The sequence below is a fragment of the Chromobacterium sp. Rain0013 genome, assembly GCF_015291765.1.
Classification (GTDB): domain Bacteria; phylum Pseudomonadota; class Gammaproteobacteria; order Burkholderiales; family Chromobacteriaceae; genus Chromobacterium; species Chromobacterium haemolyticum.
Map to the genome: position 1 here is coordinate 4,541,306 of NZ_CP031514.1, position 54,323 is coordinate 4,595,628.

Below are 54,323 nucleotides of genomic sequence, written 5' to 3' on the forward strand. Positions count from 1 at the left end.
GAGCGACCAGCCGCTGTTCGCGCCCGTCACCTGGCCGGCGCGCTGGATGTAGCTGAGGCCCAGAGTCAACTCGCCGCCGGGATTGACGGCGATGCCGCCCAATTGCAGATCATGCTTATTAGCCTGATCCGCCTGCCACCAATTGTCGTTGCGCGAGAAGGCATAGCTGAGCTTGAGCGCTTGGCCCAATTTGAAGTCCTCCAGACCGAAACCGGTGCCGCTGGGGTTCCAGAAATAGAAGTCGGCGATATGCACGTCGTGCCGCTTGTAATAGCGCCGGCCCGCCCACAGCGTGGCGCCGTTCAGTTCCGGGATATCGCTCCATTTGGCGTAGGCCTGCGGCAAGCGGACATTGCCGTTGTCGCCCTGAAAAGTCAGCGAATGGCCGTTGCGGTTGTACAGGCTGGCCATGCCCACCACGCTGAGCTTGCTGCCGTTCTCGGCCTGGAATAGCTGCTGGCCCAGTTCCAGCTCGGCGTACTGTTCGCATTCGTTGCCCAGCCGGTACTTGGTTTCGGCGCCGGCCAGCTGAAAGCAGCTCTGCTTGCCGCCGCTGTCTGAACCGCCGGCGCCCAGGCGGGCGTAGCCGTGAAAATCCAGCGCTTGCGCGGCGGCGGGCAGCAGCAGGGGGGCGGACAAGGCCAGCAAGGCCAGGCCGCGGGGGGTGAATTGAGTCATTGTTCTCTCCATTTCCCTTAGTTTTGGGCACAACGCGGCCTGCCGGCCGGGAATGCCGGCAGCTCGCAGAGGATTAACTCCTCGAAAATTCCGAGGCTCAGTTCAGAACGGCGCGGTAGATCAACGATTCGTAAGGCCGCAGCCGCGCCCGGGCGGGATGAGCCGCCGCGTCGGCGTAATTGGCGCACAGCAACTGCCAGGCATGGTTCGGACTCAGGTAGTCGGCCGGCGGCGAGTAATCTCGCTCCTCGGCGCTGAAATTGCTGATCACCAACAGCTTCTCGCGCTCGCCGGTCCGCGCGTAGACCCACAGCGCCGGATCCTCCGGCGTCAGGCAGCGGTAATCGCCGTCGCTGAAGATCGGGTATTGCTTGCGCAGCGCGATCAAGCGCCGGTAGTGCTGCAGCACCGAGTCCGGATCGCGACGCGCGGCGGCGACGTTCACCGTCGCCGCGTCCGGCGCCAGCCCTATCCACGGCTCACGCCGCGAAAAGCCGGCGAAACGGCTGTCGTCCCATTGCATCGGAGTGCGCGAGTTGTCGCGCGACTTCTGCCGGATCGCCGCCATCGCCTGCTCGCGGTCCAGGCCGCTAGCCAGCAACTGGCGATAAGCATTGTGGGTTTCCACGTCTCGGTAGTCTTCGATGTCGGAGAAACCGGGGTTGGCCATGCCGATTTCCTCGCCCTGATAGATGTAGGGCGTGCCTTGCAGGCCGTGCAGCGTGGACGCCAGCATCTTGGCGGACTCCACGCGGTAGCGGCCGGAGTCGCCGAAGCGCGACACCACTCGCGGCTGGTCGTGGTTGCACCAGAACAGAGCGTTCCAGCCGCCGCCCTCGTGCATGCCGCGCTGCCAGTCAGACAGAATGCGCTTGAGCGCGATGAAGTCGAAGGGCGCGGCCCGCCACTTCTCGCCGTCCGGATAATCCACCTTCAGATGGTGGAAATTGAAGGTCATCGACAGTTCGCGCCGCTCGGGGTGCGAATAGGCGACGCAATGTTCCAGCGAGGTGGACGACATCTCGCCCACTGTCATCAAATCCCGGCCGGCGAACACTTCGCGATGCATCTGCTGCAGGTACTCATGCACTCGCGGGCCGTCGGTGTAGAAATGGCGGCCGTCGCTGTCGTCCTCGGAGAAAGCCGGATCCTTGGAGATCAGATTGATCACATCCAGCCGGAAGCCGGACACGCCCTTATCCGCCCAGAAATTCATCATGTCGAACACCGCGCGCCGCACCGCCTGGTTGTCCCAGTTCAGGTCCGCCTGCGTTTTGTCGAACAGGTGCAGATAATACTGACCGCTGGCCTCGTCCCGCTCCCAAGCGGAACCGCCGAACTTGGAGCGCCAGTTGTTGGGCCTGTCCCGCCAGATATAGAAGTCTCGATAGGGATTGTCCCTGCCCTGCAACGCCTGACGGAACCAGGGGTGATCGGTGGAGGTATGGTTGACCACGATGTCCAGCATCACCCCGATGCCGCGCAGCCGGGCCTCGGCCAGCAATAGCTCGAAATCGGCCATGCTGCCGTAAGCCGGATCGATCGCGTAGTAATCGCTGACGTCGTAGCCGTTGTCGCGCTGCGGCGAACGATAGAACGGCGTCAGCCATATATAATCCACCCCCAGCCAGGCCAGGTAGTCCAGCTTGTCGGCCACGCCCAGCAAATCGCCGGTGGCCGCCCCGTGGTGGCTGTAAAAGCTCTTGGGGTAGATCTGGTACACCACCGCGGATTTCAGGTTCTTCTTCATCGGAACGGCTTTCGTATCAGGACTGCGGCAACTGGCGGCGCGCCAATACCCAGGTCAGAGCGAACGGCGCCACCAGGGCCACCACCATGCCCACCATGAACATCGGAATCTGCTGCGGGATGATGGAGATGAAGGCCGGCAAGCCGCCGACGCCGATCGCCGAAGCACGCACGTGGCTGAGGGTGATGGTGGCGGCCGCCAGCGCCGAGCCGACAAGCGCCGCGTAGAACGGCAGCTTGTAGCGCAGGTTGACGCCGAACATCGCCGGCTCGGTGATGCCGAAGAAGGCGGAAATCGCCGAAGTGGACGCCATGCTCTTCTCATTGCTGGCGCGCGCCAGCCAGAACATCGCCAGCGCGGCGCTGCCTTGGGCGATATTGGACAAGGCGATCATCGGCCAGATGAAGGTGCCGCCCTGATTGGCGATCAGCTGCAGATCCACCGCGATGAACATATGGTGCATGCCGGTCAACACCAGCGGCGCGTACAAGGCGCCGAACAACATCGCGCCCAGCAGCGGCGCCAGGTTGAACACATAAACCAGCGCGTCGGTAATGGCGATGCCCAGGTGGCGCGCCACCGGACCAATCACCGCCAGCGCCAGCACGCCGCTCACCACGATGGTGACGATGGGCACCACCAGCAACTGGATGGAATTGGGCACCCGCGGCCGCAGCCACAGCTCCACCCTACACATCACCCAGGTGGCGGCCAGGATGGGCAGGATCTGGCCTTGATAACCCACTTTCTCGATGCGGAACCAGCCCAGCACATCGAAATACGGCAGCGCCGCCCCATCCAGCCCGGCGGCGGCCTTGCCGTAGTTCCAGGCGTTGAGCAGATCCGGATGCACCAGCAGCAGACCCAGCACGATGCCCAGCACCTCGCTGCCGCCAAAACGCTTGGCAGCGGACCAGCCCACCAGCGCCGGCAGGAACACAAAGGAGGTGTTGGCCATCATATTGATCAGCCCCCACACCCCGTCCAGGCCCGGGTAGGCGTCCAGCAGGCTCTTGCCGTCGATGAACATGCTCTTGGCGCCCAGCAGATTGTTCAGCCCCATCAGCAGGCCGGCCACGATGATGGCGGGCAGGATGGGCATGAACACATCGGAGAACACTTTGACCAGCTGCTGCAAACGACCCTGCTTCTGATCGCCGCTGGACTTGACCTCGGCCACCGTGGCGCGTTGCAGCGCCGCCAGCTCGATCAAGGGCTGGTAGACCCGGTCCACGTCGCCGGAACCGATCACTATCTGGAACACGCCGCCGTGGCTGAACTGACCCTTGATCAACTCCACCTGGCGCAGCGCCTCCTGGTCCACCCGGCTTTCGTCCTTCAAGGACAAGCGCAGCCGGGTAATGCAGTGCGCGGCCTGTTGCAGGTTGTCGCGGCCGCCCACCGCTTCGAGTATCCGCGCGGCGATCTTGTGGTAATCGTGGCTCATCTGAGGGTCCCTGTATCTCTCGGCCTGCCGGTCTGCGCCGTCTAGCCCGTTATCAAACCTGGCGGCGGTATTGGCAAGCGCCGCCGATGCTGATGGCACGCTAACTGGTACAGACGAGTTGTGTCAATACTCGTATAGACGAGTTTGCGCAAAATCAAACGCGCCGATGCGCTAACGCAACAGGCGCCATAAATCGCTTCAGGTCAAGGAATGACGGGGCGCGCCGCCGGGCCGCTATTTACGGCGGGCGACGTCGGAGAAGAAGAATTTGTCCAGCCGATGGCGGGATTCGGTGTATTCGAACTGCCGGCCGTCATAGAGATGGGTGTGGTTCTTGACCACGATCACGTGGTCCATGCCGTTCAGGTCCAGGTAGCGGCGGTCGTCGTCGTTGCAGGCCTGCGCCTCTATCACCCGGCGGGCGTAGCTGATGTTCAGGCCCAGCCGCTGTTCGATGAACTCGTAGATGGAGCCGGCGGCGGCTTCACGGTCCAGCCCCGGCACCAGGCTGGCGACGAAATAGTTGATGTCCAGGATCACGTTTTCATTGTCGATATTGCGCACCCGCTTGATCTTGAGCAGCGGGGTTTTCTCGCGCACGTCCAGCAGCCTGGCCAGTTGCGCATCCGCCGGCACCGTCTCCATCTCCGCCACCCGGGAGCTGACGCGGCGGCCCAGATGCTGGTGCGCCTCCTTGAAACTGACAATGCCGCTGAGTTGGAACTCGATATTGCCGGAGCGCAGCACAAACACGCCCTTGCCGTGGATCTTCTGCACATAGCCGCGCTCCTGCAGCATGTCCACCGCCTTGCGCACGGTGCCGCGGCTGGCCTCGTAGCCCTCCATCAACTCGGTTTCGGAAGGAATGCGGTCGCCCTGCTGATAACGCTGGTTGTCGATGTCGGCGACGATGTCGGAAAAGATTTGGCTGTATTTGTTCACGGCGTGGATTCGGCAAGATCTGGCGGAGCGCCCCAGTCCGGCAGTCTGCCTCAAGCGCGAGCGGCGCGCCAGTCCGGCCCGGGCGCTCTTGCGCCATGCGCAATAGTGCATTGCTCGCGGCGGCTATTCCGCCCGCTGCTGCGGCGGCGCACACTGGCCGCTCCTTCACACATCCCCATGGAGAACAAAATGTCCCCGTCCGATGCCCTTCGTCCCCCGCTGCCTCCCTTCGACCGCGCCGGCGCCGTCCTCAAAGTCCGCCTGGCCGAAGACGGCTGGAACAGCCGCAACCCGGAACAAGTGGCTCAGGCCTATACCGAAGACAGCCAGTGGCGCAACCGCGCCGAATTCCCGCGCGGCCGCGCGCAGATCGTCGACTTCCTCGCCGGCAAATGGCGGCGCGAACATGAATACCGGCTGATCAAGGAACTATGGGCCCACGACGGCGAGCGCATCGCGGTGCGCTTCGCCTACGAATGGCGGAACGAGGCCGGCCAGTGGTTCCGTTCCTACGGCAACGAAAACTGGGAGTTCGCCGCAGACGGCCTGATGCGGCGTCGTTACGCCTGCATCAACGATCTGCCCATCCGCGAGGACGAGCGCCTGTTCCACTGGCCGCTGGGACGCAGGCCGGACGATCATCCCGGCCTGAGCGAGCTGGGCTTGTAAACAAGCCCTTACTCCGCGAAGCAGACATCCTCCAGCAACATGTCCTCAAAGAAGGCGCCGAAAGGCCGCGACGGGTGGCGAATGTGGATTTCCAACACCCATAACATCCTCGCCGGGGTGAAATCCACCTCCGCCAGCGGCCCCTCGTGAATGGCCGCATGCGGGAAGTCCGCCAGCCGATGCCCGGACAGGTCCAGGTTCAGCGTCCAGCCGCGGCCGGCGGCGCAGTCCTCGGCAAACCGGTACAGCTCGCGCCCGCTACAGCCCTCGCTCGCCCATTTGCGCCTCACCTCATGGAAGATGGCGCGGGCGTCGGCGGCGCAGCGCGCCATCTCCGGGTCCGAGCCGGTAACGAAGCTGTCGCCGCCGTCGCCCTCCCACTGCTTCCACACCGGGCCGATATCTATGAAGAAAATGTCATCGTCGCCCAGGCGCACTCCGGGATCGGACGCCGCGCCGAAAGTCTTCAGCGTGTTGCGGCCAAAGCGCACATAGACATCGTGCCAGCCCCGCAACATGCCGCGCTCCGCCAGAATATCCTTGGCCAGTTCCACCGCGTCCTCTTCCAGCATTCCGGGTTGCATCGCCGCGGCGATCAGCGCAATCGCCTGTCGGGTTTTATCGCGCACCGCCATCAATTGCCTCGGGTCAAAAGCCGGCCCCACGCCTTCCAAAGCCGATTGCTGAATATTTGCTTCCATTTCATGCTCCTTTGCTAAATACGGGCAGGCGGCCGCCTACCCTGGAATGACAACGCTCAGACCCTGCAAACGCGGATGCAAGGCGATCTGGCAGGCCAACCGGCTGTGGTCGTCGCCGGCTTCCAGCGCCGCCAACAGCCGCCGCTCCGCACGCTCCATCGCCGGCAAACGCAGCAGCCAGTCCCGCTCGACGCGAACCAGGCAAGTGCCGCAGGCGGCCTGCCCGCCGCAAACGCCGCGCATCAGCCCGGCGGCGGCCAGCGCCTGCATCAGGCTGCCGGAAGCGGCCACCTCCAGCCGCTGCTCCCCGCCATCCGCGACGCGCACGCTTAAAGCCATGGCTTCCGAGGCTGGCGCGGCTGAAACCGCCGGCTGAAACGCGTCCGCCAGGAAGCGCTCCTCCGGCAGGCCGCACTCCCGAGACAACAACTGACGCGCCGCGTCCACCATTGCCGGCGCGCCGCAGGCGTAGGCCTCGGCGGCGCGCAAACAGGGGTAATCCTCCGCCGCCGCCTGTTGCACGAAGCCGCGCCGTCCATGCCAGCCCGGCCCGGCCTCGGACAGCACCGGCTCGAAACGAAAGCCCGGACGCTCGCGCTCCCACTCCCGCATCTCCTCAAGCAAATACAGGTCGTCCGCTTTGCGGCCGCCCCAATACAAGGTCACGGGTCGCGCTCCGGGCACTCCCAGCCCCTGCTGCAACATCGCCCGCAGCGGCGCGATGCCGGTGCCGGTCGCCAACATCAACGACCGCTCGGCGCCGGAGTCCTCCCGCCAGACGCAATCGCCGTATGGCCCCTCCAGCCATAGCGTGTCTCCCGGCCTCGCTTGCCGGCGCAACCACTCGGAAAAAGCGCCGCCCGGCTGTAGCCTCACATGCAGCTCGATATCGCCATCAGCTCGCGGAGCCGCCGCCATCGAATAACTGCGCGTCAGCCCGCCCGGAGCCGTCACCGAAACGAACTGCCCGCTGCGAAAACGCAGCGGCGCCGCGTCAACGCACTCCAACCGCAATCGGCGGACATCGCGTCCCAAGCGCTCCATCACCGCCAGCCGGTAGCCGCGCGCGCCGCTGTCTTCCTGCTCCCTCATTTGCCGCTCCTTGATATCTCGCGCGCCGCGTCGGCGGCGCAGATGAACGGCTAGACTTTAGGCCGCCTTTGGACCAGCAAAAACATCCAGTTTTGATAAAATTGATGGTCCAGAACCAAAATGCACACATTAGGGAAGGAGGCCGCGCATGCTGCGCAAATGGGATTTGCAACTCAGCCTGGATAGAGACGGCGGGCTGCCGGTGCATCTGCAAATCGCCCAGCAGATCAGCACCGACATCCAGCGCGGCCGGCTGCGGCCGGGCGCGCCGCTGCCGGGCAGCCGCGAGTTGGCCGCGCAACTAGGCGTCAACCGCAAGACCGCGGTGCTGGCCTATGAGGAACTGGCGGCTCAGGGTTGGCTGCTGACACAGGGCCGGCGAGGCACCTTCGTCGCGCCCAGCCTGCCGCTGCTGACGCCGCGGGCCGCGCCGACCGCCGCGCGGACGCCTACAAACATCCCTGCAAACGACGACATCGACTTTGGCGACGGGGTGCCGGATTCGCGGCTGATTCCCTTCGACGTGCTGGGCCGCGCCTACCGCCGCGCGCTGATCGCCGCGGCCCGCGCCGGGCGGCTGGCCTACGGCGACCCGCGCGGCGAACTGCCCTTGCGCCAGGCCTTGGCGGAAATGCTGGACATGGAGCGCGGCCTCAACGCCGACGCCGAGCGCATCTGCGTGGTGCGCGGCAGCCAAATGGGCATTTATCTGGCCGGCCGCGCGCTGTTGCGTCCCGGCGACGCCGTGGGGCTGGACGCGCTCAGCTATCCGCCGGCGCGCGAAGCCTTTCGCTCTCTGGGCGCGCAACCGCTGGACGTGGAGCAAGACGCCGCCGGCATGCGGCCGGACGCGCTGGAACGGCTATGCCGGACTCAAGCAGTCAAGGCCATCTACCTGACCCCGCACCACCAGTACCCAACCACTCTGATGATGCCGGCAGAACGCCGACTGCAACTGCTCGCCCTGTCGCGGCGCTACGGTTTCGCCATCATCGAAGACGACTACGACTACGAATTCCATTTCAGCCACAGCCCGGTGCTGCCCATGGCCAGCCTGGACGCCGCCGAACGCATCGTCTACGTGGGCTCCCTGTCCAAAGTGCTGGCGCCTGGCCTGCGCGTAGGCTACTTGGTGGCCGATCCCGCCCTCATCCAGCGTTTCGCCGCCGACATCATGCTGATAGACCGCCAGGGAAACGCCGTCACCGAGCTGGCGGTGACGGAACTGATGCATAGCGGCGAGTTGAAGCGCCATCTCCGCCGCGCGCTGCGCATCTACCGCGCGCGCCGCCAAGCGCTGGCCGACGCGATAGACCGCCACCTGGCCGGCCTGGCCGAATACACGCTGCCGGAAGGCGGGCTTGCGCTATGGCTGCGGCTGCCGTCCTGGGTGGACATGCCGCGGCTGAGCGCGGACGCGCGGAGCGCCGGCGTGCGTTTTCTGCCCGGCGGCGCCTTCGGCAGCGACAGCCGCGACATCCCCGCGCTGCGTCTGGGCTTTGGCGCGCTGGAACCGGCGCAACTGGAACAAGGCGTCGCTCGTCTGGCTCAGGCGCTGCGCCGGCAAATTCCAGCGGCGGGATTGCAGTCGCCATGACGAAGAACTAATCTGAGCCGATACCCCGCCCGAAAGATCCGCCATGAACCACGCCAATGGCCCTTACCGGCTCACGCTGGAACGCCTGATCGACGCCCCGCCGGAACTGGTTTACCGCGCCTGGACCGAAGCCCGACTGCTATGCCAATGGTTCACCCCGCGTCCGTGGACCGTGGCCTCGGCCGAACTGGACGTCCGGCCCGGCGGCTCCAGCCTCGTGGTAATGCGCAGCCCGGAAGGACAGGACTTCCCCAATCGCGGCGTCTACCTGGAAGTGAAGCCGGGACGCCGCCTGGTCTTCACCGACGCCTATACCGAAGCCTGGCTGCCGTCGGCCAAGCCCTTCATGACCGTGACCTTGGAATTCGAGCCCCTCGACGGCAAAACCCATTACCGCGCCGACGTTTTGCATTGGACCGAGGCCGACTTGCGTGAACACGAGGCGATGGGCTTCGCCAGCGGCTGGGGCCAGGCCACTGATCAATTGGAAGCCCTGCTGGCCGGACTGCGCGCAGAGCATTGAGCGCGTATTCTTTTTTATCAATCGCTTAGCTCCAATCGCTGTCGCCAGCCCCCTGTGGGGCCGCCGCGCGCCTTGCCAAAACAGACAAAAAACGCTACATTCGGGCGCTCTAGCCGAAAATGCGCGGGTGTAGCTCAATGGTAGAGCAGAAGCTTCCCAAGCTTACGACGAGGGTTCGATTCCCTTCACCCGCTCCAGTCCGATTCCCCAACCAGTAACCTAGATCAAACCGCTGGCATGGCCCATCCGAGCATCCACCAATGAAATTGAACTCCGGCCGGCTGTGGCTTCGCATCGCTGTTTACAGCCTCACCGCCTTGGTCGCGGTCGTCGTGCTGGTGCAATCGCTGATCTATTGGCAGTTCGATGAAGCCCAAGTGCGCGGCACCCTGTCCCACGCCCTGCAAGATACCGGCCGCGTCATCAGCATCGAAGGCCGTGTCACCCCCGTATTGTTTCCCGCCCCCGGCATCCAGATTGAAAAGCTCTCCGTCTCCGAGCCGGGCCAGCAAACGCCCTTCGCCCGAGTGGAAGAACTACGCGTCGGCCTGGCCTGGTGGCCGCTGCTGTTCGGCAACCGCGAAGTCAGCTCAGTGGCGCTGTACGGCCCCAGCGCCAATATCAGCCGCGGCGAAGACGGCCGCCTATCCATCGCCGATCTGTTTCAACGCCATAGCCAGAGCAGCTTCTCCATCAAGCTGGACACGCTGAAGATACGCGAAGGCACTCTGGTGCTGTCCGACCAGATGACCCATACCGACAGCCGCGTCGCCAGCATCAGCCTGGACGCCGAGGATCTGCGAGGCGGCGCCAGCCTCAGCGCCGGCGCCATCCTGGAACAGGGCTCGCGCCCGGTGCGGCTGGCGGTCAACACCCCGCTGTCCATCCAGGACGATCAGGTCAGCCTGGAAGCGCTGGACGCGGTGGCGATGACCCAAGTGCCAGGCCTGGGCGAAAGCAAGCTCACCGTCAGCGGCCAGTACAAGCTCAACTTCGCCACCTTGCAAGCCACCGGCAGCAATGTGGCGCTCGCCTTCAGCAGCGAGCGGCCCAGCAGCGAAGTCCACCTGGCGCTGCCTCAAATCAACGCCAGCTTCGACGAACTCACCATGCCCTCCGGCCAGCTGAGCGCCAAGCTCAGTTACGCGCGCAGCCAGTACCAGCTGGAAGCCGCGCTGGAAAACCTCAAGCTCAACGAGGCAGGCCTGTACGCCGACAAGCTGCACGGCGACTTCAACTGGCTGGCCGGCTCCACCAAGGTCAACGTCAAACTCAACGCGCCGCTGTCGCTGGCCGGCATGAACCAATTGCGAATGCAGCCGCTGGCGCTGACCTCCACCATCACCACTCCGCTGCTGCCGCGCGGCAAGCTGGTCTCCACCATGGACGGCGCTTTGGACGGCGACCTGGACGAACCGCGCTTCAATCTGCGCGTCGCCGGCAAGATGGACGGTTCCGACCTGGCGGTCACCGTCAGCCAGTACGGGCTGATCAAACCGCGCCATGAGGCAACAGTGTCCGTGGGCCGGCTGGACCTCAACCGCTACCTGCCGGAAAGCAAGGGCGACCCGGTGGCCATCTTCCAAAACACTGGCGACATCCCGCTGGACTGGCTGGACCTGTTCGACCTCACTGGCAAGGTGGCGATAGGCGAGCTGGCGGTGGGGCGCTTCCGCATCAAGCAGATCAGCAGCAATGTGCGCATCAACCCGCGCGAACTGGAGCTGGACCAGATGTCGGCCGACATTTACGAAGGCCGCTTGCAGGGCGATGCCAGCCTCAGCCGCCGCGACGTGCCTCAGCTGAAAGTGAACCAGACCCTGCAAGGCATGAAGATCCGTCCGCTGCTGGTTGACTTGTTCAACTTCAGCCGCCTGGACGGCAAGGGCAACGGCAAGATAGATATCAACGCCGACGGTAAATCCTTCGCCCAGCTGCGCAACACTCTGAGCGGCAATGTGCAAATGAGCCTGAACAACGGCGCGCTGACAGGGATCGACTTGGTGGCCGCGCTGAAAAACCTGCCGGCCGAGCTGAAGGAATGGAACAGCGCCGCGCAGAACGACCAAAAAACCACCTTCTCCACACTGTCCAGCAGCTTCCGCCTGGACAAGGGCGTGGCGCGCAGCCAGGACCTGAAACTGGCTTCTCAGCTGATGAATGTGGGTGGCGGCGGCAAGATAGACCTGAAGCAGAGCATTGTCGACTACACCATGGACGTGCAGGCCAATCCGCTGGCCTTCACCCGCCTCAAGGGCGTCAACGTGCCGTTGAAGATCACCGGCCCGCTGAACGCCCCGGTGTACGCGCTGGACTTCAACGCCATGGTCAAGGGCAAGAAAACCGAGGTGGAAAAACAGCAGGCGCTGAAGCAGCAGTTGCAAAAGCAGATCACCACCATCCTGCCTTAGAGCTTGTTCTAAAGTCTGCTGCGCTTCGGCGGGATGGATAGATAAAGGGCGTTGTAACCCGCTTCGAAATGCTCATGTACCGTGTGTACACTCCGCTTTTTCAACCGTTTTCGCCTTGTCTCGCCCTAGCTCGCAAGATCGTAAACACGTTCTGAGAACCCGCATTAACACGAACGGCCCCCGCGACTCACGCCGCGGGGGCCGTTTCGGCTTTCTCTCGTCGGACCTTAGTCCCCCTGCAGAATCCGGTACTCTGCCAGCGCCAGTTGTTCCGGCGTGCCCAGCAACACCAGCGCGTCCCCCTGCTCCACCTCGAAGCTGTCGTCGAAATCGGTGCGCCGCACCCGCTGACGGCGAATCGCCTTCAATTCCACGCCTAAATCCTGCAGATGCAGACTGGCCAGCGGCTGGCCCACCGCCGCCGCCCCGGTGCAGACCTGAACACTCTGCAAGCGCGGCACCAGCGCCTCGTCCATGGCCTCGCCCTCGTCGCTGGCGCCGCGGAAAAAGCCGCGGAACAGACCATAACGCTCCTCGCGCACCGCGCGGATGCGACGCACCACCCGGCTCGGCGGCACGCCCACCACCAGCAAGGCCTGCGAGGCCAGCATCAAGCTGCCCTCCATCATCTCGGCCACCACCTCGTCGGCGCCGGCGTGGCGTAGTTGATCCATATCGCTGTCGTCCACGGTGCGCACGATCACCGGCAGCCCCGGCCGCGCATGTTCGACCGAACTCAAAATACGCAAGGCCGCGTGAGTATCCGCAAAAGTCACCACCACCGCCTTGGCGCGCATCAGGCCGGCCGCCACCAAAACCTCGTGCTTGCCGGCGTCGCCGAACACCACCGGATCGCCGGCCTCACTGGCTTCGCGCACTCGCTCAGGATCCATGTCCAACGCGAAGAACGGAATGTCCTCCGCTTCCAACAGCCTCGCCAGCGCCTGACCGCTGCGGCCGTAGCCGCAGATCACCACATGGTCGTTCTTGGACATGCTCTCCACCAGCATATGGTGCAAGTCCAGCGCCTGGAACATCCAGTCCTGCTTGATCAGACGGCGGGTGATCTTGTCGCCGTACAGGATCAGGAAAGGCGCAATCAGCATTGAAATCAGAATCGCGGCGATAGCCGCCTGGGCGGTGCCGGCCGGCACCAAATGCAGGTTCAAGGCCAGCGCCAACAGTACAAAGCCGAATTCGCCGCCTTGCGCCAGGGCCAGGGCCGCCCGCATGGACTCATTGGACTTGTGGCGGAAACCGCGCGCCACGCCAAACACCACCGCCACCTTGATCGGCAGCAGCAGGGCCAACATCAGCAGCACTTCGCCGAAACGCTCGAACAACACCGTCAGTTCCAGCTTCATGCCGACGGTGACGAAGAAGAAACCCAACAGGATGTCTCGGAACGGCCGGATGTCCTCCTCCACCTGATAGCGGTATTCGGTTTCCGAAATCAACATGCCGGCCACGAAGGCGCCCAAGGCCAGCGACAGGCCGGACAGCTCGGTGAGCCAAGCCACGCCCAAGGTCACCAGCAACACATTGATCATGAACAGCTCGCCCGAGCGCTGCCGCGCCACCAGGTGGAACCACGGCCGCAGCAGGCGCTGGCCGAAGAACAACAACAGGGCCAGCACCACCACTACCTTCAACGCCGCCAGGCCCAGGTCCATCCACAAGGTGTCGCTGCCGCCGGCAAAGGCCGGGAACAGGATCAGCAAGGGCACCACCGCGATATCCTGGAACAGCAGCACGCCGATGGCCAACTGGCCGTGAGCCTGGTTCAACTCCAGCCGCTCGTTGAGCAGCTTGCTGACGATGGCGGTGGAAGACATCGCCAGCGCGCCGCCTACGGCGAAGCCGGTCAGCGGACTGCCGCTGATCCAGCCCACCGCCAAGCCCACCAGCAGCATGGTGGCCGCCACCTGGCCAAAGCCGACGCCGAACACCAGCTGCCGCATTGCGCGCAGCTTGGGCAGGGAAAACTCCAGGCCGATGGAAAACATCATGAAGACAATGCCGATCTCGCCGAGAAAGGCGGTTTCATCGCCTTGCGGGATCAAATTCATCACGCCGGGGCCCGCCAGGAAACCCACCACCAGATAACCGAGCATGGCCGGCACTTTCAGGCTGCGGCACAAAGTCACCGACAACACCGCGGCCAGCAAAACCAAGACGATAGGGGCAAGAGACGAATGCATCGCGCGGCGGAACTCCTGAGGCTGATGGGATGGAAGGCTGCAATTTTTAACACATGCCAAGCAAAAGATGCACCAGCCTGCGTTCAGCGATTATAACCTTTGATATACTTTCGAATTATGGAAAAAGTACAAGCTCCGTCCCGGCTCCAGTTGGCCCGGGAAGTCCTGCAGATAGAGTCGGAAGCCATCAGTGCGCTCTCGCGCAGCCTGAACGGCGACTTTCTCGCCGCCGTGGACCTGATTCTGTCCAGCACCGGCCGTCTGGCGGTCACCGGCATGGGCAAGTCCGGCCACGTGGCGCGCAAGATCGCCGCCACCCTGGCCAGCACCGGCACGCCGGCCTTTTTCGTCCACCCGGGCGAGGCCGCCCATGGCGACCTGGGCATGATCACCGCTCAAGACATTGTGCTGGCCTTGTCCAACTCCGGCGAAAGCGACGAGATCATCGCGCTGCTGCCTGCCTTGAAGCGCAAGGGCGTGCGCTTGATCTGCATGACCGGACGCGAAAGCTCCACCATGGCGCAGGAGGCCGACATCCATCTGGATGCCCGCGTGGAAAAGGAAGCCTGTCCGCTGGGGCTGGCGCCCACCACAAGCACCACGGTGCAGATGGCGCTGGGCGACGCGCTGGCGGTCACGCTGATGGACGCGCGCGGCTTTGGTCAAGGCGACTTCGCGCTATCGCATCCGGGCGGCAGCCTGGGCCGCAAGCTGCTGGTTCACGTTTCCGACATCATGCACAGCGGCGACGAATTGCCGCGGGTGGCGCCGGGCACCCCGCTGAAAGACGCCTTGCTGGAATTGTCGCGCAAGCGGCTGGGCATGCTGGCCGTCTGTTCCGCAGACAACGCCCTGCTGGGCGTCTACACCGACGGCGACCTGCGCCGCACGCTGGAACGTTCCGCCAATCTATACGATCTGACCATAGATCAGGTGATGAGCCCCTCGCCGCGCACCATAGGGCCGAAAAAACTGGCCACCGAGGCGGTGTTCCTGATGGAGCAGAACAAGATCACCAGCCTGCTGGTCGTAGATGAAGACAACAAGCTGATAGGCGCGCTGCATCTGCACGACCTATTCAAAGCCGGCGTGATCTGAACGTCGGCATTAGCAAGGACAAGCATGCAAAGCATTTTCGAGCAGGCCCGCAAGGTCAAGCTGCTGATCATGGATGTGGACGGCGTGATGACCGACGGCCGCATCTACTACAACGCCCACGGCGAAGAAAGCAAATCGTTCAACGTACAAGACGGCCTGGGCCTGCGCCTGCTGCAATCCACCGGCGTCAAGCTGGCCATCATCTCCGGCCGCGCCGACCGCTGCGTAGAGCATCGCGCCCAGGCGCTGCAGATCGACCACTACTATGGCGGCGTGCACGATAAGAAGCTGGCCCTGGCCGAACTGCTGGCCTGCACAGGCCTGAGCGCCGAAGAATGCGCCTTCATCGGCGACGATCTGATCGACCTGCCCATCATCACCCGCGTCGGCCTGGCCGTCGCGGTGCCGGAAGCGCCGGCCCTGGTGCGTCAGCGCGCGCACTACGTCACCGGCTGCTCCGGCGGCAAAGGCGCGGTGCGCGAGCTGGCGGAACTGATCATGCAGGCCCAAGGCTCCTTCGATCAGATCCTGGCAAGGTATCTGGCATGATCCGCCTGCTGCGCTCCCACCGCCTGTTCCCGCTGCTGCTGGTGGGCCTGACCGGCCTCTTGACCGTGTGGCTGGACCAAGTCTCCCGCTGGGACAGCAACCGACGCGAACTGGACCCGGACAAGCCCGAATACGTGGCGGAACACCTGACCGCCACCCGCTTCGACGCCCAAGGCAAGCTCAATGAACGGCTGATCGCCACCCGCATGTGGCAGTACCCGGGCAAGGACGACGCCTTCTTCGAGAACCCCGAGCTTTACCAGTACCAGCAAGGCGCGCTGCAATACCAGTTGATCGGCGACGTCGGCCGTTACAACAACAAGACTCAGCAGGCCTACTTCGACAAGAAGGCGACCATGATCCAGCCCGCCGCCGCGGACAAGCCGGAAACCAAGGTCGTCACCAGCGCCATGCACGTCGACACCGCCAAGAAAATCGCCCGCTCCGCCGCGCCCACCGTGTTCTATCACGGTAAATCGCACGGCAACTCCGTGGGCTTCGTCTATCAGCAACAGACAGGTTTGTTGAACCTGCTGTCTCACACCAAGATCATTTATGAAAAATAAGCTCCGTCTCCTGTTGGCCGGCCTGGCGCTGGCCGCCGCTTCCGTCGCCCACGCCGAACAGGCCGACCGCACCAAGCCGATGGAAATCACCAGCGACAACGGTTGCACCATGGACCAGATCAAAGGCGTGTCCACCTGCGAAGGCAATGTGGTGGTGATTCAGGGCACGCTGCGCCTGAACGCCGACAAAGTCGTCGCCACTCAGGACAAGCAAGGCCAACAGACCCTGGTGGCCACCGGCCGCATCGTCACCTTCCGCCAAAAAATGGACGGCAAGAACGAATGGGTGGAGGGCCAGTCCAGCCGCCTGGACTACAGCAGCGCCGCCAACCTCGCTGTGCTGACCGGCAACGCCCGGGTCAAGCGCGAAGGCGATCTGGTGGTGGGCAATGTGATCACCTACAACACCCAGAACGAAACCTACCAAGTGACCGGCGGCACCGCCACCGGCCCCAACAAGGGCCGCGTCACCGTGATCCTGCAGCCGAAAAACACCGCCTCGCAGCCGGCGGCGGCCAAACCCGCCAGCGGAGCCAGCAAATGACGCAAAGCGTGCTCAAGGTTGAGCGCCTGCGCAAGCGCTTCAAAAAACGCACCGTGGTCAAGGACGTGGCGCTGGAAATCGCCAGCGGCGAAGTGGTGGGCCTGCTCGGCCCCAACGGCGCCGGCAAGACCACCAGCTTCTACATGATCGTCGGCCTGATCGGCGCCGACGACGGCGAAATCCGCCTGGACGATCAGGTGATCACCCACTATCCCATCCACCAGCGCGCGCGCCTGGGCCTGGGCTACTTGCCGCAGGAAGCCTCCATTTTCCGCCGCATGACGGTGGAAGAGAACATCAGCGCCATCCTGGAAGTGTCCGGCCTCAAGGGCAAGGAACTGGAAAAAGAGCTGGACCTGCTGCTGGACGACCTCAACATCGGCCATCTGCGCGACAGCAGCGCGCTCTCGCTGTCCGGCGGCGAACGCCGCCGCGTCGAGATCGCCCGCGTGCTGGCCACCCGGCCGCGCTTCATCCTGCTGGACGAACCCTTCGCCGGCGTCGACCCGATCGCGGTGATCGACATCCAGAAAATCATCTCCTTCCTGAAGGAACGCGGCATCGGCGTGCTGATCACCGACCATAATGTCCGCGAAACCTTGCGAATCTGCGACCGCGCCTACATCATCAGCGAAGGCTCGGTGCTCGCCTCCGGCGAACCGGAAGAACTGGTCAACAACGAGAAGGTGCGCGAAGTCTACCTTGGCGAACACTTCCACCTGTAAGCGATGAAACAGACCCTTCAGCTCAAGGTATCGCAGCAGCTGACCCTGACGCCGCAGCTGCAGCAGTCGATCAAGCTGCTGCAGATGTCCACTCTCGACCTGCAGACCGAAGTCGAGCGCTTCTTGCTGGATAATCCCTTGCTTGAGCGCGGCGACGAAGCGCCGCAGGGCGAAGCGGCTGACGCCGCCGCCGGCCAGCGACAGGACGGCCCCGCGGAAACCCGCGACGAGGCCTCCGGCGACGACGGCGAGCGCGGCGCCGAGGCCGGCGAACTGAGCGACTGGGGCAGCGGCGGCCGCCGCGGCGACGGCGACGACGAACTGGACCCGATGCTGAACGTACCCTGTCCGGTCAGCCTGCGCGAGCACCTGCTGGCGCAACTGGGCGAAGTGGCGCTGCCCACGCGCGACCAGGCCATCGTTCAGTTGCTGATCGAAGAGCTGGACGACGACGGCTACCTAGGTCAAACGCTGGAAGACATCGCCAGCCACCTGCCGCTGGAACTGGAAATCGAAGCCGACGAACTGATGATAGGCCTGCGCCTGCTGCAACAGTTCGACCCGCCCGGCGTCGGCGCGCGCTCGCTGCCGGAAGCGCTGGCGCTGCAATTGCAGCGGCTGGATCCGGACGAGCCCCAGCGCGAGCTGGCGCTGGCCATCGTCCGCGACCACCTGACCTTGCTGGGCAACAGAGACTACACCCGGCTGAAAAAGCAGCTGAGCGTGGACGACGCCGCGCTGCGCGCCGCCCAGGCGCTGATCGCCCGCCTCAACCCCCGCCCCACCGCCGGTTTCGGCGCCAGCGACACCCAATACGTGATCCCCGACGTCTCGGTCAGAAAGCGCAAGGGCCGCTGGGTGGCCGCCCTGAACGGCGGCGCCGTGCCCAGGCTGCGCGTCAACCAGATGTACGCGCGGCTGCTGGCGGAAAACCGCGGCGGCAACGGCGAAATGTCCTCGCGTCTGCAAGAGGCGAAATGGCTGGTGAAGAACATCCAGCAGCGATTTGACACTATCCTGAAAGTGGCGGAAGCTATCGTTGAACGGCAGCAATCGTTCTTTGAACACGGCGAAGTGGCCATGCGCCCGTTAATCCTTCGCGACATCGCGGACGAGCTGGGTTTGCATGAATCCACGGTTTCCAGAGTGACCACCCAGAAATACCTGCTCTGCCCGCGCGGCCTGTTCGAGCTCAAGTATTTCTTCGGCAGCGCGCTGGAAACCGACAGCGGCGGCGAGTGCTCCGCCACCGCGATCAAGGCGCATATCCGCAGCCTGATAGACGCCGAATCGCCGAGCAAACCGCTGTCCGACAGCGCTCTGGTCGAAGCGCTGTCCAAACAGGGAATACAAGTTGCCAGACGCACGATAGCCAAGTATCGTGAAGCCATGCAGATACCGCCGGTCAACCAACGCAAGACGTTGTGAGCCAGGCGGCGGAATACAGCGATCCGGCCGACCCGACCGGACTGTCAACACCAGAAGGAGCTAGGGTATGAACCTCAAAGTAACTGGACTGCATCTGGAAGTAACTCCCGCCCTGCGCGAATACGTTGAAACCAAAATGGAGCGCGTTACTCGACATGTCGACCATGTGATCGACATTTCCGTTACTCTGTCTGTTGATAAACTGGTGCAAAAGGCTGAAGTCAACGTGCATCTGTCCGGCAAGGACATTCACGTGGAAGCCACCGAATCCGATATGTACGCCGCCATCGATCTATTGATCGACAAGCTGGACCGCCAAGTGCTGAAACACAAGGAAAAGCAGTCTGAACACCGTGCTCCGGCGCCTGAAGTCAGCCTGTAATCCCTTGAATTGGAAGGCGGGAGCCTGCGGGTTCCCGCTTTTCTTTGCACTTGCCCGTTTTCAGTACTATCAAGGCAACGTAGAATTGCCGGGTTTTTCTCAGCCGCATGCATAACCCAATATGAACCTCATCGGCAAAATCCTGACCCCCGAACACGTGTTGCTGGATCTCGACGTCGCCAGCAAGAAGCGCGTATTCGAGCAGGTCGGCCTCTTGGTTGAAAATACCCGGGGCATCGCGCGCAGCGAAATCTTCGATTGCCTGTTTGCCCGCGAAAAACTCGGCTCCACCGGCCTTGGCCAGGGAGTGGCGATTCCCCATGGCCGCGCGCGCGGCCTGAAGGAAGCGATGGGCGTGTTCATCCGCCTGAAAACGCCTATTCCTTTCGACGCCCCCGACGGCAAGCCGGTGCAGTGCCTGTTTGTGCTCTTGGTGCCGGAACAGGCCACGGACCTGCACTTGCAAGTGCTGTCCGAGCTGGCGCAATTGTTCTCCAGCCGCCAGATGCGCGAGCAGATGCTGGGCATCTCCATTCGCGACGAGCTTTACCAGCTGCTCAATAATTGGGTGCCCAATGCCTAGCATCAGTGTCCGCCGGCTGTACCAGGAAAACCAGCAGAAGCTCAACCTCACCTGGGTTGCGGGCACCGGCGGCGCCGACAATATGATAGGCAACGACGAACAGCGCCCGACTCAGGCGCTGGTCGGCCACCTCAACTTCATCCACCCCAACCGGGTCCAGGTGCTGGGCCTCGCCGAGGTGGACTATCTGAACCGGCTGGAGCAATCCGCCGCCAAGACCGCGCTGGATCAGTTGTTCCACAAAAGCATGTCGGTGGTGATGGTGGCCAACGATCAGCCCGTGCCCAAGCTGCTGCGCGACTACTGCCACACCCACAACGTCCCGTTGATGACCACCAAGCTGGAAAGCCCCTATCTGATGGATGTGCTGCGCATCTATCTGGCGCGGGCGCTGGCGGTGTCCACCGTGCTGCACGGCGTCTTCCTCGACGTGTTCGAGATCGGCGTGCTGATCATGGGCGATTCGGCCATGGGCAAGAGCGAGCTGGCGCTGGAACTGATTTCCCGCGGCCACGGCATGGTGGCAGACGACGCGGTGGAGCTGTACCGCATCGGTCCGGACACGCTGGAAGGCCGATGCCCTCCCCTGCTGCGAGACTTCCTGGAAGTGCGCGGCCTGGGCATCCTCAACATCCGCACCATCTTCGGCGAAACCGCGGTGCGGCCCAAGAAGGTGCTGCGGCTGATCATTCATCTGGTCAAGGCCAATGATCAGGCGATGCAAGCGCTGGACCGCCTCAACATCCAGTCGGAAACCCAGGACATCATCGGCGTCACCATCCGCAAGGTTGTGCTGCCGGTGGCCGCCGGCCGCAACTTGGCGGTGCTGGTGGAGGCCGCGGTGCGCAACTACATTCTGCAGCTGCGCGGCATCGACAGCACGCGCGAGTTCATCGAACGCCACACCAACTTCCTCAGAGACCAGGAAAATGCGCCTGATATTGATTAGCGGCCTGTCCGGTTCCGGCAAGTCGGTGGCGCTGCGCGCCCTGGAAGACGCCGGCTTCTACTGCGTGGATAATCTGCCGGCCACCATGCTGCACGAGGCGATGTCGCTGTACGCCGACTACGGCTACGAGCAGATCGCCATCAGCGTGGACACCCGCTCCGGCCCGTCGCTGGGCGCCTTGCCGGCGGAAATGGAAAAACTGCGAGCCCAGCAGGTGGACGTGCGCCTGCTGTTCCTGGAAGCCACGCCCGCCACCCTGGTCAAGCGCTTCTCCGAAACCCGTCGCCGCCATCCGCTGTCCGGCACCGACGTCACGGTGGAGGAAAGCATTCTGCTGGAACAGGAAATGCTGGCCGAGATCATGGAGTTGGGTACCCGCATCGACACCAGCGAGCTATCCGCCAACGCGCTGCGCAGTTGGGTGCGCGAACTGGTGGACGCCGACAGCAGCCGGTTGACGCTGATCTTTGAATCCTTCGGCTTCAAGCACGGCCTGCCGCGGGACGCCGACTTCGTTTTCGACGTACGCTGCCTGCCCAATCCCTATTACGACCCGCAGCTGCGCCCCTTCACCGGCCGCGACCAACCCATCATCGACTTTTTCCAGCAAACGCCGGAAGTGCAGCAGATGGTGGACGACATCCAGCAACTGTTCAGCAAGTGGCTGCCCTGTTTCAGCATGGAAAACCGCAGTTATCTGACCGTCGCCGTCGGCTGTACCGGCGGCCAGCACCGCTCGGTCTACATCACGGAACAACTTGCCCGCCTTTTCGCCGCCGAACAGGTGCTGGTGCGTCATCGCCAGCTCTACCGCCAGAACTGAACGCGTTCGGGCCGCCCGCCTATAGGAGACTTTCATGCGCCCGATCAAAACCGTCACCGTCGCCCTGACCGGCGCCTCCGGCCTGCCTTACGGTCTGCGCCTGATCGATTGCCTGATCGCGGCCGGCGTCCGCGTCTGGGTGCTGTATTCGCAAGCCGCCCAGGTGGTGGCCAAACAGGAAATGGACTTGACCCTGCCCTCGCGCTCGGCAGAAGCCCAACAGTGGCTGATGCAACGCAGCGGCGCCCGCGACGGCCAGCTGGCGGTGTTCGGCCGCGAAGAATGGTTCGCGCCGGTGGCGTCCGGCTCCAACCCAGCCGACGCCATGGTGGTCTGCCCTTGCTCGATGGGCACGCTGGCCGCCATCGCCCAGGGCAGCAGCGACAACCTGATCGAGCGCGCCGCCGACGTCAGCATCAAGGAACAGCGCAAACTGGTGCTGGTGCCGCGCGAAGCGCCGTTCTCCGCCATTCACCTGGAAAACATGCTCAAGTTGGCCCGTCTTGGCGTTGTCATCCTGCCGCCGTCTCCGGGGTTCTATACTCATCCCAAGACCGTGGACGACATGATCGACTTCGTGGTGGCGCGAATTCTGGATCAGCTCCGCATCGACAATCAATTGACGCCGCGCTGGGGCGAGCCCGCCCCGGACAGCCCCGCGGCGCCCTAGCCAGCCGCCGCGCCGCTTGCGGCCCGGCCAACGAGGAGCATCGGGATGCCGACACAAGACCAAAGCATTCTCAGCCTGGACGCCTTGCGCCAATTGGAGCGCCAAGCCACCGACGCCGGCTACAACCTGATGCAGCGCGCGGCGATGGCTACCGCCGACTGGGTCAGCCACCACCTGCCCAGCACGTCCCGACTGCTGATCTGCGCCGGCCCCGGCAACAACGGAGGCGACGCTTTGTACGCGGCGCTGGAACTGATGCGCCGCCGCTTCCGCGTCGACGTGCTGGTGCCTACCCAGCCCACCAGCCCCGCCACCTCGGAAGCGTTGCATGAGCTGGAACAAGCGCAAGGCCATGTGCTGTTCGACCTGCCGCGCGACTACCGCGCGCCGCAGCTGGTCATCGATGGTCTGTTCGGCGTGGGCCTGAGCCGGGACTTCGACCTGGAATGGACCACCCTGATCGACCGCATCAACCAACTGGGCAGCCCCATCCTGGCGCTGGACTGCCCCAGCGGTCTGGACGCCTATACCGGCGTGCCCGCCAACACCGCGATCCAGGCCAGCCACACCCTGACCTTCCTATGCCAGAAACCCGGCTTGTTCAGCGCCTCGGGCGCCGACCTGGCCGGCAACGTGGAGCTGGACCTGCTGGACTGCCCGCCCAGGCTGATTCCCGCGGCGGACGGCAGCATTAACCAGCCGGACGTCCGCGCGCTGCTGCGGCCTCGCAACAGTCACAAGGGCCTGTTCGGCACCGTCTGCGTGATTGGCGGCGCGCCGGGCATGCTGGGCGCGGCGCTGCTGGCCGGCCGCAGCGCGCTGGCTTGCGGCGCAGGCAAGGTCCATGTCTGCCCGCTGGACGACCGGCTGCCGGTGGATCCGGTGGTGCCGGAACTGATGATCTCCGCGCTGGACGAAGTCGCCGATCTGCCCGACGCGGACGTGCTCGCCGTCGGCCCCGGCCTCGGCCTGCAAGAGCTGGCCAGCCGCCTGCTGGACCAAGTCATCCAGCAGCCGCAGGCGCTGGTGCTGGACGCCGACGCGCTCAACCTGCTGGCCAACGACCACGCCGCCGCCGCGCTGATCGCCAAACGCCAGGCCGGCACCATCCTGACCCCGCACCCGGCGGAAGCCGCGCGCCTGCTGGGACAAAGCACCGAAACGGTGCAGAAGGACAGGCTGCTGGCGGCCCGCCGGCTGGCCAATCACTTCAACTGCGTGGTCGTGCTCAAGGGCGCCGGCAGCCTGATCGTCGGCCCGGACGGCTTCTATCACTTGAACACCAGCGGCGGCCCGGCGCTGGCGGTGGCAGGCCAGGGCGATGTCCTGACCGGCATCATCGCCGCGCTGCTGGCCCAGCGCATGGAGCCTTTCGAAGCCGCCAGCCTGGCGGTGCACATCCACGGCCTGGCCGGCGATGATTTTGAAATGGAAACCGGCGGCCCCATCGGCCTGTCCGCTTCCGACACCGCCTGGCGCGCCAGCCTGATGCTGAACCGGCTGATCCAGGAATGGGCGCAGGAACAGGCAAGCTGAAACCCAGGCGAGCTCCCCGGTGAAAATCCATTTGCATTAGAATGGGTCATCGGCGCGCGGGCCGGCGGCATGGCCGTCCCGCGGCCCCTCATCCGTCACCCTGGGGATTACCTTGCAGTCACAATCCAAAGCTTACGCCTACGGGCTCGCCGCCGTCCTGGCCTGGTCCACGGTGGCCAGCGCCTTCAAGATCAGCCTCGCCCATCTCAGCCCCGCTCAATTGGTGCTCTACGCCAGCGCCGCCTCCCTGCTCTGCCTGCTTGGCTTGCTGGCCGTCCAGGGCCGGCTGCCGGAGCTGGCGCCGGCCTTGCGCCGCCATTGGCGCGCCTCTCTTATCTTCGGCGCGGTCAACCCGGCGCTGTACTATCTGATCCTGTTCCAGGCCTACGCGCTGCTGCCGGCGCAGGAAGCCCAGGCCATCAACTACACTTGGGCCTTGACCATGAGCCTGCTGGCGGTGCCGCTGCTCAAGCAGAAACTGCAGCGCCGCGACATCGCCGCCGCCTTGGTCTGCTACCTGGGCGTGCTGGTGATAGGCACCCGCGGCCAGGTGCTGGAACTGCGGTTTTCCGACTCGCTCGGCGTGGCGCTGGCGCTGGCCTCAACCCTGTTGTGGGCCGGTTACTGGATCTTCAACACCCGCGACACGCGCGAGCCGGTCATCGGCTTGACGCTCAATTTCGCCTTTTCGCTGCCGCTGAGCCTGGCTTGGTGCGCTTATACCGGGCAACTAGGCCCGGTAGCCTGGCAAGGCCTGGCCGGCGCCGCCTACGTCGGCGCCTTCGAAATGGGCTTCACCTTCGTCTTGTGGCTGACAGCGATGAAATTGACGCCAAGCACCGCCCGCATCGCCAACCTGATTTTCCTGTCGCCTCTGCTGTCGCTGGCGCTAATCCATTTCCTGATCGGCGAAGCCATCCTGCCCTCCACTCTGGTCGGACTGGGCCTGATCCTGAGCGGACTGGCGCTGCAAAAGCTTGCCCCGCGCGCCAAGCCCCCCGCGACGCTGAGCGCCGACAGCGGCGGCTGACCGGACTCATCCGGATTTGGTATTCGCACCAGAACTGCCTAGGATTCAGTGTGGGCACTTGGAACTGTGAACATAATGAAAAGCATAAAAACCAAATTGATGTTCTGGTTGATGGCCTGGATCACCGCCATTCTGGGGACGACAGGCCTGTTTTCCTATTTGCACAACCAAGAACGCAATGAGGCCGACTACCAATCCCAACGCGCCGCGGTCAAAGCCCGCTTGGCGATGTCGCTGCCGCACAGCGTCTGGCAGCTGGACGACGAGAACGTCAGGCTGACGCTGGACAGCGAGCTGAGCTGGCCCTCCATCATCGCCATCAGCGTCAAGGGGGAATCCGGGCTCAGCCTGGGCCGCAGCCATGATACCGACGGCAGCATCCGCGACATGCCGCCGTCGGAGGAGCCGCGTTCGGACGATATGCTGAACATCCCCATCATCTATCAGGGCAAGGAGCACTTGGGCAACGCCACCGTCTATCTGTCCCGCCAGGCTCTCGCCAAGCATCAGCGCGACCAACTGATCGAACTGTCCGCCCAGATCCTGCTGCTGGACGTGATGATTTTCATGATCATGTCCTTCAACCTGCAACGTTTCTTGTTCCAGCCGCTGGCGCGGCTGCAGCAGGCCTTGAATACCGCGATTCGAGCGCCGGACGCCAGCGGAGCCCAGGTCACCCACGTCGCCGACGACGAGATCGGCGGCATCGTCAACGGCTTCAACCGCATCGTGGCGCGCACCGCCGGCGATCTGGCCAAACGCACCGAGGCCGAAGCCGTGGCCCGCGCCGAACGCGACCGCGCCGAAGAGGCTTATCGCCAATTGATGGAAGCCCAGCAAACCCTGGTGGAAACCGAGAAGATGGCCTCGCTGGGCAGCCTGGTGGCTGGCGTCGCCCACGAGATCAACACCCCGGTGGGCATCACCCTGACCACGGCATCGCACCTGGGCACCGCCACCAGCCACATCATAGAAAAAGTGGACGGCGGCACCGTCAAGAAAAGCGATTTCCAAGCCTATCTGGACACCGCCAAGGAATGCAGCGATCTGATTCTGTCCAATGCCGAACGCGCGGCCAACCTGATACACAGCTTCAAACAGGTGGCGGTGGATCAGACAAGCGAAGCGCGGCGCAGCTTCCAACTGCAAGACTATCTGAATGAAGTGATCACCAGCTTGAAACCCCGCTTCAAGCACGCCAATACCACCATCAACGTGCAATGCGAGGAAGACATCCTGCTGGACAGCTACCCCGGCTCCTTCGCTCAGGTGGTCACCAATTTGATGGTCAACTCGCTGGTTCACGGCTTCGAAAACCGCAGCAGCGGCAAAATCAATATCGAGGCCCGGCGCGACAACCCTCATTACATCACGCTGACGCTTAGCGATGACGGCAAGGGCATCCCGCCGGAAAACCTGAGCCGTGTATTCGACCCCTTCTTCACCACCCGCCGCGGCAGCGGCGGCAGCGGCCTCGGGCTCAACATCGTCTACAACATCGTACGGCAACGCCTGGGCGGGTCGATCGAGGTGCACAGCGAAGTGAACAAAGGCACCACGTTCACCATCACCATGCCCTGCTCCGCCCCGGTCAATCAGAGCAAGGAGAACATAGCATGAGCGACATCACCAACCAGGAAGACGACTGGCTGCTGGACGATGACGCTCCAGCCGAATCCGCGCCCGCCGTGAGCGATGGCCGTCATCCATGGAAAATCCTGATCGTCGACGATGAAAAAGACGTGCACACCGCCACCCGCATCGCGCTGCGCAATATCCGCTACAAAGAACGCCCGCTGGAACTGCTCAGCGCCCACTCCGGCAAGGAAGCCTATGAAGTGGTGCGCCAGCATCCGGACATCGCGCTGATCATGCTGGACGTGGTGATGGAAAGCGAGGACGCCGGGCTGAAGCTGGTGCACCAGATCCGCCAGGACCTGAAAAACGGTCTGGTGCGCATCGTGCTGCGCACCGGCCAGCCTGGGCAGGCGCCCGAACAGGAAGTCATCCTCAACTACGACATCAACGACTACAAAACCAAGACCGAGCTGACGGTGCAAAAGCTGTTCACCACCATCATCTCCTCGCTGCGCGCCTACGAAAACCTGCTGTCGCTGGAGAAAAACCGCCAAGGCCTGTCCAAGATACTGGAAAGCGCCTCCGACCTGTACCAGTTGTATTCGCTGCGCGAGTTCGCCTCCGGCGTGCTGCGGCAGATCAGCGCGCTGCTGGACATCGGCAGCGACGGCATCCTGTGCGTGCGCAACGACAACAGCAACGGCCGGCCGGAACTGGAAATCCTGGCCGCCTCCGGCAACTATGAATCGTTGGGGCAAAGCGGCGACCTCAGCCCTTTCCCAGAGCTGGAACAGGTGATCCTGCGCTCCTTCGCTGAAAAGCGCAGCATCTACCAGCACCCTTACGACGTGCTCTACATCACCTCGCGCAACGGCCGCGAATTCATCATCCACTTCACCCCGCAATGGCCGCTTGAAGAGGTGGAGCGCGATCTGCTCGACGTATTCTGCCAGCGCATTTCCGCGGCCTACGACAACCTCTATCTCTACAGCCAGCTACGCAGCGCGCAGGAAGCCACGGTGGTGGCGCTGGCGGACTTGGCGGAATTCCGCGACAGCGACACCGGCAACCACGTTTTGCGCGTACAGAGGCTGACCGACGCCATCGCCGGGCAGATGCGCGACAACGGCGCCTATCCGGAACTGATGAGCAAGGAATTCATGGACATGGTGGGCATGGCCAGCATCTTGCACGATGTGGGCAAGGTGGGCACCCCGGACCACATCCTGTTCAAACCGGGCAAACTGGACCCGGACGAGCGGGTGATCATGGAACAGCACGCCACCATAGGCGCGCAGATACTGGCCAGGTCGGCCAGCATGGTGGAAGGCATGAGCTATCTGTCGCTGGGCTCGGAAATCGCCGGCGGCCACCACGAGCACTTCGATGGCAACGGCTACCCCAGAAAGCAAAAAGCCCACGAAATCCCACTATCGGCGCGTATCGTCGCGGTGGTCGACGTATTCGACGCCCTGCTCAACAAGCGCCCCTACAAGGAACCGTGGACGCTGCGCGACACCATGGACTACATCTCAGGCCGCGCCGGCAGCCAGTTTGACCCGGAAGTGGTGCGCGCGCTGGAAACCCTGGTCAAAGAGCGCCGGCTGCAGGATTTGCCGGACGAGTGAGCGCGCCCCGGACGCGGCCGGAAACCAGAATAAAACAGGGCGAAAGCAGCGCTTGCGCTGGTTTCGCCCTTCTTCTTCCGGCCCGCCGCCGGGGAAATTCAAACCGTGGCTCAGGCCACGTATAACAACACGCTGACAAACTGGCAGACGCTGCCGCCCAGCACAAACAAATGCCAGATGCCGTGGCCATGGCGTATTTTCTCGTCGTTGAGAAACCAATAAATGCCCACGCTGTACAGAATCCCGCCCAAGGCCAGCCAAAACAGCCCGCCGCTGGGCAGCGATTCAATCAGAGGCGGCAACGCCACCAATACCAGCCAGCCCATCACCACGTAGAGAATCATCGACAGCAAACGGGTGCGCCGCCCCAATGTCAGCTCCTGAATAATGCCGAACACGGCCAGGCCCCAGCTGACGCCAAACAGACTCCAGCCCCAGGCGCCTCGCAGAGTGACCAGCGCAAACGGCGTGTAACTGCCCGCTATCAGCAGGTAGATCGCAGAATGGTCGCATTTCTGCAGCACCGCCTTGGCCCGTCCGCGAAAGCTGTGATACAGCGTGGATATCAGATACAGAGCCACCAAAGTGGCGCCGTACAGGCTGAAGCTGACCACTTTCCAGGGGTCGCCCTCGCGCGCGGCCATGGTCACCAGCACCACCAGCCCGGCAATGGCCAGCACGGTGCCGATCAAATGGGAAATCCCGTTGAAACGTTCCCCGTGATACATAGGTATTATCCTTGCGCCGGCATCGCTCCGGCTTGTCGTACAAAAACTTTTGGAGCCGCTCGCGGGCTCCGGGTTCAATTGTCCGCCTGTTGCCGCCGGCGCGCCAGCCCTTTCTCAAAGCTCAAAAGAAAAGCGGGCCGCAGGGCCCGCTTGTCCTTAAGGAGAACGCTGAACAGGTTCTCAAAGCCGGTTTACGATCTTGCGGAGCAAGACGAGACAAGGCGAAAACAGCTGAGAAAGCGAAATGCGCTCGTGGCACATGATCATTTCGAAGCCGTACTCGCCGCGCGCGAGGTCTCACGACGCGCAATGGATCGTAAGCGGCTTATCAGGCGCCCAGCGCCTTCAGCACTTCATCGCGCACGGTTTCCACCGCGCGGGTGCCGTCGATCTTGACGTATTTCGGCGCTTTGGCGTCGCCGCTGGCGGCGCGCTCGCCGTAGAAGCCCACCAGCACCGCGGTCTGTTCGTGGTAGACCGCCAGACGCTTTTTCACGGTGTCCTCGCGGTCGTCGTCGCGCTGAACCAGCTCTTCGCCGGTCACATCGTCCTTGCCCGCCACTTTCGGCGGGTTGAAGCGGATGTGATAGGTGCGGCCGGAGGGCAGATGCACGCGACGCCCGGCCATGCGTTCGATGATGGCCGCGTCCGGCACATCGATCTCCACGACGTAATCGATATCCACGCCGGCGGCGATCATCGCCTCCGCTTGCGGGATCGTGCGCGGAAAACCATCAAACAGGAAGCCATTCGCGCAATCCGCGTCGGTAATGCGCTCCTTCACCAGGCCGATGATGATGTCGTCGCGCACCAGGCCGCCCGCGTCCATGATCGCCTTGGCTTCCAGGCCCAGCGGCGTGCCGGCCTTGACCGCGGCGCGCAGCATGTCGCCAGTGGAGATTTGCGGGATGCCGAATTTTTCCTTGATGAAATTGGCCTGGGTGCCTTTGCCGGCGCCAGGCGCCCCCAACAAGATCAGTCGCATGAAGATCGCTCCGTCAATTTGAATAAGATGATTTGATATCGAAATCCGGGCCGCGCCGAGGCGGCCCGGCTTATGGGTTCCGTCCGTCGCCCAGCAAGCGGCGCACGCGTTCCAGGTCCTCCGGCGTATCCACGCCGGCTGGCGGCGCGGACTCTACCACCGCCACCTTGATGGCGAAGCCGTGCCACAACACCCGCAACTGCTCCAGCGCTTCAAACCGCTCCAGCGGCGCCGGTTCCAAACGGTTATAGGTCTTCAGAAAACCCGCCTGATAGGCGTACATGCCGATATGCCGCAGCACTGGTAGGTCCACGGGCAACGCGCTCACATCTTGTGCAAAGGCGTCGCGGGCATAGGGAATCGGCGCGCGGCTGAAATACAGCGCGCGGCCGGCGTGGTCCAGCACCGTCTTGACCACGTTGGGATTGAACATGTCGGCGGCCTCGCGGAACGGATGCGCCAAAGTCGCCACCGGCGCGTCGCCGGCGGCCAAGAGTGCCGCCAGTTGGTCGATCAGTGCCGGGTTGATCAGCGGTTCGTCGCCTTGGACATTGACCACGATCTCATCGTCGGCCAAGTTCAGCGCCTGCGCCACTTCGGCCAACCGGTCGGTGCCGCTGGCGTGGTCGGCGCGCGTCATCAGCGCTTCAATGCCGTGAGCGCGGCAAGCGGACAGCACATCGTCGTGGTCGGTCGCCACGATCACCCGGCTTGCGCCGCTCTTGGCCGTCTGCTCGGCAACCCTCGCCACCATGGGTTTGCCGGCGATGTCGGCCAGCGGCTTGCCCGGCAAGCGGCTGGACGCCAAACGCGCGGGAATCACCACGCAAAAGCCGCGGCTCATTTTATCTCTTCTTCCGGCGCCAGCTCGCGGGCCTCGGCTTCCAGCATCATCGGAATGCCGTCCTTGATCGGGTAAGCCAGCCGGTCGCCCTTGCAGATCAGTTCCTGCTTGGCCTTGTCGAAAACCAGCGGTCCCTTGCACAGCGGGCATACCAGAATATCCAGGAATTTAGCGTCCATGTTTTATCTTCAGTCGATCCAGAATCCAAGCGCTCAGATCAGGCTCCAACTCCGCCTGAACCGGCAAAACCCATAGTCTAGCACGCTGCGCTGCATCATGAATCACCCGCCGCAGCTTGACCGCGTCCTTGCTGGTGACGATCACCGCGTCCATGCCGGCCGGCAGGTCGGCGGCTTCGAACTGATGATGATCTGGCCAGGCCAGACAAAGCTCCGGCCGCAAGCCCAAGCCGGCCAGCGTGTCGAAAAAGCGCTGCGGGTGGCCGATGCCTGCCATCGCCGCCAAGCGCAAGCCGGCGAAATCCGCCGCCGCTCGCGTCTCGTCGGGCGCATCCAGCCTCTGCAGGAGGGCCGGGCGCAGACGCATGGCAAAACAGCGCGGCCCGGCCGGCAGAGCCAGGCCGGCGGCATCGCCGCCATTGACCACCACCGCATCCACCGACCCTAGCCGCGACCACGGTTCTCGCAAAGGCCCGGCGGGCAACAAGCGGCCGTTGCCCCCTCCGCGCGCGCCATCCAGCACCACAATCTCCAGATCGCGGCTTAGCCGATAATGCTGCAAGCCGTCGTCGGTCAATATCAGCTGCACATCAGGATTCAGCGCCAGCAGATGGCGGCCGGCGGCGACGCGGTCCCGCCCCACCACCACCGGCGCGCCGGCGGCGGCCAGCAGGAGCGGCTCGTCGCCCACCTCCTCCGGCGAACTATCCGGCCGCACCAGCGTGGGCTGGCGATGGCTGCCACCGTAACCGCGGCTGATCACGCCCGCCTTGACGCCGCCTTGTTGCAAATCGCGCAACAAGGCCAATGTCAGCGGCGTCTTGCCGACGCCGCCGACATTGATGTTGCCCACAACCACCACCGGCGCGTCCAAACGTTCGGCGCGCAGCCAGCCGCGGCGGTAAGCAAACCGCCTGGCCGCCGCCATCAGGGCAAACAGCCCTTCCAGCGGAGCCAGAAGGGCTGTCAGCCACCAACGCGGCCGATACCATTGCCGTTCTATCCAATGCATGCGGCTATTGCGAACGGGTGGCGAAGGTCAACTGGTTGAGCCCGGCCTCGCGCGCCGCCTCCATCACCGTCACCACGGATTGGTGCGTGGCCTTGGCGTCGGCGTTGACAATGACGATGACGTCGCTCTTGCCCGCCGCGTCGTCCTTCAATTTATTCAACAAAGCCGCCTTGTCGCCGGCGGCGAGTTTCGCTTCACCCACCGCCATCTCTCCGTTGGCGGCTACCGCCACGGTGATTTCCGACGACTTGGTCTTGGCCTGCTCGCCCTGAGCGGCCGGCAGATTGATCTTGAGTTCGGCGAACTTGGAATAAGTGGTGGTGACCATCAGAAAGATCAGGATCACCAGCAGCACGTCGATCAGCGGAATAAAGTTGATCTCGGGCTCTTCGCGGCTGCGGCCTCGGCGGAAATTCATGCTCAACCCCCGTTTTTACGCTCGCCGTGCAGCACTTCCACCAGCTTCACCGCCTGCGACTCCATCTCCACCAACAGGCCATCCACCTTGGAGCGGAAATGACGATAGAACATCATGCTGGGAATGGCCACGATCAGGCCGAAGGCGGTGTTGTACAGCGCGATGGAAATGCCGTGCGCCAGCGCCTGCGGGTTGTTGCCGGCCGGCGACTGCGAACCGAAGATCTCAATCATGCCTATCACCGTGCCCAACAGGCCCAACAGGGGCGCCATCGCGGCGATGGTGCCCAAGGTGGTCAGCAAGCGCTCCAACTGGTGCGCCACCACGCGGCCCTCGTCCTCGATGGCTTCCTTCATCACTTCGCGATTGCCGCCTACGTTGCGCAAACCGGCGCAAAACAGCCGGCCCAGCGGCGAATGCGCCTGCAGTTTGCGCAACAGCTCCTCGCTGGCGCCGGCGCGGCGGTATTCCTGCAAGGCCTGCCCCAGCAGGCCCTCAGGCGCCACGCTGCCCTTTCTCAGGCTGAACAACCGTTCAAAGATAATCGCCAGCGACACGACCGAGGCGGCGATGATGGTCCAGATCGGCCAGCCGGCCGCTTCAATGATTGACCACACGAGGGGGTTCTCCGAAAAACGATTGCAAACACTAGGGTCCGCCGCGCCGGCTCGACTCTAGCGAAACCCGGCGCGACAGACCCTGAACTTTAGCGGCATCCATGCAGATTCAGCAACCGGCGCCGCCGCGCGCGGCTATTGCCGCAACCGCAAACAGGCGCTTAGCGGCGAAAACTGCGCAGAGTTGTCAACAAAGCCGCCTAAACCCATCTTTTATAAAGACTTTCGAATACTCGCCTTATTTCGTCGGCGGCGCTCGAAACTCAACTTGACGAAAGCCGCGCCAGGCAAGGCTTTCAAGCAAATCTATCAATTTCGCGACCATGATTGGGCACTGCCGCTTTTTTAACCTTTGCCAGCAAAAGCCAAGCCCCGGCAAGCAATCCACACTGTTATCCACAAGGTTATTCAGCCGCCGCTGTGGATAATTGCCTCGCCTCAATCGCGCAAGGAAATCACGCGCCAGCCCTGCTGCTCCGCGTAAGCGCGCAAGGTGTCGTCCGGATCCACCGCCACGGGGTGGTCGACCAGCTTCAGCAAGGGCAGATCGTTGTGCGAATCGCTGTAGAAAAAGCTCTGGCCGTAGCTGTTCATGCTCAAGCCGCGCTCATCCAGCCACTGCTGCAAACGGGTGATCTTGCCCTCCTGGAAACTGGGCACGCCGCTAACGCGGCCGGTAAAGCGTCCATCCTCCTCTTCTTCCAGCTCGATGGCGATCAGGTGCTCCACGCCCAGCTCGCGGGCGATCGGCCCGGTGATAAAGCGGTTGGTGGCGGTGATGATGATGATCTCGTCGCCCTGAGCCGCGTGCGCCGCCAGCAAATCGCGCGCTTTGCGGGTAATGATGGGCTTGATGTGCTGCTCCAGGTAGTCCGCGTGCAAGGCGTCCAGCTCTGCGCGGCTGAAGCGCTTCAAGGGCTCCAGCGCGAAAGCCAGATACTCGTGGATGTCCAGCGTGCCCTGCTGGTACTGCTGATAGAAATAATTGTTGCGCTCGTCGTAATGCGCTTGCTCCAGAATGCCGCGCTGGATCAGAAAACGCGGCCATTCGAAGTCGGAATCGCCCGCGATCAGGGTGTGGTCGAGGTCGAACAGCGCCAAGTTGCGCAATGCGGTGGTATTGGTCATGGTTCCGGGCTTGCGGTTTGCAAAACGTTTTTCACCAGCGGCACGGTGATCGGCCGCCTCATGGCCAGAGAGTAGCGGTCCAATATGTCAATCATGCCGATCAGGCTGGACAGGTCGCGCCGCCAATGCGTCAGCAAGTAGCGGTAGACATCGTCCGGGATCGACAACTGACGGCTGGCGGCGTGGCTGCGCAGCGCGGCCAGTTTGTCCTCGTCCGACAGCGCCTTGACCTCGAACACCAGGCCCCAGCCCAGCCTGGTGCGCAAATCGTCGCGCACCGCCAGGGCCATCGGCGGCTGGCGGCCCGCCATCAACAGCCGCGACTCGCCGCTTTCTTTCAGCGAGTTGTAGAAAGAAAACAGGGTAATCTGGTCGTCCGGCGCCAGGTCGTCGACGTGGTCGACGGCAATGAAGCTGGCCTCGCGAGCAAAGTCAGGCAGATGCTCGGTCTTGCCGTCCAGATAAATGGAGGCGCGCCCCAGCCGCTCGGCGTGGGCGATCCAGGCCTGCAGCAAATGCGTCTTGCCGCAACCGGGCTCGCCCCACAGATAGATGAAGCGCTCGCCGGCCTCGGCCGTCAGCGCTGTGATCACCTCGCGGTTGCGTTCGGCCAGGAAATTATCGAAGGCCGGCAAGGGGGTGGGCGTCAAATCAAGTATTAACTGGTCCAAGTGAAGGCGATCAAACTGGGTTTTGATGTCTATTTCGGATTTTACGCTGATAAAAGCGTGTGTTGAAATACGCACGCGCCAGAAAGCGGCATATCACCAAGGTGGCGGCCGCCATCGGCAAGGCCAGCAGCAGCCCGGCGAAGCCCAGCAACTGGCCAAACGCGAGCAAGGAAAAGATCACCGCCACCGGCGACAGACCGATGCGCTCGCCCACCAGCCAAGGGGTGATCAAAAAGCTTTCCAGCAACTGGCCCGCGCCGAACACGCCCAGCACCAGCAGCACATCGCCGGCGGAATCAAACTGCAGCGCGGCGGCCAGCCCGGCCAGAGCGAAGCCGAGAAAAGTGCCCAGATAAGGGATAAACACCAACAAACCGGCCACCACGCCGATGGCGATGCCGGACTCCAGCCCCAGCAAGGCCAGGCTGGAGGCGAAAATCAGCGCCATGATCAGCATCACCGACAGTTGACCGCGCAGGAATTCGCCCAACACCCGGTCCAGTTCCCCCGCCAGGGACGCCACTTCGTCCGCCCAGCGCCGCGGCACCAACGTGGCCAGCATCGCGGCCATCCGCGGCCCATCCTGCAGGAAATAAAACAGCAGCACCGGCAACAACAGCAGATTGAACAACAGGCCGGCCAACATGAAACCGCTCTGGGTCGCCCTCAGCGCCACCGTCGACAGCGCGCCCTTCAAAGCGCCGGCGTTGGCGGCCAGAACCCGCTTCCAGCCGTCGGCGTCCAGTTCCAGATGGATGGCGAACTCGGTACGCAGCCAGGGCAGCACCCTCCCCTGGGCGAAATCCGCCAAGACAGGCAAGCGGTCTATCAAGCCCTGGGTCTGCTTGAACAGCATGGGCGCCACCACCAGCAACAGGGCGATGGTGGCGGTCATGCCGGCCAACGTCAACAGGCCGGCGGCCAAGGGCCGCGGCAAGCCTTTTCCGGCCAGACGGCGCATTGCCGGATTGAGCACATAAGCCAGCACCGCGGCCACCGCGAACGGCGTCAGCGCGGCCGCCAACTGCTGCAACAGCCAGCCGGCGAACAGCAAGGCTGTTGCGCCGATGGCCCAGGGAATCAGACGGTTTTGGGAGCGTTTCATCTCGACTTCAGTTAAAATGTGCTGCTTTCGCGTCGGCGAAAGCTTGATGTAAAAATACTTCAAGTTTGCAGAAAGCGAGTTTACCTTGAACACCACTTCCCTCAGTTACCGTGATGCCGGCGTCGACATTGATGCCGGCGACGCGCTGGTCGAGAACATTAAGCCCTATGCCAAGCGCACCATGCGCCCGGAGGTCATCGGCGGCATCGGCGGTTTCGGCGCACTGGTGGAGATTTCCAAGAAATACAAGGAGCCGGTGCTGGTTTCCGGCACCGACGGCGTCGGCACCAAGCTGAAACTGGCCTTTGACTGGAATCGTCACGATACCGTGGGCATCGACCTGGTGGCAATGAGCGTCAACGATATCCTGGTGCAAGGGGCGGAACCGCTGTTCTTCCTCGACTACTTCGCCTGCGGCAAACTGGACGTCCCCCAAGCCACCGACGTGATCAAAGGCATCGCCGCCGGCTGCGAACAGGCCGGCTGCGCGCTGATCGGCGGCGAGACGGCCGAAATGCCCGGCATGTACCCAACCGGCGAATACGATCTGGCGGGCTTCGCCGTCGGCGTGGTGGAGAAGAGCGCCGTGATCAGCGGCCGCGACATCGCCCCAGGCGACGTAGTGCTGGGCCTGAAATCCAACGGTGTGCACTCCAACGGCTACTCGCTGGTGCGCAAGATCATCGAACGCGCTCAACCCGATCTGGACGCGCCGTTCGAGGACGGACGCAGCCTGCGCGACGCCATCATCGCCCCCACCCGCATCTATGTGAAGCCCTTGCTCAAGCTGATGCAGGCGCTGCCGGTCAAGGGCATGGCCCACATCACCGGCGGCGGCATCACGGAGAACACCCCGCGCGTGCTGCCGGAGCATGTCGTCGCTCAGATCGACGCCGCCGCCTGGCCGCAACCCAAGTTGTTCCAGTGGCTGCAGCAGGAGGGCAAGGTGGATAGCCAGGAAATGTACCGCACTTTCAACTGCGGCATCGGCATGGTGGTGATAGTGGCGGCGGAGCACGCCGACCAGACCGCCGCGCTGCTGCAGGGCGAAGGCGAAACCGTGTACCGGATCGGCGCGGTGCGCGCCCGCAATGGTGACGAGCATCAAACCCAGATCGCCTAAAGCGCTGCGTTGGATGCTACTGGCGCCGCTGGCCCTGCTGGCGGCGTTTGTCATTTATCGCGAGGCCGTCATCCTGGCCGATCTCGACCGCTGCCTGGACCAGGGCGGCAGCTGGCACGAACAGCAGTTGCGCTGCATCACCGATGCCGCCGACTGGGAACACTATCTGGCAACGTCTCCGTCGATTCCAACATGAAGAACATCGTCATCCTGATTTCCGGCCGCGGCTCCAATATGCAGGCCATCGTCGACGCCAATATCGCGGGCGCGCGCATCGCCGCGGTGATTTCCAATCGCCCGGACGCCGCCGGCCTCGCCTGGGCGGCCGAGCGCGGCATCGCCACCGCGGCGCTGGACCACAAAACCTTCGCCAGCCGCGAGGACTTCGACGCCGCGCTGGCGCAGCTGATAGACAGCCACCAGCCGGATCTCGTGGTGCTGGCCGGCTTCATGCGCATTCTCAGCGCCGGCTTCACCCGCCGCTACGAAGGCCGCATGCTGAACGTGCACCCGTCCCTGTTGCCGGCCTTCACCGGCCTAAACACCCACCAGCGCGCGCTGGAAATGGGATGCAAGGTAGCCGGCTGCACCGTGCACTTTGTCACCGCCGAACTGGACCACGGCCCCATCGTCGCCCAGGGCGTGGTGGAAGTGCTGGACAGCGACGACGCCGACACACTGGCCGAGCGCGTGCTGAAACTGGAACACCAACTCTACCCGGCCGCCGTGCGCCGCTTCGTCGCCGGCGAACTGAACATCGTCGCCGGGAAGACCTCCAGCCGCGCCTCCGTTGCCGGCAGCCTGATGGCGCCCGCGCCCTGAGTCCATGAAAAGCCGTCGTCTGATCCTGCTGGCCCTGGCCCTGTCGCTCGCCATTCACCTTGGCGTGCTGGGCTCCGGCCTGCTGCCGGAGGTGCGGCTGGAGCTGCCGCCGGACCAGGATTTGCGCGACATCAGCGTCAAGATGCAGGCGCTAGACGCCGACGAACCGGCAGCCAAGCCGGCACAACAAGGCGCTGTGGCCCAATTGCGGCCGGCCACGCCCAAACCTGCGCCGGCCAAGCCCGCCGCCAAGAAGGCGGAAGCCTCGGCGCCGCAGGCGGCGTCGGAACCGGTTGTCGCTCAGGCCCAGCCAAGCAAGAAGGCCAGCAGCGCGCCGGCGGCGGAGCCCAAACCCGAGGCGTCCATGCCCAGCGCGGAGAACAAAATCGCCTCATCGGCGCCGGTCGCCGATAATATGGCAGCGAACGACAAGGACGAGGCCAGCGCGCCGACGGCCGAAGCCGCCGCCGCCGACGATGGCTATCTCCACCCCAAGAGCAAGCTGCGCGGCTTCCCGCGTCAGGCCACGCTGGGCTACCAGGTGTTCTACGGCTCGGCGATGCTGGGCACCGGCACGCTGGACTGGAGCCGCGGAGACGGCGGCTACCGGCTGGATATCAACGCCACCCCCTTTATCGGACCCAAGCTGCGCTATCTTTCCGAAGGCCGTTTCAAGAGCAAGACCGGCTTGCTGCCGGACAGCCTTCAAGCCTGGCGCGGTGGTCAAGTCAAAGAGTCCGCGCATTTCGACTACAATGCGGGTCAGCTGCGCTACGGCGATCAAGGCGACAAACTGCTGGATCTGAAGCCCGGCGCGCAGGATGTGTTCAGCCTCGCTTTCCAGTTGGGGCTGAAAGGCGGCGAACTGGGGCCCGAACCCATCCAGATCACCACCGGCAAGAAAGTGTACGAATACCCGATGCACCCCAGCGGCGAGGCCGATTACGACACCGGCGCCGGCAAGATCCGGGTTATCGTGTTCCGCGCCCAGGGCGACGGCGATATCAACGAATTCTGGCTCGCGCCGGAATTCTCCAATCTGCCGGTGCGCATCCAGCGCATCGACAAGGATAAACGGATCGACCTCCGGGCCGTCCGCATCGACGTGAACGGCGCGCCGCAATGGAAGCTGCCGCCGCAACCCACGAGAAAACACAAGAATGACTATTAATCACCATCAACTGAAACATATCGAAACCGTCATCGGCCAGATGATCCGCTTCGACCGGCCGGCCGACGCGGTGCTGTCGGCTTATTTCCGCGAACACAGCAAGCTGGGCGCCAACGACCGCCACATCATCGCGGAAACCGCTTTCGGCGCGCTGCGCCGCCTGCTGCAATTGCGCGCGCTGATCGCGCCGGACAAGGCCACCCCGCGCCGGCTGGCCCTGGTGGCCCTGCTGAAAATCCACAAGCTCAACGTCAAGGAGCTGGGCGAGGCCGCCAGCGCCGGCGAAAAGGAATGGCTGGGCCAGATCAAGGGCAAAGTCCTGCCGGCCAGCCTGGAAGTGGACGCCGAGCTGCCGCAATGGGTGATTGAGCGCCTGGGCGAACAAACGCCGGAACAGGTGATCGCGCTGGGCAAGGGCCTGGCGGAAGGCGCGCCGCTGGACCTGCGCGTCAACACCATGAAGATGAAGCGCGACGAATTGCTGGGCCGCTTGCAGGCGGACGGCCTCGAATGCGAGGCCACACCCTACTCGCCGCTGGGCATTCGTCTGAAAACCAAGCCTTCGCTGGCCAAGCACGAGCTGTTCAAAGCCGGCGTGTTCGAGGTGCAGGATGAAGGCAGCCAGCTGCTGGGCCTGATCACCGGCGCGCGTCGCGGGGAAATGGTTGTCGACTTCTGCGCCGGCGCCGGCGGCAAGACCCTGCTGCTGGGTGCGCAGATGGCCTCCAGCGGCCGCTTGTACGCCTTCGACGTTTCGGAAAAACGGCTGGCCAAGCTCAAGCCGCGCCAAGCGCGTTCCGGCCTGTCCAATGTCCACCCGCAATTGCTGGCCTCGGAAAACGACACCAAGGTCAAACGCCTGGCGGGCAAGGCCGACCGCGTGCTGGTGGACGCGCCTTGCTCCGGCCTGGGCACCCTGCGCCGCAATCCGGACCTGAAATTCCGCCAAAGCCCGGACAGCGTGGCCGAACTGAACGCCAAGCAGGCCTCCATCCTGGCTTCCGCCTCCCGCCTGGTCCGCGCCGGCGGCCGCTTGGTCTACGCCACCTGCAGCTTGCTGCCGCAAGAAAACCAAGACATCGTCGCCGCCTTCCTGGCGGACCACCCCGATTTCAAACTGGTGAAAATGGACGAGGTGTTGGCGGAACAGAAGATCCCGCTACAAATGGGCGACTACCTGGAACTGAAACCGCAGTTGCACAATACCGACGGTTTCTTCGCCGCCGTACTGGAAAAAAACGCCTGAGCATGCCTCAACCCCGGCCGCTGATGCGCCCGGGGTTTGTCTTTCAACTCAATACGCCTTACCATTGAATATTAGAAAAAACTCACATATTCATCCGCAAAGGCCGGCTCCATGCCAGACTCCCCCACTGCCAGACAAGTCCGCAGCCGCGTCCAGCGCCGTCTGCGCTACCTCTACTTGTCCGCAGTCCTGTGGCGCCGCCACATCCCGATCTGGACCGCCGCCATTCTGATTGGCCTGATGGCCAGCGTTTTCGCCAACGGCAGCCATCTGTCGCACGCCATCTTCACCCGCATCTACGATAATTCGCCTTACTGGAGCCTGCTGATCACCCCGGCCGGCCTGGCGCTGGCCATCTGGCTGATGCGACATTACTTTCCCGGCTCCGCCGGCGGCGGCATCCCGCAATCCATCGCCGCGCTGGAAGGCGGCATGCAGGCGCTGCGCGAACGCATTCTGACCATACGCGCCGCGATCGGCAAAATGCTGCTGACCCTGATCGGCATCAGCTCCGGCGCCACTTTCGGCTACGAAGGCCCCATCGTGCAGGTGGGCGCGGCCATCAAATATTCGCTGAACCGCCACGCGGCGCTGCGTCATGAAGGCGCAGCGCGCAGCTTCATTCTGGCCGGCGGCGCCGCCGGCGTGGCCGCCGCCTTCAACGCGCCGCTGGCCGGCATCGTGTTCGCCATAGAGGAAATGGGCCGCACCTTCGACTTGCGCGCCAGTTCCACCATTTTGCTCTCGGTGATCGTGTCCGGTCTCACCGCCACCGCCATCCTCGGCAATTACAGCTATTTCGGCATGGTGTCGGTGAATATGGAGCTGGAGCAGTCCTGGCTCGCCATCCCGGTCTGCGGCATCATCGGTGGCCTGCTCGGCGGCGTCTGCTGCCGCATCATGCTGGCGCTGACCTTGCGCTTGCCCGGCCCGCTGCACGACTGGCGTCTGAAAAAACCGGTGGTGTTCGCCGCCGGCTGCGGCTTGGCCTTGGCGGTGATCGGCATCGCCAGCGACGGCATCACCTTCGGCACCGGGTATTTTCGCGCCCGCGAAATCATCGAGGGCAGTGGCGCCGGCATGCAGGGCTACGGCCTGCTCAAGCTGCTCAGCATGTTCATCAGCTTTATCAGCGCGGTGCCCGGCGGCATGTTCGCCCCATCGCTGGCGGTAGGCGCCGGCTTTGGCTTGAACATGGCCAATCTGCTGCCCTTCCTGCCGCAAACCTTGATCGTGCTCTTGGGCATGGTGGGCTTCTTCGCCGGCATGACCCGCGCGCCGATGACCGGCTTCATCATCGTGATGGAAATGACGGACTCCTCCGCCATGATCATCCCGTTGATGGCCACCGCCCTGCTGGCGTCCAATGTATCGCGGCTGATCACCCGCCGCGCGCTGTACGACGGACAGGTGCACATCTTCCTGCGGCAATGGCACGCGGGCCAGGCCGCGTCCGCTGCGAAGCAAATTGACCCGCGGGCGGCCGAAAAGTAAAATACCCTATTGAAACGCTCGGGTATTTCTCCGCGCAAGCGGCGCCCGCAGCCACATTGACGATCCAAGCAAGGACCACTGAATGAGCGCGCAACAAACCATCCAGCAAACCGTGACCGACAACCCGGTGGTGCTGTTCATGAAGGGCTCGGCCCAATTCCCGCAATGCGGCTTTTCCTCCCGCGCGGTGCAAATTCTCAAAGCCTGTGGCCTTGAACAGTTCGCGACCGTAGACGTGCTTCAGGACGCCGACATCCGTCAGGGCATCAAGGATTTCTCCAACTGGCCCACCATTCCGCAACTGTATGTCAAAGGCGAATTCATCGGCGGCTCCGACATCATGTATGAAATGTTCCAGAACGGTGAATTGCAAGAGCTGCTGAAAGACCTGTAAGCACCTCTCCCAGGTCCCGGCCATGGCCGGGACCTTTGTTTTTGCAGCGGAATTTACCGTTTCGAAAACACCCGCCATGTCATACAATCAGGGTGACATCCGCTTGCCCAATCCAAACCGCCCCATGCCGACACATCAGGAAACCAAAGCCGTCCTCAGCCCCGCCAGCGCCATGCCCATCGAAGAGATCTGGCGCGCGCTGGTCAACGATCAGCTCATCCCCTGGTTCCAACCGATAGTCGAAATCTCCAGCCGGAAGGTGATCGCCGCCGAGGCGCTGGCGCGCTGGCAGCATCCGGCGCTTGGCGTGTTGTCGCCGGTCAGCTTCGTACCGGCGATGGAAGAGCGCGGCATGATCCGCGAACTGACCGAGCTGATCCTGGAAAAATCGCTGTACGCCTGCAGCGATTGGCAGGAACGCGGCCATGACATTCCGGTCACCATCAACCTGACCTCGATGTCGCTGGACGACGACAGCCTGTGCGAGCAACTGCTGCAGAAAGTGCGCATTCTGGGCCTGGAGCCAGCCAAGCTGACCCTGGAGTTCTCCGAATCCACGTTGCGACAGCACTGGCAGAAAGCCGACGCGCAGCTGGCCCAGTTGCGCACCGCCGGCTTCGGCATCGGCATCGACGAATTCGGCATCGGCGTCACCCTGACCGATAAACTGCTGATCAGCCATTTCAGTCTGTTGAAAGTGGATCGCGCCTTCGTCCAAGGCGTCAGCTCCAACCAGCATCTGCAAGCCATCCTGCGCGAAGACATAAGCCTGGCCAAAGCGTCCGGGCTCACCACGGTGGCCATCGGCGTTGAGGACACCGCCGACCTGGCCACGCTGGCCGAACTAGGCTGCGACGCGGTGCAGGGCTATATCTGCAGCCCGCCGCGGGCCGCCGCCGAATTCTTGCAGTGGATTTCGGAATGGGAAAAGGGGTAAAATACGGCCCCATACCAAATACCCCGCACCGGCAGCCCAAGACCTTCCAAGGCTGTCGGCTTCATATAATTAATACCAAGAGCTGCTTTTGGCGCGCCCGCGCCGAAAGCAGCTTTTTGCCAAGGTATGGGAACGTCTCATGAACATCACCGTCGTCCAGCATCCGCTGGTGCAACACAAACTCGGCCTGCTGCGCGAAGCCGACACCAGCACCATGAAATTCCGCCAGTTGACCCAAGAGCTGGCGCGCCTGCTCGCCTATGAAGCCACCCGCGACTTCGAACTGGAAAGCGTCACCATAGACGGCTGGTGCGGCAAGATCGACGTCCAGCAAATCAAAGGCAAGAAAGTTACCGTGGTGCCCATCCTGCGCGCCGGCATCGGCATGCTGGACGGCGTGCTCGATCTGGTGCCTTCCGCCAAGATCAGCGTGGTTGGACTGGCCCGCAACGAGGAAACGCTGGAGCCGGTGTCTTATTTCGAGAAGTTCGTCGGCAATCTGGACGAACGCATCGCCATCATCATCGATCCGATGCTGGCCACCGGCGGCTCGCTGGTCGCCACCATAGACCTGCTCAAGCGCAACGGCTGCAAACAGATCAAGGCCGTGGTGATGGTGGCCGCGCCCGAAGGCGTGAAGATCGTCAACGACGCCCATCCGGACGTGCAGATCTACGCCGCTTCCCTCGACAGCCACCTGAACGAGCACGGCTACATCATTCCCGGCCTGGGCGACGCCGGCGACAAGATCTTCGGCACCAAGCAAGCCTGATCATGAGCCATTCCAGCGCCGCTGCCCCGTTCCGGACGCGGCGTTTTTTTGCGCTCCTCATCCGGTCTCAGCCATGACAATACGCCCCGCGGCCGCCAGCGACTTGCACGCCATCTGCCGCCTTGCCGACGAAATCAATCTGCAGCACCATCTGGCGTTGCCGCACACTTTCGCCGACAACGGCGCCGCAGACCGCGACAGCGCGTTCTGGGCCGGTCAGCTGAACACGCCCAACGCCGCGCTGCTACTAGCGGAGGCCGATGGCGAGGTCACCGCCTTCGTCGCCTTGACCCTGCTGGACCTCACCCTCCCCTTCCTGCTGCCTCGACGCATTTGCCGCGTCGCCACGCTAGTGGTCACGGCGGAGCGGCGTGGGCAGGGCCAGGGCTCAGCCTTGCTGAACGCGGCCGAAGACTGGGCGCGGCGACATTCGGCCGACGAGATCCGGCTAGAGGTGAAGGATTTCAACCAAGCCGCGTTGAACTTCTACTTGCGCCGAGGCCTGGAACCGCAAGCGCGCATTCTCGGCAAACGGCTGCTTTAGGCCATGCCCCCCATTCAGACAGAGACGACCCCAGAGGCTAAAATCATGCTCCAACAAATCAAGCTGGCCGTGTCCGGCGCCCAGATCCTGTTCGTCGCCTTTGGCGCGCTGGTGCTGGTGCCGCTGCTGACCGGCCTCAATCCGGCGATGGCGCTGCTGGGGGCCGGCATCGGCACCCTGCTGTTCCAGTTGTACACCGGGCGCCAAGTGCCGATCTTCCTCGGCTCCTCCTTCGCCTTCATCGGCCCCATCATCTATTCGATGCACACCTGGGGCCAGGGCGCGACGCAGTTCGGCCTGTTCTGTGCCGGCTTCATGTACTTCCTGTTTTCCGCCGTGGTCCGCTGGCGCGGCATGGCCTTCGTCAACCGGCTGCTGCCCCCGGTGGTGATCGGCCCGGTGATCATGATCATCGGCCTGTCGGTGGCCACCGCGGCCTCCGGCATGGCGATGGGCCTCGCCGGCGGCAAGCAGGTCACGCCTTACGCGGTGTCCATGCTGCTGGCGGCGATCTCCCTGACCACCACCATCATCGTGTCCATCTTCGCGCGCGGCCTGTTCAAACTGGTGCCCATTCTGGCCGGCGTCATCGTCGGCTATATCGCCGCCGCGCTGTTTGGCGTGGTGGACTTCGCCAAACTGGCGGACGCGCCCTGGTTCGCGATGCCGGCCTTCCACAGCCCGGAAGTCAACTGGGCGGCCGCGCTGTTCATGCTTCCGGTGGCCATCGCCCCGGCGATTGAACATATCGGCGGCGTGATGGCGATAGGCGGCGTCACAGGCAAGGACTACACCCAATCGCCCGGCCTGCACCGCACCCTGTCCGGCGACGGCCTGGGTGTCTGCGTAGCCGGCCTGATCGGCGGCCCTCCGGTGACCACGTACGCCGAAGTCACCGGCGCGGTGATGATCACCCGCAACTTCAACCCGGTCACCATGACCTGGGCCGCGCTGTTCGCCATCGCCATGGCCTTCTTCGGCAAGTTCAACGCGCTATTGCAGTCCATCCCGCTGCCGGTGATGGGCGGCATCATGGTGCTCTTGTTCGGCACCATCGCCTCCATCGGCCTGAAAACCCTGATCGAGGCCAAGGTGGACCTGATGGAACCGCGCAATCTGGTGATCATCTCGGTGGTGCTCACCTCCGGCATCGGCGGCCTCAGCCTGAAGCTGGGCGATTTCGAGCTGGCCGGCGTTGGCCTTTGCTCGCTGCTGGCCATCGTGCTGAACTTGTTGCTGCCCAAGCAGGCCACCAGTCACGACGGCATCGTCGAGGGCCAGGACATCTAAGATGTCTGTTCATAATCTGCTGCGCTTCGTGAGGCGTGACACGGTGAGTACCGCTTCGAAATGCTCATGTACCACTCGACCATTCCGCTTTCTCAGCGGTTTTCGCCTTGTCTCGCTCTGGCTCGCCAGATTTTGAACTGGCTCTAAGAATCTGCCCGCGGCACGCATGACCAGCCGGCCTCCTCACGGACGCCGGCTTTTTCACGGCCGGAGTTCGCCCGCTTCCACCGCCTGCTCCAAACGCTGAATGAACCACTGCAACGCCTTGCCAGGCTGTGCCTGCTTCCAGGCAAAGCACATCTGGTGGTCCGGACTGTCCTCGGCCACTTCCTTGGCCACCAGATCACCGCTGGCCAGATAAGGCCCCACCATGGAGCGCGGCAGATAGCCGCTGCCCAGGCCGGCCAGGATCACATCCAGCTTGGCGAGGCTGCTGTGCACGGTCAGCACATCCTGACCATCGAGCAAACCTCCGGTGCGCGGCTGCAAGCGTCGTGAAGTGTCGCCTATCGCCACCGCACGGTGCTGACGCAGCACATGCGGCGGCAGCGGCTTATCCTCCGCCGCCAGCGGATGACCGGCGGCCACCACCAGCACAAAATCGTAACTGCCTATGGTGCGGGTGAAATAGTCGCCGGGAGGCGGCATATTAGGCGCGCCTATCACCAGATCGGCGCGGTCGTCGTACAAGGCGTCCCAAGTGCCGCCGAAAATCTCGCTGCGGAAAATCAGTCGCGTGGCCGAAGCCAGTTGATCGAATTCCGCTATCAACGGGATTACCTGGCCAAAGTCCACCAGATCCCCGATCACGATGCGCAACTGATGCTCCCAGCCCTGGGCTTGCTTGCTAACCCTCAGCTCCAGCTGACGCGCCGCGTCCAGCAGATGGCGGCCGTCCTTGAGCAGACGCTCGCCGGCCGGCGTCAGCCGGGCGCGGTGTCCGCTGCGATCGTATATCTGCACGCCCAAACTCTGTTCCAGCTTCTGCACGGTGTAAGTCACCGCGGAAGGCACCCGGAACAAAGCGTCCGCTGCGGCGGCGAAGCTGCCGTGGTTGTCGATGGCGTCCAGCACCAGCAAAGCATCGAGTGATAGTTTCATATTCAAATTTACTGATGGTTCAGTGCAAATCATTCCGCTATCTGCGGCCAAAAAACATCCTTAATATTCAGTCACTAAGTCGCGCAGCCTGCCAGAGCGGGCAGCCTGACTCCTTAGCGGAGCGCCGGATCGATTCTAGCATTTTGAACATCCAGACTGCCGCCAAGCCACTTAATCACACAAGGATTTTGACCATGTTGAAGCAAACCGTTATCGCCGCCCTGTCCCTGATCGTTCTGTCCGGCGCCGCCGCAGCCGGCAGCGAAGGCGCCAGCAACGCCCGTGAAATGCGCGAGCGCATGCAAACCCAGATCGCCGCCAAGCAGGCTCAAGCCCAAGTTCAGGCTCAGCAAGCCAAATAAGCGCGCACCCCACACTTTACAAGGAATTCCTCATGTTGAAACACACCGTTATCGCCGCCCTGTCTCTGATCGTTCTGTCCGGCGCCGCCACAGCCGGCGGCGAAGGCGCCAGCAACGCCCGCGAAATGCGCGAACGCATGCAAGCCCAGATCGCCGCCAAGCAAGCTCCGGCTCCGGCCCAGACCAGCCAGGCAGGCCGCTAATCCAGCTTTGTAAACGCGATCAAAGTTCATTAGCACACGATCACAATCGTTTACCGCACTGCGGCAAAGCCCGCCATAGAATGTCGACTCAAGCCCTGTCGCCGGACCCAAACAATCCGGCCGCGGCAAGATCGCAATGAAAGGAAATCACCATGAAGAAAACCGTACTCACCGCACTATCCCTGATCATCTTGTCCGGCGCAGCCATGGCCGGCGGTGAAGGCGCCAATAACGCCCGCGAAATGCGCGAGCGCATGGATGCCCAGATCGCAGCCAAGCAAGCCGCCGCTTCGCAGCAAACCCCAACAGCTGGTGCTCAGACCAACCAGTCCGCCAGCTAAGATGGCAAGCCGCCCCTCCCGCCCGCGCTCCGCGGCGGGAGGCCAAGCCGCCCGCGAAACGCGATTCACACTCGTTTGCAAATTGATCGCCGCCATGACCGGACAAAGTCCCGGCACTCACTAGAATTCAATGGCGATGCAGGCCGCTAGCACAGCGACAAGCCTCGCCAGGCCCTTAGCCGACCTCCGTCGACGCCCTGCGCCGAGCCGGTCGACCGGTCGATTTGCCATGAAAGGAAACATCATGCTGAAGAAAACCGTACTGACCACTCTGTCCCTTATCCTGCTGTCCAGCGCCGCGATGGCGGGCGAAGGGTTGTCCAATATGTGGGAAATGCGCGCGCGCATGGACGCGCAATTGCAAGGACAGCAGCAGCAAGCGCCTCAAGCGCAAGACGCCGCAGGCAAGTAAACCGCGCGACACTCAGCCAGCGCCTGCCTACCGCAGGCGCTTTGTCATTCCAGCCCGCGCAGCCGTGCCATGATCAGCGTGTCCTCATAGCGTCCGGCGCGCAATTGCTCCTTGCGTCTGCGTCCCTCCAGCTCGAAGCCGAACTTGCGATACAACGCTATAGCCGGCTCATTGTCGTGCACCACGACCAGTTCCACCCGCAGCAGCCCCAGCCAATTATCCGCTAGCCCAAGCACCGCCCTCAGCAATGCCGATCCCACGCCGCGACCGTGCCATTCCGGATGCACCACGATAAACAGGCTGGCCGTATGCCGGATGCGCGGGCGTTCACCACAAATCAAACCGGCATTGCCTATCACCCGGCCATCGCTGTTACAGGCCACCAGGGAATGCACATGTGGTTGCGCTTGCGCCAGCTTGCGCCGCCAGTCTTCAACCGATTGGTAAGGCAGCTGCAAGGTATTGGCCACCACCTCCTCGAACACCATCATCGCCGCCAAGGCCGGCGCATCCTCCGGCTCAACCTTCCTGATCAGTAAATCGTGCATAACATTCCCCCGAAGATTGCAATTCAGAAATCACCATCATGACTGGGAGAAGCTTGCAACGGCAAGAGCAATGACAATCAGATGCCGTGATGGCGCATGTCCGGGCCAAAAGCGGTATCCTGAACACCGCGACCAAGACCAATAAGCAAAAGGAGAATAGGATGCTGATGCACAAGGAACAGGCCAGCCTGCTAGTGGTGGACATCCAGGAAAAGCTGGCGCCGGCGGTAGTGGACGCGGCCGGCATGGCGGCGCGCTGTCGCTGGCTGATAGGCGTGGCCGCCGATCACGGCCTGCCGGTAGTGTTTTCCGAGCAATACCCGCGTGGCCTGGGGCATACCCTGCCGGAACTGCTCGCCCAAGCGCCCGACTCGCAAGTGGTAGAGAAAACCCACTTCTCCTGCGTTGCGGCGAACTGTCTGCCGGAAACAGTCCTGCTCCGGCCTCAAACCATCGTTTGCGGCATGGAGGCCCACGTTTGCGTGCTGCAAACCGTACTGGAGCTGCTGGAACTGGATAAACAGGTCTTCGTGGTGGCGGACGCGGTATCCAGCCGCAAGGTGTCCGACATTGAGCTGGGTTTGCAGCGGATGCGAGACGCCGGCGCCGTCATCGTCAGCAAGGAAATGGTGTTGTTCGAATGCCTGCGCCAAGCCGGCGGAGAGCACTTCAAGCGAATGAGCCAGCGCTACCTGGTGGGCGAGCAGCCATAACGCAAAAATGAAACGGGGCCGTCGGCTTCGCCGATCGACCCCGATCCAAGGCGGCTTTGCCGCTCTCTTATCCCCTTTGGAGACTGGCGCGAGACGCCGGGCCATGCCCTGGCGTCACCAGATCGCTTTATATTTAGCAATTGCCGTGCCAAGTTAACAGTAACTGGCCAAGCCATTGATTAATTAATACCTTTGCAACACAAGGCCGCTCAAAGCATGGTGTAATGAATGCCTGCGGACACAAATTGCACCAAATCAAGGCAAAAAACGCAATGGAGCGCACCAAAAAAGTGCAATGCGCGGCGACGGTCTGAACTTTCTCAACCTCTCCTACGCCTAATATCCGACTACACTCGGCGGTTTTGCATCCGGCCCAGATCTGCTCCACAGGCCACCTGCAACACCCCGCCACTCAACGGGCAGCCGCCGCAGCCCGCCACGATAACGACAATAGGAAAGCACATCATGCAAGCAAGCGTTTTCAAGGACATTCTCAACACCCTGCCCGCCGTCGACGATATCCGCGCCATCGTGCTGCTGGACGCCAGCGGCGAGCCGGTCGGCCGTTTGGAGAATCAGCCCGGCACCGCCGGTTCGGTACGCGTCTACCATGCCCTGATCAAGAACCACGGCCACATTGACCGCAAGGCCGCGCGCGAAGGGCTGGCGCTTTACGCTGAACATACGCCGGACGCCCGCGCCAATCCGGGCAAGCACCCCAATATCGACCGCCTGCTGTCCATCGCCGAGGCAGACGCCCCCGGCCTGCGAGCGCGCCTGGTACTGAATCAGGACGACTGAAACGCCCCGCGCGCCCAAACAAAAAGCCCGCTCGGATGAGCGGGCTTTTTCGTAAAGCGATTCCCGAAAGCGGAAATTAAGCTTCGGCAACAACCACGATCTTGATCGGGGTAACAACGTCGTGATGCAGAGCGATCTCGATGTCGTACTCGCCGATGGCCTTGAACGGGCCGTTCGGCAGGCGAACTTCGAAACGCTTAACCGGCACGCCGAAGGCGGTCACGGCTTCAGCAACGTCGACGTTGGTCACGGAACCGAACAGACGACCGTCAACGCCGGCTTTCTGAGCGATGGTGACAACCGCTTCGTTCAGCTTCTCGGCGCGGACCTTGGCGTCAGCCAGGATCTCGGCTTGCTTGGCTTCCAGTTCGGCGCGGCGAGCGTCGAACTCTTTCAGGTTGGCTTCGGTAGCGCGCTTGGCTTTGCCTTGCGGAATCAGGAAGTTACGACCGTAACCATCCTTGACTTTAACCACATCACCCAGTTGACCCAGGTTGGCAACTTTTTCGAGCAGAATGATTTGCATCTTTTAAGTTCCTTTCCCGGCTTAGTGCTGGTCGGTGTACGGCAGGAAGGCCAGGAGGCGAGCACGCTTGATAGCAGTGGTCAGCTGACGCTGGTAGCGGGCCTTGGTGCCGGTGATGCGAGCCGGGATGATTTTGCCGTTTTCGGCGATGAAGTCTTTCAGGAGATCAACGGATTTGTAGTCGATTTCCTTGATGCCTTCTGCCGTGAAGCGGCAGAACTTCTTGCGCTTGAAGAGTTGACGAGCCATTTTGACTAACCTTTTACAAATTCAACATATTCGATATTGAGCACTAACCGCGGATTCCTGAGGCTGCGCTGGGACAGAAAGCCGGTGAGGTTCACCGTGTTTCCCGCCAGTTTCCCGGAAAACTTCCGGGCTTCTTCGCCTATCAGCACGGCCTGTATTTCGCAGGCCACATCCCGATCAAAACCGTGAGCTGTCTGTCTGGACTGATGCTTGAGCCACATTTCCAATACCGGCAAGCCGGCGGGGGTGTATCTCAGCGCATCCTCGCGGTCGACCGTGGCGGTCAGAGCCAGACGGTTCTGCAAGACCTCGCTCCTCGCCGATTAGGCGGAAGCTTCAGCCTCGGCTGCCGGCTGCTGGGCGTCCAGCAGGTTCTTGGCCTTTTCGTCCTTCATCATCGGGGACGCTTCGGTAACCGCGCGATCCAGCTTGATGGTCAGGTGACGCAGAACAGCGTCGTTGAACTTGAAGGCGTGTTCGATCTCGGCCAGGGTTTCGGACTGGCACTCTACGTTCATCAGAACGTAGTGAGCTTTGTGCAGCTTCTGGATCGGGTAAGCCAGTTGACGGCGGCCCCAGTCTTCCAGACGATGGATCTTGCCCTCAGCGGCCAGAACCATGCCCTTGTAGCGCTCGATCATGGCCGGAACCTGTTCGCTCTGGTCCGGGTGGACGATGAACACGATTTCGTAATGACGCATGTTAACTCCTTGTGGCTATTGAAGCCTTTTGCCATGCAGTTGCAAAAGGCAAGGGGTTGAAACCGCAGCATTCTACGCGCTTAGGCGGTGACAAGCAAATAAAATCAGTACCTTCCGCGCCGCGTGGTATGCGTATGTGGCAAAAACGGCGGCTTGGTGTCTGCAAGAGCCCCGAGGGCGTGGACAAACGGATTCTCAGAGCCTGTTATAAAGGCTCGCGATCCAGGGCGAGACAAGGCGAAAACGAGCGAAAAAGGCGAGTGTACGAGGGGTACATGAGCATTTTGAGCTTGTACTCACCGTGCAACGCTCCACGAAGCGCAGCAGACTTTGAACAAGCTCTCAGAGCTTTTTGTCACGCGAGATGTCCATCACCACCCCATTGCTCAAGGTCACGGTGGTGGTGTAGGGAACCTCGTCGTTGGCAAGCCAGGACAGCGTGCGGGTACTGGTTTCCACCACCGCGTTGGCGTCCTTGGTTTTGACCGTCGGACCGTTGCTGCTGTAGTCGGGGGCGCCGGTCTGAGATACCAGCTCGGCCTCGGACATGCCCTTATGCAGCTTGATGTAGACCTCGAACGGGATCGGCCCCGCCGTGGCCAGCGCGGAAACGAGAGAAAGCAAAACAGCGAGCGGGGTTTTCATACGTACTCCTTTGCGACGGCGCGGTTCAGCGCACTTTTTTGACCACATCTATCAGTTCGGTCACCATGCCGGTGGCGTCGCCCTGATGCAGCGCGCGCGCCACGCAGCCTTTCATGTGATTTTCCAGCAGTTGCATGGACACCGCGTCCAACGCCGACTTCACCGCCGCCACTTGGGTCAGGATATCCACACAGTAGCGATCCGCCTCCACCATACCGCTGATGCCGCGCACCTGGCCCTCGATGCGCGCCAGCCTCTTGATCAGCGCGCTCTTTCCCGGCTGCACCACGGTTTTATCGGAAAGCGGGGCCGCTGCGTCGCAACAGCCGTCCTGCGGTTTTTCTTGCGTCATGTCCATCCTAATCCAAGCGGGTTCAAAGCGAGCCCGGCCATGCTTAAAACAGGCCGGGCAACAATCATTGTGACGCAGTTGCGCACGGCCGCCTAGGCCTCTACTTTCAGCATGCCCATCATCCCGGCGTCCTCGTGTTCGAGGATGTGGCAGTGGAACATGCGCAGGCCTGGCATGTCCTGACGGAAACGCAGTCGCAGCGTCTCCCCGGCGGAGACATTGGCCACGTCGCGCCAGGCCAGGAAAGGTTCATCGCGCCAGACGCCGTCCTTGTGGCGCGCCAGCGCCTGGAACTGGGTGCCGTGAATGTGGAAGGGGTGGTCCATATCCGCTTGGTTCACGATCTCCCACTCTTCCACCAACCCCACCTTGCCCACAAAGTCAGCCCGTTCCATATCGAAGGTCTTGCCGTTGATCAGGAACATCGCGGCGTGATTGGCCATGTCCTCGGACAGTACCACTTTGCGCCGCACCGCGGGCTCGCCCAAGAGCTTGATCTCTCGCAGTCTCGCCGGCAGCGGCGCCGTGGTTTCGGTCGCGGCTCCGCGACGCAGCTCCAGCAGCGTCAAGGTGTCTTCCTGCTCGGCCGACATCATCTTGCCGCGCCGATACGGCAGGGCCAACAGGCCGGCGCCCTGGCCAGACGCGAAGCGTCCGGTCACCACTAATTCGGCGCGGCCGCCGGGCGGCAGCAACAGGCTGTCTATGCGGCGCGGCCGCTGCAGCAGGCCGCCGTCGCTGCCGACCAGTTCCAGTTCGTGGCCGGGCAGGGCCAGCTTGAGCACGCGCGCGCTGGTCGCGTTCCAGATCCGCCAGCGTTGGCGCTCGCCCGCGCCCAGCGTCAAATGCGGCCTCCAAGCGCCGTTGACTAGCACGAACTGTCCTTCGCGGCCATCCATGCGGTCCGCTTCGCTGCTGGCCGCTATCTTGCCGTTGGCGTCCAACTTCAGGTCCGACAACACCAGCCGTTGCTCCGGCAGATGCGCCAGCGGATCGCTGCGGCTCTTGACCACAAACACGCCGGCCAGGCCCATATACACCTGCTCGGCGGTATGGCCGTGCGGATGCGGGTGATACCAATAGCTGCCGGCGCAGCCTTGCGGCAAGGTGAAACGGTATTCGCGGCTTTGCCCAGCCGGGACCGGATCTTGTGGGTTGCCGTCCTGATCCGCGGGAATCGGCAGGCCATGCCAATGAATGGTGGTGGGCTGGGACAGGCGGTTTTCGAAATGCAGCCGCACCTCGTCGCCTTCAAACACTTCTATCGTTGGTCCCGGCACCTGGCCGTTATAGCTCCAGAACACGGTGGCGGGCCTGCCCGGCAGCAGCGGCAGCGCTTGCGCGCCGGCGCTCAAAGCAGCTTGAAACACGCCGGGGTCCGCGCTCTGATTGCGCAGCAGCGGCAGGGCCGGTAAGGCAAGGCCCGCCGGCAGGCCAAGGCCGGCCGCGGCCGGCGCCGTCTCCGCTCCCATCGCGCCATGCCCCATCGCCGCATGATCGATGGCTGACGGCTGCGCCGCCCAGGCCTGCCGCAGCAGCGGAACCAAGGCCAACGCCGCGCCGGCGCCGATGAATCCACGTCTATCCATCACTGCATTCCTTTCTCAATAGGATACCCAGGTAAGGTATCAACAAGACTGTGGCGGCGCCAGATCGGTTCCAAATTCTGTCTACTTTTTTAGGCCGGCATCTGATCACAGTCAAACCGAGCGCCCAAAGAAAAGCCCCCGCGTTGCGGGGGCCTGGTTTTTCGGGACAACCGGAGTCAGTCGGCCTTGGCCTGGGCCAG

63 protein-coding genes and 1 tRNA gene (2 of these 64 running past the window's edge) are annotated in these 54,323 nt (G+C 63.1%); 37 read left to right on the forward strand and 27 right to left on the reverse strand.

Going from position 1 to position 54,323, the window contains the following annotated elements; all coding sequences use genetic code 11:
• The 4 genes from DXT74_RS20730 to treR all read right to left on the reverse strand — a co-directional run.
• Positions 1-678 carry the 5' portion of a carbohydrate porin gene (locus DXT74_RS20730; RefSeq protein ID WP_019104242.1) on the reverse strand. The gene continues 543 nt to the left of window position 1, outside the view, so only the first 678 of its 1,221 coding nucleotides appear in the window; the start codon lies at positions 676-678; the stop codon falls past the left edge of the window.
• 97 nt (positions 679-775) lie between these two features.
• The gene (gene treC / locus DXT74_RS20735) at positions 776-2,428 is read right to left on the reverse strand and encodes an alpha,alpha-phosphotrehalase (protein ID WP_194426916.1); all 1,653 of its coding nucleotides are present in this window, start codon (positions 2,426-2,428) and stop codon (positions 776-778) included.
• A gap of 16 nt (positions 2,429-2,444) precedes the next feature.
• Entirely contained in the window at positions 2,445-3,875 is a 1,431-nt protein-coding gene (gene treP / locus DXT74_RS20740) for a PTS system trehalose-specific EIIBC component (protein ID WP_194426917.1), read from the reverse strand.
• A gap of 234 nt (positions 3,876-4,109) precedes the next feature.
• Entirely contained in the window at positions 4,110-4,817 is a 708-nt protein-coding gene (gene treR, locus DXT74_RS20745) for a trehalose operon repressor (protein WP_196783795.1), read from the reverse strand.
• Positions 4,818-5,006: 189 nt separating this feature from the next.
• Between treR and DXT74_RS20750 the strand changes: the two genes are divergently transcribed.
• Positions 5,007-5,486, forward strand: a complete 480-nt coding sequence (locus DXT74_RS20750; protein WP_194426919.1) for a nuclear transport factor 2 family protein — start codon at positions 5,007-5,009, stop codon at positions 5,484-5,486.
• 8 nt (positions 5,487-5,494) lie between these two features.
• Here the strand turns inward: DXT74_RS20750 and DXT74_RS20755 are convergent, their stop codons facing one another.
• A complete protein-coding gene (locus DXT74_RS20755; protein WP_194426920.1) occupies positions 5,495-6,187 on the reverse strand; it encodes a M24 family metallopeptidase in 693 nt (230 codons plus the stop codon).
• A 36-nt stretch (positions 6,188-6,223) separates the two neighbouring features.
• Positions 6,224-7,279, reverse strand: a complete 1,056-nt coding sequence (locus DXT74_RS20760) for an FAD-binding oxidoreductase (protein WP_194426921.1) — start codon at positions 7,277-7,279, stop codon at positions 6,224-6,226.
• A gap of 148 nt (positions 7,280-7,427) precedes the next feature.
• Between DXT74_RS20760 and DXT74_RS20765 the strand changes: the two genes are divergently transcribed.
• The 4 genes from DXT74_RS20765 (at position 7,428) to DXT74_RS20780 (ending at position 11,810) form a co-directional block, all read left to right on the forward strand.
• Positions 7,428-8,876 (forward strand): PLP-dependent aminotransferase family protein, encoded by a 1,449-nt coding sequence (locus DXT74_RS20765; RefSeq protein ID WP_194426922.1) that lies wholly within the window; start codon positions 7,428-7,430, stop codon positions 8,874-8,876.
• Positions 8,877-8,919: 43 nt separating this feature from the next.
• The gene (locus DXT74_RS20770) at positions 8,920-9,399 is read left to right on the forward strand and encodes an SRPBCC family protein (RefSeq protein WP_019104250.1); all 480 of its coding nucleotides are present in this window, start codon (positions 8,920-8,922) and stop codon (positions 9,397-9,399) included.
• Positions 9,400-9,522: 123 nt separating this feature from the next.
• Positions 9,523-9,596, forward strand: a tRNA-Gly gene (locus DXT74_RS20775).
• 63 nt (positions 9,597-9,659) lie between these two features.
• Positions 9,660-11,810 (forward strand): AsmA family protein, encoded by a 2,151-nt coding sequence (locus DXT74_RS20780; RefSeq protein WP_114152563.1) that lies wholly within the window; start codon positions 9,660-9,662, stop codon positions 11,808-11,810.
• 227 nt (positions 11,811-12,037) lie between these two features.
• On the opposite strand, the gene DXT74_RS20785 is transcribed toward DXT74_RS20780, so the two are convergent.
• A complete protein-coding gene (locus tag DXT74_RS20785) occupies positions 12,038-14,011 on the reverse strand; it encodes a cation:proton antiporter (protein ID WP_081554306.1) in 1,974 nt (657 codons plus the stop codon).
• Positions 14,012-14,128: 117 nt separating this feature from the next.
• Here DXT74_RS20785 and DXT74_RS20790 point away from each other — a divergent pair, with 117 nt between their 5' ends.
• The 15 genes from DXT74_RS20790 to DXT74_RS20860 all read left to right on the forward strand — a co-directional run bounded on the left by DXT74_RS20790 (position 14,129) and on the right by DXT74_RS20860 (position 28,100).
• Positions 14,129-15,109 carry a KpsF/GutQ family sugar-phosphate isomerase gene (locus DXT74_RS20790; protein ID WP_043632493.1) on the forward strand — a complete coding sequence of 327 codons (981 nt, stop codon included), beginning with the start codon at positions 14,129-14,131 and terminating at the stop codon, positions 15,107-15,109.
• 24 nt (positions 15,110-15,133) lie between these two features.
• Positions 15,134-15,658: an HAD family hydrolase gene (locus tag DXT74_RS20795; protein WP_043632491.1), complete on the forward strand. Its 525-nt coding sequence runs from the start codon at positions 15,134-15,136 to the stop codon at positions 15,656-15,658.
• Positions 15,655-16,224, forward strand: coding sequence for an LPS export ABC transporter periplasmic protein LptC (gene lptC, locus DXT74_RS20800; RefSeq protein ID WP_019104255.1), 570 nt, complete (start codon positions 15,655-15,657; stop codon positions 16,222-16,224). The genes DXT74_RS20795 and lptC overlap by 4 nt, the downstream gene beginning before the upstream one ends.
• On the forward strand, positions 16,214-16,768 hold the full coding sequence (lptA, locus tag DXT74_RS20805; protein ID WP_043591966.1) for a lipopolysaccharide transport periplasmic protein LptA: 555 nt from the start codon (positions 16,214-16,216) through the stop codon (positions 16,766-16,768). The genes lptC and lptA overlap by 11 nt, the downstream gene beginning before the upstream one ends.
• Positions 16,765-17,493 (forward strand): LPS export ABC transporter ATP-binding protein, encoded by a 729-nt coding sequence (lptB, locus tag DXT74_RS20810; protein WP_019104257.1) that lies wholly within the window; start codon positions 16,765-16,767, stop codon positions 17,491-17,493. The genes lptA and lptB overlap by 4 nt, the downstream gene beginning before the upstream one ends.
• 3 nt (positions 17,494-17,496) lie before the next feature.
• The gene (locus DXT74_RS20815; RefSeq protein ID WP_194426923.1) at positions 17,497-18,921 is read left to right on the forward strand and encodes an RNA polymerase factor sigma-54; all 1,425 of its coding nucleotides are present in this window, start codon (positions 17,497-17,499) and stop codon (positions 18,919-18,921) included.
• A 67-nt stretch (positions 18,922-18,988) separates the two neighbouring features.
• Complete coding sequence (hpf, locus tag DXT74_RS20820) at positions 18,989-19,303, forward strand: ribosome hibernation-promoting factor, HPF/YfiA family (RefSeq protein ID WP_043632486.1); 315 nt, start codon at positions 18,989-18,991, stop codon at positions 19,301-19,303.
• Positions 19,304-19,424: 121 nt separating this feature from the next.
• Entirely contained in the window at positions 19,425-19,886 is a 462-nt protein-coding gene (gene ptsN / locus DXT74_RS20825; protein WP_043632481.1) for a PTS IIA-like nitrogen regulatory protein PtsN, read from the forward strand.
• Complete coding sequence (gene hprK, locus DXT74_RS20830; protein WP_019104261.1) at positions 19,879-20,835, forward strand: HPr(Ser) kinase/phosphatase; 957 nt, start codon at positions 19,879-19,881, stop codon at positions 20,833-20,835. The genes ptsN and hprK overlap by 8 nt, the downstream gene beginning before the upstream one ends.
• Positions 20,816-21,658, forward strand: coding sequence for an RNase adapter RapZ (gene rapZ / locus DXT74_RS20835; protein WP_194426924.1), 843 nt, complete (start codon positions 20,816-20,818; stop codon positions 21,656-21,658). Before hprK ends, rapZ begins: the two co-directional genes overlap by 20 nt.
• Before the next feature lie 34 nt (positions 21,659-21,692).
• Positions 21,693-22,328 (forward strand): flavin prenyltransferase UbiX, encoded by a 636-nt coding sequence (locus tag DXT74_RS20840; RefSeq protein WP_194426925.1) that lies wholly within the window; start codon positions 21,693-21,695, stop codon positions 22,326-22,328.
• Between the two features lie 45 nt (positions 22,329-22,373).
• A complete protein-coding gene (locus tag DXT74_RS20845) occupies positions 22,374-23,864 on the forward strand; it encodes an NAD(P)H-hydrate dehydratase (RefSeq protein ID WP_194426926.1) in 1,491 nt (496 codons plus the stop codon).
• A 112-nt stretch (positions 23,865-23,976) separates the two neighbouring features.
• The gene (locus DXT74_RS20850; RefSeq protein WP_194426927.1) at positions 23,977-24,894 is read left to right on the forward strand and encodes a DMT family transporter; all 918 of its coding nucleotides are present in this window, start codon (positions 23,977-23,979) and stop codon (positions 24,892-24,894) included.
• A 75-nt stretch (positions 24,895-24,969) separates the two neighbouring features.
• Positions 24,970-26,514, forward strand: coding sequence for a sensor histidine kinase (locus DXT74_RS20855; RefSeq protein WP_043632471.1), 1,545 nt, complete (start codon positions 24,970-24,972; stop codon positions 26,512-26,514).
• Positions 26,511-28,100, forward strand: a complete 1,590-nt coding sequence (locus tag DXT74_RS20860; protein ID WP_043632468.1) for a DUF3369 domain-containing protein — start codon at positions 26,511-26,513, stop codon at positions 28,098-28,100. Before DXT74_RS20855 ends, DXT74_RS20860 begins: the two co-directional genes overlap by 4 nt.
• Positions 28,101-28,210: 110 nt before the next feature.
• On the opposite strand, the gene DXT74_RS20865 is transcribed toward DXT74_RS20860, so the two are convergent.
• The 10 genes from DXT74_RS20865 to DXT74_RS20910 all read right to left on the reverse strand — a co-directional run bounded on the left by DXT74_RS20865 (position 28,211) and on the right by DXT74_RS20910 (position 35,787).
• Positions 28,211-28,828 (reverse strand): hemolysin III family protein, encoded by a 618-nt coding sequence (locus tag DXT74_RS20865; protein ID WP_043632465.1) that lies wholly within the window; start codon positions 28,826-28,828, stop codon positions 28,211-28,213.
• 328 nt (positions 28,829-29,156) lie between these two features.
• Positions 29,157-29,813 carry an adenylate kinase gene (gene adk, locus DXT74_RS20870; RefSeq protein ID WP_194426928.1) on the reverse strand — a complete coding sequence of 219 codons (657 nt, stop codon included), beginning with the start codon at positions 29,811-29,813 and terminating at the stop codon, positions 29,157-29,159.
• Positions 29,814-29,883: 70 nt separating this feature from the next.
• A complete protein-coding gene (gene kdsB, locus DXT74_RS20875) occupies positions 29,884-30,657 on the reverse strand; it encodes a 3-deoxy-manno-octulosonate cytidylyltransferase (RefSeq protein WP_194426929.1) in 774 nt (257 codons plus the stop codon).
• The gene (locus DXT74_RS20880; protein ID WP_043591984.1) at positions 30,654-30,836 is read right to left on the reverse strand and encodes a Trm112 family protein; all 183 of its coding nucleotides are present in this window, start codon (positions 30,834-30,836) and stop codon (positions 30,654-30,656) included. Before DXT74_RS20880 ends, kdsB begins: the two co-directional genes overlap by 4 nt.
• Positions 30,826-31,848: a tetraacyldisaccharide 4'-kinase gene (gene lpxK / locus DXT74_RS20885; protein ID WP_194426930.1), complete on the reverse strand. Its 1,023-nt coding sequence runs from the start codon at positions 31,846-31,848 to the stop codon at positions 30,826-30,828. Before lpxK ends, DXT74_RS20880 begins: the two co-directional genes overlap by 11 nt.
• Positions 31,849-31,852: 4 nt before the next feature.
• Entirely contained in the window at positions 31,853-32,266 is a 414-nt protein-coding gene (locus tag DXT74_RS20890) for a biopolymer transporter ExbD (RefSeq protein ID WP_043591986.1), read from the reverse strand.
• Between the two features lie 2 nt (positions 32,267-32,268).
• A complete protein-coding gene (locus tag DXT74_RS20895; protein WP_043632452.1) occupies positions 32,269-32,883 on the reverse strand; it encodes a MotA/TolQ/ExbB proton channel family protein in 615 nt (204 codons plus the stop codon).
• A gap of 438 nt (positions 32,884-33,321) precedes the next feature.
• Positions 33,322-34,011 carry an HAD family phosphatase gene (locus DXT74_RS20900; protein WP_043632449.1) on the reverse strand — a complete coding sequence of 230 codons (690 nt, stop codon included), beginning with the start codon at positions 34,009-34,011 and terminating at the stop codon, positions 33,322-33,324.
• On the reverse strand, positions 34,008-34,682 hold the full coding sequence (hda, locus tag DXT74_RS20905; protein WP_043591991.1) for a DnaA regulatory inactivator Hda: 675 nt from the start codon (positions 34,680-34,682) through the stop codon (positions 34,008-34,010). The genes DXT74_RS20900 and hda overlap by 4 nt, the downstream gene beginning before the upstream one ends.
• Positions 34,683-34,692: 10 nt before the next feature.
• The gene (locus DXT74_RS20910) at positions 34,693-35,787 is read right to left on the reverse strand and encodes an AI-2E family transporter (protein WP_194426931.1); all 1,095 of its coding nucleotides are present in this window, start codon (positions 35,785-35,787) and stop codon (positions 34,693-34,695) included.
• 85 nt (positions 35,788-35,872) lie between these two features.
• On the opposite strand from DXT74_RS20910, the gene purM reads away from it, so the two are divergent.
• The 11 genes from purM (at position 35,873) to DXT74_RS20965 (ending at position 45,580) form a co-directional block, all read left to right on the forward strand.
• Positions 35,873-36,910: a phosphoribosylformylglycinamidine cyclo-ligase gene (purM, locus tag DXT74_RS20915; protein WP_194426932.1), complete on the forward strand. Its 1,038-nt coding sequence runs from the start codon at positions 35,873-35,875 to the stop codon at positions 36,908-36,910.
• 13 nt (positions 36,911-36,923) lie between these two features.
• On the forward strand, positions 36,924-37,106 hold the full coding sequence (locus DXT74_RS20920) for a hypothetical protein (RefSeq protein WP_019100719.1): 183 nt from the start codon (positions 36,924-36,926) through the stop codon (positions 37,104-37,106).
• Positions 37,103-37,732: a phosphoribosylglycinamide formyltransferase gene (gene purN, locus DXT74_RS20925; protein ID WP_019100720.1), complete on the forward strand. Its 630-nt coding sequence runs from the start codon at positions 37,103-37,105 to the stop codon at positions 37,730-37,732. Before DXT74_RS20920 ends, purN begins: the two co-directional genes overlap by 4 nt.
• 4 nt (positions 37,733-37,736) lie before the next feature.
• On the forward strand, positions 37,737-38,903 hold the full coding sequence (locus DXT74_RS20930; RefSeq protein WP_194426933.1) for a DUF3108 domain-containing protein: 1,167 nt from the start codon (positions 37,737-37,739) through the stop codon (positions 38,901-38,903).
• A complete protein-coding gene (locus tag DXT74_RS20935) occupies positions 38,899-40,149 on the forward strand; it encodes an RsmB/NOP family class I SAM-dependent RNA methyltransferase (RefSeq protein WP_043632836.1) in 1,251 nt (416 codons plus the stop codon). Before DXT74_RS20930 ends, DXT74_RS20935 begins: the two co-directional genes overlap by 5 nt.
• 111 nt (positions 40,150-40,260) lie before the next feature.
• The gene (locus tag DXT74_RS20940) at positions 40,261-41,643 is read left to right on the forward strand and encodes a chloride channel protein (protein ID WP_052370291.1); all 1,383 of its coding nucleotides are present in this window, start codon (positions 40,261-40,263) and stop codon (positions 41,641-41,643) included.
• An 82-nt stretch (positions 41,644-41,725) separates the two neighbouring features.
• Positions 41,726-42,037 carry a Grx4 family monothiol glutaredoxin gene (gene grxD, locus DXT74_RS20945; RefSeq protein ID WP_043592002.1) on the forward strand — a complete coding sequence of 104 codons (312 nt, stop codon included), beginning with the start codon at positions 41,726-41,728 and terminating at the stop codon, positions 42,035-42,037.
• 124 nt (positions 42,038-42,161) lie between these two features.
• Positions 42,162-42,974 carry an EAL domain-containing protein gene (locus tag DXT74_RS20950; protein WP_052370290.1) on the forward strand — a complete coding sequence of 271 codons (813 nt, stop codon included), beginning with the start codon at positions 42,162-42,164 and terminating at the stop codon, positions 42,972-42,974.
• Between the two features lie 139 nt (positions 42,975-43,113).
• Entirely contained in the window at positions 43,114-43,746 is a 633-nt protein-coding gene (gene upp / locus DXT74_RS20955; RefSeq protein WP_019100726.1) for a uracil phosphoribosyltransferase, read from the forward strand.
• Between the two features lie 73 nt (positions 43,747-43,819).
• Positions 43,820-44,290 (forward strand): GNAT family N-acetyltransferase, encoded by a 471-nt coding sequence (locus DXT74_RS20960; RefSeq protein WP_194426934.1) that lies wholly within the window; start codon positions 43,820-43,822, stop codon positions 44,288-44,290.
• Positions 44,291-44,335: 45 nt separating this feature from the next.
• Complete coding sequence (locus tag DXT74_RS20965; protein WP_043592009.1) at positions 44,336-45,580, forward strand: uracil-xanthine permease family protein; 1,245 nt, start codon at positions 44,336-44,338, stop codon at positions 45,578-45,580.
• A gap of 201 nt (positions 45,581-45,781) precedes the next feature.
• Here the strand turns inward: DXT74_RS20965 and DXT74_RS20970 are convergent, their stop codons facing one another.
• On the reverse strand, positions 45,782-46,681 hold the full coding sequence (locus DXT74_RS20970; protein WP_039754100.1) for a LysR family transcriptional regulator: 900 nt from the start codon (positions 46,679-46,681) through the stop codon (positions 45,782-45,784).
• A gap of 194 nt (positions 46,682-46,875) precedes the next feature.
• Between DXT74_RS20970 and DXT74_RS20975 the strand changes: the two genes are divergently transcribed.
• The 4 genes from DXT74_RS20975 (at position 46,876) to DXT74_RS20990 (ending at position 47,999) form a co-directional block, all read left to right on the forward strand.
• Complete coding sequence (locus tag DXT74_RS20975) at positions 46,876-47,043, forward strand: hypothetical protein (RefSeq protein WP_179140687.1); 168 nt, start codon at positions 46,876-46,878, stop codon at positions 47,041-47,043.
• A gap of 32 nt (positions 47,044-47,075) precedes the next feature.
• Positions 47,076-47,246 carry a hypothetical protein gene (locus DXT74_RS20980; protein ID WP_174243633.1) on the forward strand — a complete coding sequence of 57 codons (171 nt, stop codon included), beginning with the start codon at positions 47,076-47,078 and terminating at the stop codon, positions 47,244-47,246.
• A 152-nt stretch (positions 47,247-47,398) separates the two neighbouring features.
• Positions 47,399-47,587, forward strand: a complete 189-nt coding sequence (locus tag DXT74_RS20985) for a hypothetical protein (RefSeq protein WP_081554316.1) — start codon at positions 47,399-47,401, stop codon at positions 47,585-47,587.
• A 244-nt stretch (positions 47,588-47,831) separates the two neighbouring features.
• Positions 47,832-47,999 (forward strand): hypothetical protein, encoded by a 168-nt coding sequence (locus DXT74_RS20990; protein ID WP_019100733.1) that lies wholly within the window; start codon positions 47,832-47,834, stop codon positions 47,997-47,999.
• Between the two features lie 44 nt (positions 48,000-48,043).
• Here DXT74_RS20990 and DXT74_RS20995 read toward each other — a convergent pair whose 3' ends face one another.
• Positions 48,044-48,547 (reverse strand): GNAT family N-acetyltransferase, encoded by a 504-nt coding sequence (locus DXT74_RS20995; protein WP_194426935.1) that lies wholly within the window; start codon positions 48,545-48,547, stop codon positions 48,044-48,046.
• A gap of 161 nt (positions 48,548-48,708) precedes the next feature.
• Here DXT74_RS20995 and DXT74_RS21000 point away from each other — a divergent pair, with 161 nt between their 5' ends.
• Positions 48,709-49,260, forward strand: coding sequence for a hydrolase (locus tag DXT74_RS21000; protein WP_118268588.1), 552 nt, complete (start codon positions 48,709-48,711; stop codon positions 49,258-49,260).
• A gap of 465 nt (positions 49,261-49,725) precedes the next feature.
• On the forward strand, positions 49,726-50,061 hold the full coding sequence (locus DXT74_RS21005) for a DUF2322 family protein (protein WP_043632431.1): 336 nt from the start codon (positions 49,726-49,728) through the stop codon (positions 50,059-50,061).
• A gap of 76 nt (positions 50,062-50,137) precedes the next feature.
• Here DXT74_RS21005 and rplI read toward each other — a convergent pair whose 3' ends face one another.
• The 8 genes from rplI to rlmB all read right to left on the reverse strand — a co-directional run.
• On the reverse strand, positions 50,138-50,587 hold the full coding sequence (gene rplI, locus DXT74_RS21010; protein WP_043592018.1) for a 50S ribosomal protein L9: 450 nt from the start codon (positions 50,585-50,587) through the stop codon (positions 50,138-50,140).
• A 21-nt stretch (positions 50,588-50,608) separates the two neighbouring features.
• The gene (gene rpsR, locus DXT74_RS21015; protein ID WP_043592020.1) at positions 50,609-50,836 is read right to left on the reverse strand and encodes a 30S ribosomal protein S18; all 228 of its coding nucleotides are present in this window, start codon (positions 50,834-50,836) and stop codon (positions 50,609-50,611) included.
• Positions 50,837-50,841: 5 nt separating this feature from the next.
• Positions 50,842-51,141, reverse strand: coding sequence for a primosomal replication protein N (gene priB, locus DXT74_RS21020; RefSeq protein WP_019103684.1), 300 nt, complete (start codon positions 51,139-51,141; stop codon positions 50,842-50,844).
• 18 nt (positions 51,142-51,159) lie between these two features.
• Positions 51,160-51,537, reverse strand: coding sequence for a 30S ribosomal protein S6 (rpsF, locus tag DXT74_RS21025; RefSeq protein WP_043592023.1), 378 nt, complete (start codon positions 51,535-51,537; stop codon positions 51,160-51,162).
• A 342-nt stretch (positions 51,538-51,879) separates the two neighbouring features.
• Positions 51,880-52,182: a hypothetical protein gene (locus DXT74_RS21030; protein ID WP_194426936.1), complete on the reverse strand. Its 303-nt coding sequence runs from the start codon at positions 52,180-52,182 to the stop codon at positions 51,880-51,882.
• A gap of 25 nt (positions 52,183-52,207) precedes the next feature.
• Positions 52,208-52,534, reverse strand: coding sequence for a metal-sensitive transcriptional regulator (locus DXT74_RS23170; RefSeq protein WP_043632821.1), 327 nt, complete (start codon positions 52,532-52,534; stop codon positions 52,208-52,210).
• A 92-nt stretch (positions 52,535-52,626) separates the two neighbouring features.
• A complete protein-coding gene (locus tag DXT74_RS21040) occupies positions 52,627-54,123 on the reverse strand; it encodes a multicopper oxidase family protein (protein ID WP_194426937.1) in 1,497 nt (498 codons plus the stop codon).
• Between the two features lie 176 nt (positions 54,124-54,299).
• Positions 54,300-54,323, reverse strand: the 3' end of a protein-coding gene (gene rlmB, locus DXT74_RS21045) for a 23S rRNA (guanosine(2251)-2'-O)-methyltransferase RlmB (protein ID WP_019103594.1). Its footprint extends 732 nt past the window's final position; the window shows 24 of its 756 coding nt (coding positions 733-756); the start codon falls outside the window, past its right edge — the gene reads right to left on this strand; its stop codon occupies positions 54,300-54,302.

What these genes read in the sequence shown, in the direction of transcription:
- treC (WP_194426916.1), bottom strand. Translation starts at nt 2,428, where the DNA reads ATGAAGAAGAACCTGAAATCCGCGGTGGTGTACCAGATCTACCCCAAG.
- rpsR (WP_043592020.1), bottom strand. Translation starts at nt 50,836, where the DNA reads ATGGCTCGTCAACTCTTCAAGCGCAAGAAGTTCTGCCGCTTCACGGCA.
- DXT74_RS20940 (WP_052370291.1), top strand. Translation starts at nt 40,261, where the DNA reads ATGCCAGACTCCCCCACTGCCAGACAAGTCCGCAGCCGCGTCCAGCGC.
- treP (WP_194426917.1), bottom strand. Translation starts at nt 3,875, where the DNA reads ATGAGCCACGATTACCACAAGATCGCCGCGCGGATACTCGAAGCGGTG.
- DXT74_RS20890 (WP_043591986.1), bottom strand. Translation starts at nt 32,266, where the DNA reads ATGAATTTCCGCCGAGGCCGCAGCCGCGAAGAGCCCGAGATCAACTTT.
- DXT74_RS20920 (WP_019100719.1), top strand. Translation starts at nt 36,924, where the DNA reads ATGCTACTGGCGCCGCTGGCCCTGCTGGCGGCGTTTGTCATTTATCGC.
- DXT74_RS20960 (WP_194426934.1), top strand. Translation starts at nt 43,820, where the DNA reads ATGACAATACGCCCCGCGGCCGCCAGCGACTTGCACGCCATCTGCCGC.
- lpxK (WP_194426930.1), bottom strand. Translation starts at nt 31,848, where the DNA reads ATGCATTGGATAGAACGGCAATGGTATCGGCCGCGTTGGTGGCTGACA.
- DXT74_RS20840 (WP_194426925.1), top strand. Translation starts at nt 21,693, where the DNA reads ATGCGCCCGATCAAAACCGTCACCGTCGCCCTGACCGGCGCCTCCGGC.
- DXT74_RS20780 (WP_114152563.1), top strand. Translation starts at nt 9,660, where the DNA reads ATGAAATTGAACTCCGGCCGGCTGTGGCTTCGCATCGCTGTTTACAGC.
- DXT74_RS20975 (WP_179140687.1), top strand. Translation starts at nt 46,876, where the DNA reads ATGTTGAAGCAAACCGTTATCGCCGCCCTGTCCCTGATCGTTCTGTCC.
- rapZ (WP_194426924.1), top strand. Translation starts at nt 20,816, where the DNA reads ATGCGCCTGATATTGATTAGCGGCCTGTCCGGTTCCGGCAAGTCGGTG.
- hprK (WP_019104261.1), top strand. Translation starts at nt 19,879, where the DNA reads ATGCCTAGCATCAGTGTCCGCCGGCTGTACCAGGAAAACCAGCAGAAG.
- lptB (WP_019104257.1), top strand. Translation starts at nt 16,765, where the DNA reads ATGACGCAAAGCGTGCTCAAGGTTGAGCGCCTGCGCAAGCGCTTCAAA.
- DXT74_RS20795 (WP_043632491.1), top strand. Translation starts at nt 15,134, where the DNA reads ATGCAAAGCATTTTCGAGCAGGCCCGCAAGGTCAAGCTGCTGATCATG.
- rplI (WP_043592018.1), bottom strand. Translation starts at nt 50,587, where the DNA reads ATGCAAATCATTCTGCTCGAAAAAGTTGCCAACCTGGGTCAACTGGGT.
- DXT74_RS21000 (WP_118268588.1), top strand. Translation starts at nt 48,709, where the DNA reads ATGCTGATGCACAAGGAACAGGCCAGCCTGCTAGTGGTGGACATCCAG.
- ptsN (WP_043632481.1), top strand. Translation starts at nt 19,425, where the DNA reads ATGAACCTCATCGGCAAAATCCTGACCCCCGAACACGTGTTGCTGGAT.
- DXT74_RS20965 (WP_043592009.1), top strand. Translation starts at nt 44,336, where the DNA reads ATGCTCCAACAAATCAAGCTGGCCGTGTCCGGCGCCCAGATCCTGTTC.
- grxD (WP_043592002.1), top strand. Translation starts at nt 41,726, where the DNA reads ATGAGCGCGCAACAAACCATCCAGCAAACCGTGACCGACAACCCGGTG.
- DXT74_RS20995 (WP_194426935.1), bottom strand. Translation starts at nt 48,547, where the DNA reads ATGCACGATTTACTGATCAGGAAGGTTGAGCCGGAGGATGCGCCGGCC.
- DXT74_RS21040 (WP_194426937.1), bottom strand. Translation starts at nt 54,123, where the DNA reads ATGGATAGACGTGGATTCATCGGCGCCGGCGCGGCGTTGGCCTTGGTT.
- DXT74_RS21005 (WP_043632431.1), top strand. Translation starts at nt 49,726, where the DNA reads ATGCAAGCAAGCGTTTTCAAGGACATTCTCAACACCCTGCCCGCCGTC.
- DXT74_RS20910 (WP_194426931.1), bottom strand. Translation starts at nt 35,787, where the DNA reads ATGAAACGCTCCCAAAACCGTCTGATTCCCTGGGCCATCGGCGCAACA.
- DXT74_RS20970 (WP_039754100.1), bottom strand. Translation starts at nt 46,681, where the DNA reads ATGAAACTATCACTCGATGCTTTGCTGGTGCTGGACGCCATCGACAAC.
- adk (WP_194426928.1), bottom strand. Translation starts at nt 29,813, where the DNA reads ATGCGACTGATCTTGTTGGGGGCGCCTGGCGCCGGCAAAGGCACCCAG.
- DXT74_RS20950 (WP_052370290.1), top strand. Translation starts at nt 42,162, where the DNA reads ATGCCGACACATCAGGAAACCAAAGCCGTCCTCAGCCCCGCCAGCGCC.
- upp (WP_019100726.1), top strand. Translation starts at nt 43,114, where the DNA reads ATGAACATCACCGTCGTCCAGCATCCGCTGGTGCAACACAAACTCGGC.
- purN (WP_019100720.1), top strand. Translation starts at nt 37,103, where the DNA reads ATGAAGAACATCGTCATCCTGATTTCCGGCCGCGGCTCCAATATGCAG.
- DXT74_RS20765 (WP_194426922.1), top strand. Translation starts at nt 7,428, where the DNA reads ATGCTGCGCAAATGGGATTTGCAACTCAGCCTGGATAGAGACGGCGGG.
- hpf (WP_043632486.1), top strand. Translation starts at nt 18,989, where the DNA reads ATGAACCTCAAAGTAACTGGACTGCATCTGGAAGTAACTCCCGCCCTG.
- DXT74_RS20865 (WP_043632465.1), bottom strand. Translation starts at nt 28,828, where the DNA reads ATGTATCACGGGGAACGTTTCAACGGGATTTCCCATTTGATCGGCACC.
- DXT74_RS20750 (WP_194426919.1), top strand. Translation starts at nt 5,007, where the DNA reads ATGTCCCCGTCCGATGCCCTTCGTCCCCCGCTGCCTCCCTTCGACCGC.
- DXT74_RS20845 (WP_194426926.1), top strand. Translation starts at nt 22,374, where the DNA reads ATGCCGACACAAGACCAAAGCATTCTCAGCCTGGACGCCTTGCGCCAA.
- DXT74_RS21030 (WP_194426936.1), bottom strand. Translation starts at nt 52,182, where the DNA reads ATGAAAACCCCGCTCGCTGTTTTGCTTTCTCTCGTTTCCGCGCTGGCC.
- DXT74_RS20785 (WP_081554306.1), bottom strand. Translation starts at nt 14,011, where the DNA reads ATGCATTCGTCTCTTGCCCCTATCGTCTTGGTTTTGCTGGCCGCGGTG.
- kdsB (WP_194426929.1), bottom strand. Translation starts at nt 30,657, where the DNA reads ATGAGCCGCGGCTTTTGCGTGGTGATTCCCGCGCGTTTGGCGTCCAGC.
- lptA (WP_043591966.1), top strand. Translation starts at nt 16,214, where the DNA reads ATGAAAAATAAGCTCCGTCTCCTGTTGGCCGGCCTGGCGCTGGCCGCC.
- rpsF (WP_043592023.1), bottom strand. Translation starts at nt 51,537, where the DNA reads ATGCGTCATTACGAAATCGTGTTCATCGTCCACCCGGACCAGAGCGAA.
- DXT74_RS20930 (WP_194426933.1), top strand. Translation starts at nt 37,737, where the DNA reads ATGAAAAGCCGTCGTCTGATCCTGCTGGCCCTGGCCCTGTCGCTCGCC.
- DXT74_RS20980 (WP_174243633.1), top strand. Translation starts at nt 47,076, where the DNA reads ATGTTGAAACACACCGTTATCGCCGCCCTGTCTCTGATCGTTCTGTCC.
- DXT74_RS20990 (WP_019100733.1), top strand. Translation starts at nt 47,832, where the DNA reads ATGCTGAAGAAAACCGTACTGACCACTCTGTCCCTTATCCTGCTGTCC.
- DXT74_RS20860 (WP_043632468.1), top strand. Translation starts at nt 26,511, where the DNA reads ATGAGCGACATCACCAACCAGGAAGACGACTGGCTGCTGGACGATGAC.
- DXT74_RS23170 (WP_043632821.1), bottom strand. Translation starts at nt 52,534, where the DNA reads ATGACGCAAGAAAAACCGCAGGACGGCTGTTGCGACGCAGCGGCCCCG.
- DXT74_RS20855 (WP_043632471.1), top strand. Translation starts at nt 24,970, where the DNA reads ATGAAAAGCATAAAAACCAAATTGATGTTCTGGTTGATGGCCTGGATC.
- DXT74_RS20815 (WP_194426923.1), top strand. Translation starts at nt 17,497, where the DNA reads ATGAAACAGACCCTTCAGCTCAAGGTATCGCAGCAGCTGACCCTGACG.
- DXT74_RS20880 (WP_043591984.1), bottom strand. Translation starts at nt 30,836, where the DNA reads ATGGACGCTAAATTCCTGGATATTCTGGTATGCCCGCTGTGCAAGGGA.
- DXT74_RS20755 (WP_194426920.1), bottom strand. Translation starts at nt 6,187, where the DNA reads ATGGAAGCAAATATTCAGCAATCGGCTTTGGAAGGCGTGGGGCCGGCT.
- DXT74_RS20985 (WP_081554316.1), top strand. Translation starts at nt 47,399, where the DNA reads ATGAAGAAAACCGTACTCACCGCACTATCCCTGATCATCTTGTCCGGC.
- lptC (WP_019104255.1), top strand. Translation starts at nt 15,655, where the DNA reads ATGATCCGCCTGCTGCGCTCCCACCGCCTGTTCCCGCTGCTGCTGGTG.
- DXT74_RS20790 (WP_043632493.1), top strand. Translation starts at nt 14,129, where the DNA reads ATGGAAAAAGTACAAGCTCCGTCCCGGCTCCAGTTGGCCCGGGAAGTC.
- DXT74_RS20770 (WP_019104250.1), top strand. Translation starts at nt 8,920, where the DNA reads ATGAACCACGCCAATGGCCCTTACCGGCTCACGCTGGAACGCCTGATC.
- DXT74_RS20760 (WP_194426921.1), bottom strand. Translation starts at nt 7,279, where the DNA reads ATGAGGGAGCAGGAAGACAGCGGCGCGCGCGGCTACCGGCTGGCGGTG.
- DXT74_RS20900 (WP_043632449.1), bottom strand. Translation starts at nt 34,011, where the DNA reads ATGACCAATACCACCGCATTGCGCAACTTGGCGCTGTTCGACCTCGAC.